This window comes from Gilliamella mensalis (assembly GCF_900103085.1).
GTDB lineage: Bacteria > Pseudomonadota > Gammaproteobacteria > Enterobacterales > Orbaceae > Gilliamella > Gilliamella mensalis.
This window is the reverse complement of sequence record NZ_FMWR01000005.1, coordinates 1-57,671: the sequence shown is the minus strand read 5'-3', so window position 1 is coordinate 57,671 and position 57,671 is coordinate 1. Positions and strand designations below refer to the sequence as shown.

At 36.2% G+C, this 57,671-nt stretch carries 54 protein-coding genes (1 of these 54 running past the window's edge); 39 read left to right on the top strand and 15 right to left on the bottom strand.

Annotated features, from left to right (window positions below):
• Positions 1–284, top strand: partial view of an MmgE/PrpD family protein gene (locus tag BQ5209_RS02740; RefSeq protein ID WP_085247044.1) — the 3' end only. 1,075 nt of this gene lie to the left of the window's left edge; 284 of the gene's 1,359 nt are visible here — the last part of the coding sequence; its start codon lies off the left edge, out of view; it ends in the stop codon at positions 282–284.
• 41 nt (positions 285–325) lie between these two features.
• Here BQ5209_RS02740 and BQ5209_RS02735 read toward each other — a convergent pair whose 3' ends face one another.
• The 7 genes from BQ5209_RS02735 to syd form a co-directional block, all read right to left on the bottom strand.
• Complete coding sequence (locus tag BQ5209_RS02735; RefSeq protein ID WP_085247043.1) at positions 326–1,078, bottom strand: amino acid ABC transporter ATP-binding protein; 753 nt, start codon at positions 1,076–1,078, stop codon at positions 326–328.
• A gap of 11 nt (positions 1,079–1,089) precedes the next feature.
• Positions 1,090–1,761 carry an amino acid ABC transporter permease gene (locus BQ5209_RS02730; RefSeq protein WP_085247042.1) on the bottom strand — a complete coding sequence of 224 codons (672 nt, stop codon included), beginning with the start codon at positions 1,759–1,761 and terminating at the stop codon, positions 1,090–1,092.
• Positions 1,758–2,540, bottom strand: coding sequence for an amino acid ABC transporter substrate-binding protein (locus BQ5209_RS02725; RefSeq protein WP_085247041.1), 783 nt, complete (start codon positions 2,538–2,540; stop codon positions 1,758–1,760). The genes BQ5209_RS02730 and BQ5209_RS02725 overlap by 4 nt, the downstream gene beginning before the upstream one ends.
• Positions 2,537–3,061, bottom strand: a complete 525-nt coding sequence (locus tag BQ5209_RS02720; protein WP_143421834.1) for a GNAT family N-acetyltransferase — start codon at positions 3,059–3,061, stop codon at positions 2,537–2,539. Before BQ5209_RS02720 ends, BQ5209_RS02725 begins: the two co-directional genes overlap by 4 nt.
• On the bottom strand, positions 3,058–4,419 hold the full coding sequence (gene purB, locus BQ5209_RS02715; protein ID WP_085247040.1) for an adenylosuccinate lyase: 1,362 nt from the start codon (positions 4,417–4,419) through the stop codon (positions 3,058–3,060). Before purB ends, BQ5209_RS02720 begins: the two co-directional genes overlap by 4 nt.
• A 938-nt stretch (positions 4,420–5,357) precedes the next feature.
• Entirely contained in the window at positions 5,358–6,533 is a 1,176-nt protein-coding gene (locus tag BQ5209_RS02710; RefSeq protein WP_085247039.1) for an amino acid aminotransferase, read from the bottom strand.
• A 129-nt stretch (positions 6,534–6,662) separates the two neighbouring features.
• Entirely contained in the window at positions 6,663–7,196 is a 534-nt protein-coding gene (syd, locus tag BQ5209_RS02705; protein WP_085247038.1) for a SecY-interacting protein, read from the bottom strand.
• A 742-nt stretch (positions 7,197–7,938) separates the two neighbouring features.
• Between syd and rne the strand changes: the two genes are divergently transcribed.
• The 6 genes from rne to metA all read left to right on the top strand — a co-directional run bounded on the left by rne (position 7,939) and on the right by metA (position 15,468).
• On the top strand, positions 7,939–10,623 hold the full coding sequence (gene rne, locus BQ5209_RS02700; protein ID WP_085247037.1) for a ribonuclease E: 2,685 nt from the start codon (positions 7,939–7,941) through the stop codon (positions 10,621–10,623).
• A 153-nt stretch (positions 10,624–10,776) separates the two neighbouring features.
• The gene (locus BQ5209_RS02695; protein ID WP_167370299.1) at positions 10,777–11,628 is read left to right on the top strand and encodes an ABC transporter permease subunit; all 852 of its coding nucleotides are present in this window, start codon (positions 10,777–10,779) and stop codon (positions 11,626–11,628) included.
• Positions 11,621–12,481 carry an ABC transporter permease subunit gene (locus BQ5209_RS02690; protein ID WP_085247035.1) on the top strand — a complete coding sequence of 287 codons (861 nt, stop codon included), beginning with the start codon at positions 11,621–11,623 and terminating at the stop codon, positions 12,479–12,481. The genes BQ5209_RS02695 and BQ5209_RS02690 overlap by 8 nt, the downstream gene beginning before the upstream one ends.
• 2 nt (positions 12,482–12,483) lie before the next feature.
• Positions 12,484–13,473 (top strand): peptide ABC transporter ATP-binding protein, encoded by a 990-nt coding sequence (locus BQ5209_RS02685; protein WP_085247034.1) that lies wholly within the window; start codon positions 12,484–12,486, stop codon positions 13,471–13,473.
• Between the two features lie 22 nt (positions 13,474–13,495).
• A complete protein-coding gene (locus BQ5209_RS02680) occupies positions 13,496–14,308 on the top strand; it encodes a peptide ABC transporter ATP-binding protein (protein ID WP_085247033.1) in 813 nt (270 codons plus the stop codon).
• Between the two features lie 227 nt (positions 14,309–14,535).
• Positions 14,536–15,468, top strand: a complete 933-nt coding sequence (gene metA / locus BQ5209_RS02675) for a homoserine O-acetyltransferase MetA (protein ID WP_085247032.1) — start codon at positions 14,536–14,538, stop codon at positions 15,466–15,468.
• 222 nt (positions 15,469–15,690) lie between these two features.
• Here the strand turns inward: metA and dtd are convergent, their stop codons facing one another.
• From dtd to rpsT, 4 genes are all read right to left on the bottom strand, one after another.
• On the bottom strand, positions 15,691–16,125 hold the full coding sequence (gene dtd / locus BQ5209_RS02670) for a D-aminoacyl-tRNA deacylase (RefSeq protein ID WP_085247031.1): 435 nt from the start codon (positions 16,123–16,125) through the stop codon (positions 15,691–15,693).
• A 26-nt stretch (positions 16,126–16,151) separates the two neighbouring features.
• Complete coding sequence (locus BQ5209_RS02665; RefSeq protein ID WP_085247030.1) at positions 16,152–16,973, bottom strand: virulence factor BrkB family protein; 822 nt, start codon at positions 16,971–16,973, stop codon at positions 16,152–16,154.
• Between the two features lie 10 nt (positions 16,974–16,983).
• The gene (locus BQ5209_RS02660; RefSeq protein WP_085247029.1) at positions 16,984–17,523 is read right to left on the bottom strand and encodes an SPOR domain-containing protein; all 540 of its coding nucleotides are present in this window, start codon (positions 17,521–17,523) and stop codon (positions 16,984–16,986) included.
• Positions 17,524–17,708: 185 nt separating this feature from the next.
• Positions 17,709–17,972, bottom strand: a complete 264-nt coding sequence (rpsT, locus tag BQ5209_RS02655; RefSeq protein ID WP_025316521.1) for a 30S ribosomal protein S20 — start codon at positions 17,970–17,972, stop codon at positions 17,709–17,711.
• Between the two features lie 224 nt (positions 17,973–18,196).
• Here rpsT and pgk point away from each other — a divergent pair, with 224 nt between their 5' ends.
• The 31 genes from pgk to BQ5209_RS02500 all read left to right on the top strand — a co-directional run bounded on the left by pgk (position 18,197) and on the right by BQ5209_RS02500 (position 53,390).
• On the top strand, positions 18,197–19,360 hold the full coding sequence (gene pgk, locus BQ5209_RS02650) for a phosphoglycerate kinase (RefSeq protein WP_085247028.1): 1,164 nt from the start codon (positions 18,197–18,199) through the stop codon (positions 19,358–19,360).
• 73 nt (positions 19,361–19,433) lie between these two features.
• Complete coding sequence (fbaA, locus tag BQ5209_RS02645) at positions 19,434–20,513, top strand: class II fructose-bisphosphate aldolase (protein WP_085247027.1); 1,080 nt, start codon at positions 19,434–19,436, stop codon at positions 20,511–20,513.
• A 187-nt stretch (positions 20,514–20,700) separates the two neighbouring features.
• Entirely contained in the window at positions 20,701–21,129 is a 429-nt protein-coding gene (gene rplK / locus BQ5209_RS02640) for a 50S ribosomal protein L11 (RefSeq protein WP_034884321.1), read from the top strand.
• 3 nt (positions 21,130–21,132) lie between these two features.
• Entirely contained in the window at positions 21,133–21,834 is a 702-nt protein-coding gene (gene rplA / locus BQ5209_RS02635) for a 50S ribosomal protein L1 (protein ID WP_085247026.1), read from the top strand.
• A gap of 231 nt (positions 21,835–22,065) precedes the next feature.
• Positions 22,066–22,563 carry a 50S ribosomal protein L10 gene (rplJ, locus tag BQ5209_RS02630; protein ID WP_065638973.1) on the top strand — a complete coding sequence of 166 codons (498 nt, stop codon included), beginning with the start codon at positions 22,066–22,068 and terminating at the stop codon, positions 22,561–22,563.
• Between the two features lie 59 nt (positions 22,564–22,622).
• Positions 22,623–22,991, top strand: coding sequence for a 50S ribosomal protein L7/L12 (gene rplL, locus BQ5209_RS02625; RefSeq protein WP_085247025.1), 369 nt, complete (start codon positions 22,623–22,625; stop codon positions 22,989–22,991).
• Positions 22,992–23,237: 246 nt separating this feature from the next.
• Positions 23,238–27,266, top strand: a complete 4,029-nt coding sequence (gene rpoB, locus BQ5209_RS02620; RefSeq protein ID WP_085247024.1) for a DNA-directed RNA polymerase subunit beta — start codon at positions 23,238–23,240, stop codon at positions 27,264–27,266.
• A 90-nt stretch (positions 27,267–27,356) separates the two neighbouring features.
• Positions 27,357–31,574: a DNA-directed RNA polymerase subunit beta' gene (gene rpoC / locus BQ5209_RS02615; RefSeq protein WP_085247023.1), complete on the top strand. Its 4,218-nt coding sequence runs from the start codon at positions 27,357–27,359 to the stop codon at positions 31,572–31,574.
• A gap of 83 nt (positions 31,575–31,657) precedes the next feature.
• Positions 31,658–31,969 (top strand): antibiotic biosynthesis monooxygenase family protein, encoded by a 312-nt coding sequence (locus tag BQ5209_RS02610; protein WP_085247022.1) that lies wholly within the window; start codon positions 31,658–31,660, stop codon positions 31,967–31,969.
• Positions 31,970–32,325: 356 nt separating this feature from the next.
• Complete coding sequence (locus BQ5209_RS02605) at positions 32,326–32,922, top strand: LemA family protein (protein WP_085247021.1); 597 nt, start codon at positions 32,326–32,328, stop codon at positions 32,920–32,922.
• 8 nt (positions 32,923–32,930) lie between these two features.
• Positions 32,931–33,842 (top strand): TPM domain-containing protein, encoded by a 912-nt coding sequence (locus BQ5209_RS02600; protein ID WP_085247020.1) that lies wholly within the window; start codon positions 32,931–32,933, stop codon positions 33,840–33,842.
• 399 nt (positions 33,843–34,241) lie between these two features.
• Entirely contained in the window at positions 34,242–34,550 is a 309-nt protein-coding gene (locus BQ5209_RS02595; protein WP_208609930.1) for a hypothetical protein, read from the top strand.
• Positions 34,551–34,603: 53 nt separating this feature from the next.
• A complete protein-coding gene (locus BQ5209_RS02590) occupies positions 34,604–34,972 on the top strand; it encodes an SFCGS family glycine-rich protein (RefSeq protein WP_085247019.1) in 369 nt (122 codons plus the stop codon).
• Positions 34,973–34,986: 14 nt separating this feature from the next.
• A complete protein-coding gene (locus tag BQ5209_RS02585) occupies positions 34,987–35,283 on the top strand; it encodes a DUF4312 family protein (protein ID WP_085247018.1) in 297 nt (98 codons plus the stop codon).
• Positions 35,284–35,303: 20 nt separating this feature from the next.
• Complete coding sequence (locus BQ5209_RS02580) at positions 35,304–36,056, top strand: DUF4311 domain-containing protein (protein WP_085247017.1); 753 nt, start codon at positions 35,304–35,306, stop codon at positions 36,054–36,056.
• Positions 36,057–36,071: 15 nt separating this feature from the next.
• Complete coding sequence (locus tag BQ5209_RS02575; RefSeq protein ID WP_085247016.1) at positions 36,072–36,725, top strand: DUF4310 family protein; 654 nt, start codon at positions 36,072–36,074, stop codon at positions 36,723–36,725.
• Between the two features lie 51 nt (positions 36,726–36,776).
• On the top strand, positions 36,777–37,931 hold the full coding sequence (locus tag BQ5209_RS02570) for an amidohydrolase/deacetylase family metallohydrolase (protein ID WP_085247015.1): 1,155 nt from the start codon (positions 36,777–36,779) through the stop codon (positions 37,929–37,931).
• Positions 37,909–39,048: a DgaE family pyridoxal phosphate-dependent ammonia lyase gene (locus BQ5209_RS02565; protein ID WP_085247014.1), complete on the top strand. Its 1,140-nt coding sequence runs from the start codon at positions 37,909–37,911 to the stop codon at positions 39,046–39,048. The genes BQ5209_RS02570 and BQ5209_RS02565 overlap by 23 nt, the downstream gene beginning before the upstream one ends.
• The gene (dagF, locus tag BQ5209_RS02560) at positions 39,048–39,788 is read left to right on the top strand and encodes a 2-dehydro-3-deoxy-phosphogluconate aldolase (RefSeq protein ID WP_085247013.1); all 741 of its coding nucleotides are present in this window, start codon (positions 39,048–39,050) and stop codon (positions 39,786–39,788) included. Before BQ5209_RS02565 ends, dagF begins: the two co-directional genes overlap by 1 nt.
• 3 nt (positions 39,789–39,791) lie before the next feature.
• On the top strand, positions 39,792–41,711 hold the full coding sequence (locus BQ5209_RS02555) for a BglG family transcription antiterminator (RefSeq protein WP_085247012.1): 1,920 nt from the start codon (positions 39,792–39,794) through the stop codon (positions 41,709–41,711).
• Between the two features lie 222 nt (positions 41,712–41,933).
• Positions 41,934–42,443: a 23S rRNA accumulation protein YceD gene (gene yceD / locus BQ5209_RS02550; protein ID WP_085247011.1), complete on the top strand. Its 510-nt coding sequence runs from the start codon at positions 41,934–41,936 to the stop codon at positions 42,441–42,443.
• Positions 42,444–42,447: 4 nt separating this feature from the next.
• Positions 42,448–42,615, top strand: coding sequence for a 50S ribosomal protein L32 (gene rpmF, locus BQ5209_RS02545; protein WP_025316508.1), 168 nt, complete (start codon positions 42,448–42,450; stop codon positions 42,613–42,615).
• A 33-nt stretch (positions 42,616–42,648) separates the two neighbouring features.
• Positions 42,649–43,695 carry a phosphate acyltransferase PlsX gene (gene plsX / locus BQ5209_RS02540; RefSeq protein WP_085247010.1) on the top strand — a complete coding sequence of 349 codons (1,047 nt, stop codon included), beginning with the start codon at positions 42,649–42,651 and terminating at the stop codon, positions 43,693–43,695.
• A gap of 4 nt (positions 43,696–43,699) precedes the next feature.
• Positions 43,700–44,653 (top strand): beta-ketoacyl-ACP synthase III, encoded by a 954-nt coding sequence (locus tag BQ5209_RS02535; protein ID WP_085247009.1) that lies wholly within the window; start codon positions 43,700–43,702, stop codon positions 44,651–44,653.
• 36 nt (positions 44,654–44,689) lie between these two features.
• Positions 44,690–45,625: an ACP S-malonyltransferase gene (gene fabD, locus BQ5209_RS02530; protein ID WP_085247008.1), complete on the top strand. Its 936-nt coding sequence runs from the start codon at positions 44,690–44,692 to the stop codon at positions 45,623–45,625.
• A gap of 18 nt (positions 45,626–45,643) precedes the next feature.
• Positions 45,644–46,378, top strand: coding sequence for a 3-oxoacyl-ACP reductase FabG (gene fabG, locus BQ5209_RS02525; protein ID WP_085247007.1), 735 nt, complete (start codon positions 45,644–45,646; stop codon positions 46,376–46,378).
• Between the two features lie 149 nt (positions 46,379–46,527).
• The gene (gene acpP / locus BQ5209_RS02520; protein ID WP_034910452.1) at positions 46,528–46,761 is read left to right on the top strand and encodes an acyl carrier protein; all 234 of its coding nucleotides are present in this window, start codon (positions 46,528–46,530) and stop codon (positions 46,759–46,761) included.
• 167 nt (positions 46,762–46,928) lie between these two features.
• Positions 46,929–48,173 (top strand): beta-ketoacyl-ACP synthase II, encoded by a 1,245-nt coding sequence (gene fabF / locus BQ5209_RS02515; protein WP_085247006.1) that lies wholly within the window; start codon positions 46,929–46,931, stop codon positions 48,171–48,173.
• Positions 48,174–48,365: 192 nt separating this feature from the next.
• A complete protein-coding gene (gene dnaE, locus BQ5209_RS02510) occupies positions 48,366–51,845 on the top strand; it encodes a DNA polymerase III subunit alpha (RefSeq protein WP_085247005.1) in 3,480 nt (1,159 codons plus the stop codon).
• Between the two features lie 195 nt (positions 51,846–52,040).
• Positions 52,041–53,000, top strand: coding sequence for an acetyl-CoA carboxylase carboxyl transferase subunit alpha (accA, locus tag BQ5209_RS02505; RefSeq protein WP_085247004.1), 960 nt, complete (start codon positions 52,041–52,043; stop codon positions 52,998–53,000).
• A gap of 21 nt (positions 53,001–53,021) precedes the next feature.
• Positions 53,022–53,390, top strand: a complete 369-nt coding sequence (locus tag BQ5209_RS02500) for a diacylglycerol kinase (protein WP_085247003.1) — start codon at positions 53,022–53,024, stop codon at positions 53,388–53,390.
• A gap of 60 nt (positions 53,391–53,450) precedes the next feature.
• Here the strand turns inward: BQ5209_RS02500 and BQ5209_RS02495 are convergent, their stop codons facing one another.
• The 4 genes from BQ5209_RS02495 to metK form a co-directional block, all read right to left on the bottom strand.
• Entirely contained in the window at positions 53,451–54,293 is an 843-nt protein-coding gene (locus BQ5209_RS02495) for a 23S rRNA (adenine(2030)-N(6))-methyltransferase RlmJ (protein ID WP_085247002.1), read from the bottom strand.
• Positions 54,293–54,718: a hypothetical protein gene (locus tag BQ5209_RS02490; protein WP_143421832.1), complete on the bottom strand. Its 426-nt coding sequence runs from the start codon at positions 54,716–54,718 to the stop codon at positions 54,293–54,295. The genes BQ5209_RS02495 and BQ5209_RS02490 overlap by 1 nt, the downstream gene beginning before the upstream one ends.
• A 199-nt stretch (positions 54,719–54,917) precedes the next feature.
• A complete protein-coding gene (locus tag BQ5209_RS02485) occupies positions 54,918–55,421 on the bottom strand; it encodes a SprT family zinc-dependent metalloprotease (protein WP_085247000.1) in 504 nt (167 codons plus the stop codon).
• The gene (gene metK, locus BQ5209_RS02480) at positions 55,405–56,556 is read right to left on the bottom strand and encodes a methionine adenosyltransferase (RefSeq protein ID WP_085246999.1); all 1,152 of its coding nucleotides are present in this window, start codon (positions 56,554–56,556) and stop codon (positions 55,405–55,407) included. Before metK ends, BQ5209_RS02485 begins: the two co-directional genes overlap by 17 nt.
• Before the next feature lie 217 nt (positions 56,557–56,773).
• Between metK and murI the strand changes: the two genes are divergently transcribed.
• Entirely contained in the window at positions 56,774–57,589 is an 816-nt protein-coding gene (gene murI / locus BQ5209_RS02475; protein ID WP_085246998.1) for a glutamate racemase, read from the top strand.
• Positions 57,590–57,671 lie beyond the last annotated feature (82 nt).

Sequence of the window (57,671 nt, the reverse complement as noted above, 5' to 3'; positions counted from 1 at the left end):
TGAAACGAAGCTATCAAATACAACTTACACCCCATCCACAGGCGTATAATCAACGTTATGTTGTTGTTGAGATTGTTAATAGTACAGGTGAAAAGTTGAACCAAAGAATTGACCTTCCAAAAGGTTCGCCAAAAAATCCATACAGTCAGCGAGAATTATCATTGAAGCTGGTCAAAGCCGTAGGTGACCAAAAGACCGCGGATAATTTATTGAAAGATATTTGTGCGCTTGCGGTCGGTTTAGATCTGCATACATTTTTATTGTCACATCTTTTAACGCTTTAACGATTAAAAACTCATTCTATGGTTAAGTCAGTTTTTAATGGTTAAATTTCAAAATCGATTTCATCGGTTAATTGGCGCAAAAAGCGTTGTGTTATTTCATTTTGTGGATTATCAATTATTGATTTTGCCGGTCCTTGTTCAACAATTACGCCATCAGCCATAAAAATAACTCGGTCTGCAACATACTTAGCAAACTCCATTTCGTGGGTCACGATAATCATTGTGATATTTTCTTTAGCTAGCTGTAGCATTACTTGTAGTACTTCGTGTACACGCTCGGGATCAAGTGCGGATGTTGGTTCATCAAACAATAATACTTTGGGTCTGACTGCAAGTGCTCTTGCGATAGCAACACGTTGTTGCTGACCACCAGATAAGGTTATGGGATATTGTGTGGCGTAAGGTAACATACCAACGCGTTTTAATAATGATAGACCAAGTTGTTCTGCCTCTTTTTTATCTATCTTTTGTCCAACAATTAATGGATAGGTGATATTTTCTAATGCGGTTTTATTTTTAAATAAATTGTAGTGTTGAAAGACCATTGCAGATTGCTTGCGTAAATGAGTTTCCTCTTTATTACTATAATGCTTAGCATCTAGTATTGCTGTGCCAATTTCAATCGTGCCGGTGTTTGGTTTTTCTAATAAATTTAAGCAACGTAATAAGGTCGATTTGCCTGATCCTGACGGTCCAATAATTGCAACCACTTCGCCCTGTTCAATGTTTAGGTTGATCTCTTTCAAAACTTCATTATTAGCAAAGCGTTTAGATAAATGTGATACCGTAATCATAACTTGTCTCCTTAACGATGATAGGGGGCTGTGAGTTTCTGTTCTAACTGTTTTTGTATCCAAGAATAGATAACAACAGTCAGCCAATAAACAATGCCTACAGCTAGATAGGTTTCAAAGTAGAGGAATGAGTTAGCAGTTAACATTTTTCCGGCTGCTAATAGTTCTTGCACGCCAACAAAAAAGGCAACAGACGAATCTTTAAGTAATGAGATAAACATATTACCGGTGTTCGGTAAGGCATTGACCATGGCTTGGGGCAGTATAATACCTCGATAAACTTGTATTTTACTTAAACCTACTGTTAGCCCTGCTTCTTTCTGCCCGTGATCAACTGATTCTAAACTTGCTCGGAAAATTTCGGCTAAATAGGATGAATATTTTAAACTAAAGCAAATAATGGCTGCCGTTGTTGCCCCCATTTGTTTTAAAACAGGAAAAATCTGCGGTAACCCGTAATAAACAATAAACAGTAAAACAACGGAAGGTATTGCTCGAAACAGAGATATAAACAGTGCAAAAAGAGTATCGATAATGATTATTTTATTGCTACGCAATAATGCAATCGCTAGCCCTAATGTAATGGCAAACATAATTGATACGATGGTAATAAAAAGGGTAACCGGCAGATAAGGCAATATCTGCGGAAACACACTTAAAAAATAGTTTACATTAAAATTCATAAGGTAATATCTTCACCAAAATATTTAATTGCCAGATTTTTCAATGTGCCATTAGTGCGTAACTTTTCGATGGCTTGATTGAATTTTTCACGCAGTGCTTGACCTTTTTCATCTTTACTAAATGGAAATGCGACTTGCTCAATAGTAATGGGTTCACCAACTAATTTGAACGGTAGATTTTTACGCTTAATTTCAGCCAGTAATATCGGTTTTGAATTAACATAGCCATCAACCCGTTGATATTCCGTATCATACATTGCACCATCTCGTGTTTCATAGGTCTTGATAGTGATTTCATTGTTAGGAAAGGCTTTTTTTAGATTGTTTATATGATTTGAGCCTAGCACACCAGCAATAGTTTTACCTTTAAAATCAGATGATTGATTAATATTATTGTTATCTTTGTGAGTAACAATTTGGCTACCATAAAAGCTATAGGTGTTGGAAAAATCATATTTGGCTTGACGAGCAGGTGTAACTGCAACCGCATTGGCAATAGTATCTAACCGCCCAGAATCAAATTGCCCCATCAACCCACCAAATTCGGCAATGTTCCATTCGACTTTGTAGCCTAATTCTTTGGCAATCGCCTCGGTAACTTCAACATCAAATCCGACTAATTTGCCATCTTGCTTATACCCGTTTGGGTAGCTCTGTCCTGTAGAACCCACTTTAATAATATTTTGCTCTGTGACTTGATGGCTGGATTGATTATCACAACCGATTAAAGTTAGGCTTGTTAATAAAAGAGCGGATAGTAACGTGTTTATTTTTTTCACTGTTTATTACTCCTTTTTTTCCATTCGATATAGTTTTTATGATTTAAGATTTTTTCAAAATAGAGCGTAGTATGATCTGACGTTAAATCAGCTTGCCCTATTTTTTTATAGCCTTTATTAATATAAGTTTGCGCAAGCCATGGATGATTTGCGGCAGTACCTAACGTGACAGCAGGTAATTTTAGTTGGTTGATTAAAATTTGCCGTTCAACAAAATCCCATAATGCATTACCATAGCCTTGACCTTTATATCGTGGATCTGTTGCAAACCAACCTAAATGGGGTAACCCATAAGGTCCTGGGTTGTTGCCCCACGGAAAGCGAATGCTTAAAGTTGATAGTAGCTCATCATCTTTTTCAAATAAATACACGGCATTAGACTCAATATGCTCAGCAATCTGCGATTGCTTGATTGCTGCTGCGGCAAAATGAATGCCTAATTGAGTTGTGGCTTGATAAGCACTATGCAGTAGGGCTTGATAAGCTGGAATATCTTTATCAGTCATTAAGCGAAAACTCATGCTAATACTCCACACTGTTCAGCGTATTGAATGACTTGTGCTACTTTTTCAGGAGCAGAGCCAAGATAGTTAATTGGATCTAACCAAGTATCAAGCTCGGATTCGGTAAATTCTTTGTTTAAACTTGGATCTTCTAATAATATATCTTTAAATGGTCGATTTTGTTCAAACGCTTTCATGGCGCTTTGATAAACCAGTTGATGAGCAGTTTGTTTGCCTAATCGCTTACCAATTTCGAACATGACTTTTTCTGATAACAGCAAGCCATTTTGTAGTGATAAGTTAGCTAACATCCGATCAGCATTGACTTTTAGACCTTTAAGTACCGCTAACGCTATTTGTAGTTGCGCTGAAATGTAAAGGTTAATTTCAGGTAGTGCGATCCATTCTGCACGCCAACTCATGGCATCGCGTTCATGTTCAACTTTCATTGATTCGTGAATTAATGCGACGCTTTTTAAAAGTGGCGCTGTCAAACTGGCTAAACCTTCTAATGCTGCTGGGTTGCGTTTATGTGGCATGGTGGTTGAACCAATTTTCCCTGCTGAGAAGGGTTCTTCGACTTCGTTAATCTCAGTACGCATCAAGTTATAAAATTCATTACCTATTTTGCCTAATGTGCCACTGATTAGCGCGACGACTGATGCATATTCAGAAAAACGATCACGCGCAGCTTGCCAACCGATATTAGGGGTATTTAGCCCTAGTAACGTTAACGCACGAGATTCAACCTGTGGGCCTAATTTGCCTATTGATGCATACGTACAAATTGCGCCACTAATATTACCGACTAATACGCGTTGTTTAATTTCGCTTAAACGTTGTAAATGTCGAATAAATTCATCTAACCATACTGCAAGTTTAAAGCCAAAGGTTGTGGGAAGCGCTTGCATGCCATGCGTACGCCCAACCATGGGTAAATATTGATACTGTTTGGCTAAACGTTTTAGTTCGAGTGCCACCTGTTTGCTATCGCGTTCAATGACAACAAATGATTGTTTTAATTGTAAAACAGTTGCAGTATCGACAATATCTTGTGTGGTTGCCCCGTAATGAATATATTGACCGGCATCACCGACTTGTTTTTGTAGTGCGTTAATGGTCGACATTAACGAGTGTTTGGCCTTTGCCGCTTCTTCGGCAATGTGTTGTATTGATAATTTAGTTACATCAGCTTTGGCTATGATTGCATTGGCAGCTTCAGCGGGAATTACACCTAGCTCACCTTCTGCTTGAGCTAAAGCAACTTCGACCTCTACTTGTTGTTGCAGGCGATTTTGCTCTGACCAGATCGCCCTCATTTCGCTCGTACCAAAGTTATTGCCTAAAATTAAAAAATCTAAAATATGTGATGCCACCTAACTATCCTCAATCATTGTTATTATTCTATTAAATAATTATTAGTAATTAATGGAGGATCGTCTAATAATCTGTTTGTCTATGGATATAACTAATTGGAATAAAAGATTAATGAAAATGGGCAATTTTTATGATTTAAGTCATAAACAAGATACTTTTTGAGTCATGAGGATCCTTACGCTAAACAATTTCATCTTTCTGTACAAATAACTCATAAAAATAAATGATTTTATTTGGTTTTTTCTTGTTTTCTGTTTCTTGAATCGCTAATTATTTGCCGATTATGCAACATTGCCATTAAAGTACGTATCACGCTTGCGACTTACCCATTATTTTAGGGCTAGCAATTTTGGTGAATTGTTAATTGAGACGATGGCGATCACCGTTTTTTATAAATAGAGATGCTGAAAATTCTCAATTCATCACAAAACGGTATAGAATCCTGAATATTTTTTACAAAAAATATAACCTAAAACGTGAATAGTTTTATGAATACCACATAGTGATCCCACAACTCACCTAGAAAATGACGCTAACTATTTTCGTATTTATATTTAATGGTAGTCATGTTATTTAATGTTTAATGAGTTTTTCGGTGCGATAAATGGTTGGACAACTGACCTTAAAGCAGTTAGCCAAATCGGTGACGGTGATTTTTCTTTATGATGTAGGCACCATTTTGTTTATCTGGGATACGGCGTTATATCTATGAATGACAGTCGCTTTTCAAATTATGGTAAATAACGCGAGTAATTCTTACAGTTTATTTTTTATATAGATAAGGGATTTGAAAAAATATTAAAAATAAGATCAATGCTGTTTCTAAATGTTTTTTAATAATTAAAATTATCTCAACTTTAAAAGACCCAAAAAAAACACTCTGTATTTGAGTGTTTTTCAGCATTAACAATGTTCTGGTATTTGTTTATTACAATTTTTATAGCACTTGAACAATGGATTCGCAAAGTCTGGACATGTTATCTAACGTCATGCCTGCCACATTGATACGCCCTGAATTAACTATATAGATACCATAATCATGGCGTAATTTTAGCACTTGCTCTTCGTTCAAACCACTGAACGAGAACATACCATTTTGTTTGGCGATGAAGCTAAAATCTTGATTCGCTCCTTTATCTTGTAAGGTTTTTACAAATAGTTGTCGCATGCGGTGAATGCGTTGACGCATACTTGTTAATTCATCGATCCACTCTTCTTTTAATTCTTCATTGTTTAAAATGTAAGAGACGATTTTAGCACCATGTGCAGGTGGGTTAGAGTAATTGGCCCGAATAATTGTTTTGACTTGACTAAAGGCGCGATCGGCAATTTCAGCATTTGCAGCAATTAAGGTAAATGCGCCAACCCGTTCGCTATAGAGACCAAAATTTTTAGAATATGAGCTTGCAATCAGTAATTCAGGGTGGTTTTGAGCAAATAATCTTAATCCGTAAACGTCTTCTTCGATACCTTTTCCAAAGCCTTGATACGCTAAATCAAATAATGGTAACCAGCCATTTTTTAAGGCTAAATCTGAAATCGCTTGCCATTGTTCTGGGGTTGGATCGATACCGGTCGGATTATGACAACAACCATGGAACAATACCGCTTCACCTGAAGCAACTAGGCTTAAGCTACTCATCATGGCATCAAAATCAAGAGTGTGCGTTTGTGGATTGTAATAATGGTATTCACGTACTTCAAGGCCAGCAGCTTGAAATACACTACGATGATTTGGCCAAGTTGGATTACTTACCCAAACACGTTTTACTTTAGTTCGGCGAGCTAAAAAGTCCGCCATAATGCGTAAAGCTCCTGTTCCACCTGGGGTTTGGACGGTTCTTGTTCGTTCATTTTCGCGACCCAAAAGCAGAATTTGCGTTGCCATATTGAACGCTTTGACGCCGTCAATAGGTAAGTAACTTTTGGTAGTTTCGTTATTTAATAAAAAATGCTCTGCTTTTATCACACTCTCTAAAATAGGTGTTTTGGTTGTTTCATCTTTATAAACACCGACACTTAAATTAATTTTATTGCTGCGTTCATCTTTATTATAAAGATCGGCTAACCCTAAAATGGGATCTGCCGGTGCTGCTGTTAAATATTCAAACATAATTCACCCATCTGATCTAATGACTTTCAACGCATTATATACACATTATTTTGTAAGATACAATTTTGATAATCGTTACTTTTGCAAAAGATGCGCACAAGTATTGTATTATTGCCAAGCAATTATTGTTTAACATGTAACAATTAGCTTATCTAAAAAAGTAGTTAAATCGTGTGCTAGGACAATTAATTCACCGGTAATTAAATCTTCTTTTACGATTTCGCCTGTTAAATTATTGATGGCAATGATTTCAGTGCTTTCATCTGTCGATGCAATAAAGATGGTTGGTATGCGTTTTAATTTTTTTTGTTGGGATAAATGTGCAATTAAATTTTGTTCTAACGTTGAAAAATCGTCGTCATTCCATGCTTGAATTAAGGTTAAGTGGGTGTTGACAAATTGAGCAGTCATATTTCCAGCATATTGTGTGCCATAAAAAAAGTGAGCGCAGGCATGTAACGTGATGCCAATGACTTGTTCAACAATTGAGAGATCGCTTGGTGGTTCTAATAAGAATGGTTGCCAATATACCGTAAGTTGCTGCGTTTTTAAAATACATGGAGAGGCGATAGCATGTAATTCTTCACTTGATGGTGCGAAGTTGAATTGGTTAATCCAACGCGCAGTAAAATTAAGTAAGGCTATTTTATCAGTAGAGCTCATAAATAGATATTTCTCATTTTAAATTATAATATTATTTATTCACAATTATACTGATTAACTTTTGTTATGCACAATTGCTTCATCTCTTTATTTTTTGTGAACAGAAGAATGAATCAGCTAAATTGAGTGTAAATATGCTTTAAGTAAATAGGCGTTTTAGTATAAAAATATAAGCAAATCAACCAAGTTATTTATAATGTGGTTGGTTAATGGAAAATAAGAAAAAACACCCCCTCAACTGTTTATAAAACAGCCATCTTAATTTGCTTGCTATCCTTGGCTGAAACGTTAATAATAGTGAGGGATAATTTTATCCTTGTAATGCAGCAATGGCGTTAGACATTACAGTTTGTCAAAATAAAATAGCGTAAGTAGAATCATTATAATTAGATAATATGTTTATTTTAAACAATTGCGTAAAGATTTAGTTTGTTTGCCAAAATCGGTAAAATACTGTGGGTTGCAAATTAACCATATTAATAGTGTCAATAAATTATACAATTAAGTTTTTTGTAAAGTATTTAGTCTTTTTAATTTAATATTTTACTTAATGTATTATATTGATGTGGTGTAAGCGGTATCGGATTCACATAAAATAATAACAAAAATAACACAAATAAAATAATGAATGCTGTATACAAATATTTAGTTAAGAACCATTATTCATCATTGTTAAAATAATCACTTATCAATAATAAGATTCTACCTACAGTTAATTAAGATTAATCAAGAGTGTAGAATAATGAAAAGAATGCTAATCAACGCAACTCAGCAAGAAGAGCTGAGGGTTGCGCTTGTTGATGGTCAGCGCTTATATGATTTAGATATCGAAAGCCTTGGTCATGAACAAAAGAAAGCCAATATTTATAAAGGTAAAATTACTAAAATCAATCCAAGTTTAGAGGCTGCGTTTGTCTCTTATGGTGGCGAACGTGATGGATTTTTACCTTTAAAAGAGATTGCTGAAAGCTATTTCCCATCTAATATTAGTGGTCGTCGTAGTATTAAACATCTACAAGAAGGACAAGAAGTCCTTATTCAAATTGAAAAAGAGATTCGTGGCAAAAAAGGTGCAGCTTTAACGACCTACATTAGCTTAGCTGGTAGTTATTTAGTCTTGATGCCTAATGATCCTCGTGCTGGTGGTGTTTCGCGTCGTATAGAGGGTGAAGAACGAGCCGATCTTAAACGTATTATTGATGCTATCGAAAAACCTAAAGGTATGGGTGTGATAGCTAGAACAGCAGGGGTTGGTAAAAGCCAAGAAGAGTTACAACAAGATTTAGACGCTTTAGTTAACTATTGGACTGCCATTCAAAATGAGGCAAAAAAACATCCTGCTCCAAGTTTAATTCATAAAGAAAGCGATATTATTACACGAGCATTCCGTGATTATTTACGTGATGATGTCGGTGATATTTTAATTGATAATCCTAAAGTACTTGATATGGCTAAAAAACGATTAGCTGATTTAGGACGTGTTGAGTACGTTAGTCGTTTAAAATTTTATGATGGGGATGTGCCATTATTTAATCATTTCCAAATTGAGGGTCAGATTGAATCAGCATTCCAGCGTGAAGTTCGCTTACCTTCTGGCGGTTCAATTGTCATTGATACTACTGAAGCGTTGACTGCAATCGATATTAACTCAGCTAAATCAATTCGTGGTAGTGATATTGAAGAAACTGCATTTAATACTAATCTTGAGGCAGCGGAAGAAATTGCGCGCCAACTACGCTTACGTGACTTAGGTGGTTTGATTGTTATCGATTTTATTGATATGACACCAGTTCGTAATCAGCGTGAGGTAGAAAATCGCCTTAAAGATGCAATGAAGACTGACCGTGCGCGTATCCAAACGACCCGTATTTCTCGTTTTGGTTTGCTCGAAATGTCTCGTCAACGTTTAAGCCCTTCATTACGTGAAGCCACTCATCATATTTGTCCACGTTGTCAAGGAACAGGCACCGTTCGTGATAATAACTCATTGTCTTTATCGATCCTTCGATTAATTCAAGAAGAAGCGATGAAAGATAATACTGTACAAATCGATGTCATCGTACCGGTACCTATAGCGAGCTATTTACTCAACGAAAAACGTCGCGCTATCACTTATATTGAAAGCATGCACCCTGATGTCAAAATTGTGATTGCTGGCGATGAAGAGATGGAAACACCACTGTATAAAGTGATTCGTAAGCGTAGAGGCGAAGAAACAGACGTACTAAGTTATAATCTTCCGAAACTGATTCGTGAACTTGAAGAAGAGGAAGATGAACAACAAGCAGTGGAAGTTATTGTTGAACAAGCCGTATTGTCAGGTCCTAAAGTTGAAGCATGTGTAGCATCAAAAGAAAAGGCGGCACCAAAAACTAAAAAATCAGGCAGTTTGTTTAGTGGATTGTTTGGTAAGCTACGTAAATTATTTGTTACAGAAAAAGCTGAACCTCAGCCAGAGGTAAAACCCAAAGCGGTCAAAAGACGAGATAATCAACGTTCAAACAATCGACGTCAACGCAATAACAGAAACAATAATTTAGCAAATAATACTAACATTGTTGCAGCAGGCTCTACAGAGGAGATGAAAGAGTCGAATCGAAATAATAATCGTCGAGCCAAACAAAATAATAATTCAAATACTAATTTGTCAAACTCAGAAAATAGTCTTAAGACAGATAGAGTTGCGGGTGAGGCTACACAATCAAAACAACGTGAAGTTAAACCAAGACGCCAACAACGAGTTTTAACTAAAAGTGTTCGTGTTAGAAATACTGATATTACGATACAGACTGAACAAGAAAGAGTCATTATTCCTTCTTTATTATTACCAGTTATTGTATCTGAACCATCTAAAGACAATATTATCTCGGAATCTCAACCGAAGCGTCAGCGCCGTACGTCAAGACATTTACGAATGAATGGTCAACGTAATAAACGCCGTGTTCGTAATGTAGAACTAAAACAGTCGCCAATGCCGTTACCATTTGCTGCTGCATCATTAGAATTAGCATTAGGTCGAGTTACTGTTGATTACAGTCAAATAACGAATGATGAACCAAATATTGTGGTACCTGTCATCCCTTCACTTTTACTTCCTGTCATTGTTAAAAATGAAGAGCACCTAAATGATGTTGCTACTGTTGATGAGGTATCAACAAGTTCGGCATTAATCGATGTTCAAGAAAATGTTAAAGATAGTGAGCAAAATAGTCATGATGTTGATTTAGTCATTAATGGTTCACAATCAATCGGTTATTCTTCTTCCGCAATGACTAAAGCACCCGCGCCAGAATATGTGACTTCTGTTATTGGAATAAAATCACGTGAAGAGTCAGATTATCGTTTTGAAGGTAAAGGTAATGCCGGTGGTTTAAGCGCTCAAGATCATGCTTATGCTGCAGCAAGTAAACCAGTGATACACGATTAACCGATAATATACTAAAACAACGGTGATATATATCACCGTTGTTTTATCAAATCGTACCTGCGATAAAGATATACAATGATTATCTATATTTTAAAAAAAATAGTGAGGTTTATATTTATTATCTGTGTTCTCGCTCAGATAAGCTTTTGTCTTGTGTATTTTTCGCCTCATTCAATGCTGGGGGAGCCTAGTTTTATTGATGCCTATAGTGCTTTTTTTCAACAATTGTTACAAGGAAAATTTATTCTAATATCAGGGGAAAAAGTACATTTTTTTCATACTCTTTCTGCCACATTTGAACTTTGTCTTTTAGCTTTACTTGTTACATTACTCATTGGGTTACCTTTAGGGATCTTTCTTGGACTGAGTAACGTTTATTGGTTAAATAACATAATTCGCTTAGGGTGTTTATTGCTTTATTCATGTCCATTAGTTTTACTTGTTGTTGTTATTATGTTTTTAATATCGCCTTCATGGTCAGTATCGTTGAATTTTTATTTATTTCCAGCTAAAACAAGTATATCTATGTTAGACATCTTGCTTTCTTCAAGCGATGATAAGATGACTCTATTGATGGAGCAGTTTCACTATTTACTTTTACCTATGCTTATTTTGGCCATTCAACCAAGTATTATGACTATTCAATTAGTGAGCCAATCAGTAAAAAATACCTCTTATCAAAACTTTATAAAAATGGCAATTATTCGAGAAAGGTCTTTTTTGAAAATTTTACGTCGGCATTTATTACCTAATTCTATTCCTGCAACGATTCCACAGTTAACGTATAATACAACGACACTGTTGTTTTCTACCATGGTTATAGAAATTTTATATAATCGAGAAGGACTTGGGCAGTGGGTGATGATTGCGTATCACCATCATAATTATTTTATCATTTCGATTGCAATTCTTGCCTGTGGTACAGTAATAAGCTTGTTGACACTATTGGGTGATATTACCGCCATTGCTATTTATCCATTGCGTCATAAGGTAAACTATGTCTAGGATAGCTAAGGTAATCAGCATTGCAACAAGATACTTGCATAAGTTGCATAGTAACCTTTATTTGCTGGTTGGTTTTTATGGAATTTTGGTAATTGCGTCTGTGTTATTGTCAACCAAATGGTTTTTCCACGCACATATAGATCCCGTATATGCAATAAGTTTACCGCCTGCATGGTGGGTAAATGGCGATGTAAATCATATATTGGGTACCAATGCAAAGGGACAAGATATTTTTAATTTTCTGTTAATTGGTTATCGTTCAACTATGTCAATGACATTTAAAACTGTATTTTATGTGATTGTTATTGGTGGATTGATTAACTACTTAATGTTTTTTATTCCATTGTTGCGCACTTTTGTTCTTTTACTCTTTCGGTTTTGTATGGTTATTCCCCCTTTATTGGGTGTGATAGTGATTAGTTTAGTGCTAGGAGATAACATAACAAATATGTTACTTGTCATTGGTTTATCTTATACCCCTGGTTTTATCTACAATATTCACCAACGTGCTATTAATGAATGGAATAAGATTTACATTAAGGCTTATCGGTTAGATGGGTTATCTCCTTTCTCAATTTTTAATCATTATATTCTTCCTAATATTTTGCCAGTTTATTTGACTGAAATTGTTTCGTTATTTAGTTCAATTATTTTAGCGATTACCACTATAACCTTTTTGGGGTTTGCTAATGATGTATCACGACCAGATTTAGGCATGATGATGTTTCAAATGAAAGATATCATCGCCACCAATTATTTAGCCTTTTTATCTCCGGGCATTGCGGTTTCTGCTACAATTATTTTGGTTTATTTATTCAACTTTGGATTATATGGCCGGCGAGCTGGAACTTAATTATGGCATTATTGGATGTTCGAAATTTAACCATTGAGTTTATTACACCTGATGGACTTTTGCGCGCAATTGATCGCGTTAATTTGAAGTTGTCGGAAGGTGAAATTCGAGGCTTGGTTGGTGAATCAGGTTCAGGAAAAAGCCTTATTGCTAAAGCTATTTTAGGGGTCACTAATCATAACTGGAAAATTTCTGCTGATCGATTTCATTTTGATAATATTGATTTATTAAAGTTAACACCTAAACAGCGTCGAAAAGTTATTAGCGCCAATATCTCAATGATATTTCAGGAACCTCAGTCTTGTTTAGATCCTTCTATGAAAGTAGGCCAACAGTTAATTGATGCAATACCAACAAGAACATTTAAAGGTCATTGGTGGCAACGATTATTTTGGCGTAAACATCGAGCAATCGAGTTATTGCATCGGGTAGGAATTAAGAACCATAAGGAAATTTTAAAATCTTATTCGTTTGAATTGACCGAAGGTGAATGTCAAAAAGTGATGATAGCCATTGCCTTGGCTAATCAGCCAAAGCTACTTATTGCAGATGAACCGACAAATGCGATGGAAGCAACCACCGAAGCCCAAATTTTCAGGCTGCTTGCTAGTATGAATCAAAACATGGGAACCACTATTTTGCTTATCAGCCATGATCTGCAAATGGTAACAAGATGGACTGATCGTATCAATGTACTGTATTGTGGGCAAACTGTTGAAGTTGCGGATAGTAAAGATTTAATTAAATCGCCTTATCATCCTTATACTCAGGCACTGATTTATGCAATTCCTGATTTTGGTAAGGCAATGCCACATAAAAGTCCATTAAATACTTTACCTGGTGTGATTCCATCATTAGAACATTTACCGATTGGTTGTCGATTAGGCCCTCGTTGTCCTTATGCCCAAAAGCAGTGTATTTGGGCACCGGAATTGATACCGATAAAAGATCATTTCGTAGCCTGCCATTTTCCGTTAAATACTGATGAGTAGCTGTCAATAATAGGAATATTCGATGAATCCAATATTAAAAGTACGAAACTTATCTAAGCAATTTAAAGTCCCTAAAGGTTTCTTGGGGCATTTACGTGTTGATGCGGTGAAAACATTATCGTTTTCTCTTAATGAAGGTAAAACCCTGGCAATTATTGGACAAAATGGCTCAGGAAAATCGACATTGGCAAAAATGTTAGTCGGCATGATAAAACCAGATAGTGGTGATATCTGGATTGATGGTAATAAAGTTCAATACGGCGATTATAGTCATCGTTGCCAACTGATTCGCATGATCTTTCAGCATGTTGAAAGTTCATTTGATCCTAGATTACGTATCGGACAATTATTAGAAATCCCTCTTAAGCATAATACCAATTATGATGCCCATGAGCGTGAAAAGCTAATTAGTAGTGTATTAAAACAAGTAGGATTATTGCCCGAGCATGCCTCTTATTATCCTACAGTGATGGCGGCTGGACAAAAGCAACGAGTGGCATTAGCAAGAGCTTTAATTTTAAAACCCAAGGTCATTATTCTTGATGAAGCTTTAGCTGCATTAGATATTTCGATGCGCTCACAGATTGTTAATTTGATGCTGTCATTGCAAGTTCAACAAAATATTTCTTATGTTTATGTAACACAAGATATTGGGATGATGAAACATATTAGTGATGAAATTTTAGTTATGCATAATGGTGAATTGGTTGAATATGGTAATACTGCTGAAGTATTGGCGTCACCGTTAAGCGATATTACCAAAAAATTAATAAATAGTTACTTTGGTGAAGCGCTCACTGCAGATACTTGGCGTACGGATACCAGAGCTTTTTAATCCATTCCCATTTTAACAGAAGACTATGGTGATAATGATCCGTATTGCCAATACGCATTAATAATATACCAGACAATTAGCTATTAACATGATTTTTTAACATATCGTGTCTATTATTGCCTCAATAAAATATCTCGACAAATAATCTAAAACGCACTATATTTAGCTGTATAGATTTCTAGACGTCTATTTGCGTTTAAATAATTTATCATTTTAGGAGCGTTGTTATGCCTATTTGTATTCCTGACTCATTACCCGCGGTTGATGTGCTACGTAATGAAAATGTATTTGTTATGACTTCATCACGTGCTAATACTCAAGAAATTCGTCCACTTAAGCTTCTTTTTCTAAACCTAATGCCTAAAAAAATAGAGACTGAAAATCAATTTTTACGTTTACTTTCTAATTCATCTTTACAAATTGATATTCAGCTATTGCGTATTGATCAACGTGAGTCAAAAAATACACCTGTCGAACATTTAAACAGTTTTTATTGTGATTTTGATGACATTCGTGAACAGAATTTTGATGGGCTAATTATAACCGGTGCACCACTAGGTAAGGTCGCTTTTTCTGATGTTGTGTATTGGCCTAAATTAACTGAAATTATCAAATGGGCAAAAGAGCATGTTACTTCAACCATGTTTGTTTGTTGGGCGGTGCAAGCGGCATTAAATGTATTATATGATTTACCTAAATTTACTCGTACACATAAGTTATCGGGTGTTTATCAGCATCAAATTGTTCAACCTAATGCAATTTTAACGCGAGGCTTTGATGATACCTTTTTAGCGCCACATTCGCGTTATGCCGATTTTCCAATTGATAAAATTATAAATTACACGGATTTGTCTATTTTAGCCAAATCTGACACTACAGGACCTTATTTAATGGCCAGCCCGGATAAACGTATGGCTTTTGTGACAGGTCATCCCGAATATGATTCATTTACATTAGCCAATGAATATTTTCGTGATTTAAAGGCAGGTATAAATCCAAATATCCCTTATAATTATTTTCCTGATAATAATCCCGATGCTGAGCCAAAAGCAACGTGGCGTAGCCATGCTTATCTGTTATTTAGTAATTGGCTTAACTATTACGTTTATCAATTAACACCATATGATTTGACTACTCGTAATTTGACCATTGATGATTAATTTATCCAATGCTCTTTTTTCTATCTCACTATTGTAGAATATAATAAGTCTAGCGGATAACTTAATAGCCAATAGTAACATGGGTGCTAATATTAGTATGATGTAAAGTTGAACAATTCTGACAAGCTTGATAAATAGGATTTTTAAATACCAACCAATAATGGTTGAAAAAATTGCAATAATTTATGACAGATTATCAGAATATCTTTTTAGTCCAGAGCATTAAACTTGTAACCAAAATGTCACTGGACCATCATTAACCAATGACACTTGCATGTCGGCGGCAAATTGACCCGTTCGAGTGGTTATTTTTTGTTGACACTGCTTGACAAAAAACTGATAAAGCCTATTTGCTTCATCAGGTTTAGCACCTTTGGTAAAACTTGGACGCATTCCTTTTTTGGTATCGGCAGCTAGAGTGAATTGAGAAACAACTAATACTTCGCCGTTAGCTTGGCTAACATTTAGATTCATTTTTCCGTCATTATCACTGAAAATACGATAGCCTAATACCTTCTCACATAAACGAATTGCTTTTTGCTTGTCATCGTCTTGCTCAACACCGAGTAAAATCAGCAACCCCTGATTAATCTGTCCAATAATGTGATTGTCTACAGTAACGCTAGCTTGCTTTACTCGTTGAATTAAGGCGATCATAAATTAATTACTCCGGTAAAGAGGGATTATTCATAACAGTTTTTTTGTCGATTATAGTCAGTTAAGGTGGCAGCAAATTCGGCTCCGAATAAAACAATACACCAAGACAAATAGATCCAAACTAACATAATAGGAATAGAAGATACTACTCCGTAAATGAGTTGATAGGTTGGAAACGAAGTTACATACAGTGCAAACGCGCGTTTACCTAATTCAAATAATACTGCAGCGACAAGTGCACCAATCATCGATTCTTTAAAAGGTACAGATTCGGTAGGAATAATGCTATAGAGTAACCAAAATCCAACCACAGAAATAAAAAAGGGCAAACAATTAAGTAGGGTATTGTCAGTTGCTGCTGTCGATAGCCATTTGAGCGAAAAGATATAAGAACTAACTGCCACACTAGATCCAACTAAAATAGGACCTAAGGTTAGTATTGTCCAATACATGGTTAGATTATACATGAATGAACGTTTGCGTTTGGTCTTCCAGATATGATTAAGCGTGGTATTAATTGAGTTGATTAATAATAAAGAAGTCACAATCAAACCTATGATTCCAACAAGGGTCATTTTTTTTGTATTGGAAATGAATTGTTCTAGATAATTTTGGATGGTGTCGCTTGCTGTAGGAACAAGATTATTATAAATCAATTGTTTTAATGAATGACTAACTTCATCAAACATTGGAAAAGCAGACAATAAAGAAAAAATAACGGTAATAAGCGGTACTAGCGCAAGTATCGTTGTATAAGCAAGCCCAGCAGAAGAGGTGGTCAGACGATCTTGGTCAATACGTGTCCATAACATTTTCGTAAAAAGTTGTATTTGCTTAAGTGTTTCCATTGTCTTTTTTCTAGTTAGAAATAACACAATTATTAATCCCATTACTATTTAATGAGTTTAATACCTTATTTGCTTCTTGTTTACTGACATATGGCCCTACTGTGACTCGATATAATGGACCTGAAGATATATTGCCGCTAAAACCGGTCATCGCAAGCTGAGCTTTTAGTGTATCAGCATTGGATTTATCTTTAAATGCGCCACATTGTAATAGCCATTTAGTGATAGTTGGTGCTACATTTACTGGCTGATTTTTCGTCGCTGTATTTTCTTGCGAGGAAGGGGTAGTAGCACGAGTATTATTGACAAAACTATCTAAGATTTGTTGTCTTTCCCTCGCAATTGAATTTGATGTTGAACCATGACTTGCATTAGGCGTTTCTAATTCTTTTAGATATGTCCAACGTTCTTGGGGTTGCTTAGGTAGCGTTAACACTGGTGGTTGAGTTTTTGCTTTTGGGAAATCAATGTTCTTTTCAGGAGCATTGTTCGCAACAAAGTAGAGAATAGCAGAAAATAGAATTATGATAATAATAGCCAAAAATATCATTATATTAGGCTTGTTTCGTGACTTATTTTTTTTGGATTGGCTCTTTTTCCTAACATAATCACGCTGAACCACGATAGACTCTCTTCTATTTTCTTAACACTGCAATATAACGAGTATATAAAAAAAGTGGTTTACACCACTTTTTGTCATTTTTCTTTAACTATGATAGTTAACAAATAAATGCATTAAGCCAACGCTTTAATTTGTTTAATTAAATTCGCTTTATGACGTGCAGCTTTATTTTTGTGAATTAAGCCACGAGCCGCTTGACGGTCAACAACTGCTTGCATGTCTTTGAATGCTACTTCAGCTGTTTGTTTATCACCAGCTGCAACAGCTGCGTAAACTTTTTTAATATAAGTACGCATCATTGAACGGTTGCTAGCATTATGTTTACGGCGTTTTTCGGATTGAACCGCACGTTTCTTAGCTGATTTGATATTAGCCAAAGTCAACTCCCAAGTTTAGATAAAAATTAGATATTAATAAGGTCGCAGAATATGCCTGATTTTCTTTCTATTGTCAATGCCGCTGCATAAAAAAATATGATTGGAAATTTTTATTTTTGTGATAAGTGTTTACTATTTAACCATTAATGTCTGTAACCTAAAAGTAATTTTTATGTTAGAATAGCGATAGTTTTATTTTATTTTATTTTACAAGAGGAAGTGTCATGTCTATTATTAGAATGCAAGATCTTGATCTAAAAGGAAAACGTTTGTTCATCCGTTCAGATCTTAATGTACCTGTCAAAAATGGTAAGGTAACTTCCGATGCACGTATTAAAGCATCACTACCTACTATTGAAGAAGCAATCAAAAAAGGTGCCAAAGTGATGGTTACTTCTCATATTGGACGCCCAACAGAAGGGGAGTATAACCAAGAGTTTTCTTTGCAACCTGTTGTTGATTACTTAAAAGAACATGTGTCATTCCCTGTTCGTTTAGTAAAGGATTATTTAGATGGTGTTGACGTTAAAGAGGGTGAATTAGTTGTTCTTGAAAACGTCCGTTTTAATGTTGGTGAAGGTAAAGATGATGAAACTTTATCTAAAAAATATGCCGCGCTTTGTGATATTTATGTGATGGATGCGTTTGGTACGGCTCACCGTGCTCAAGCTTCAACTCACGGTGCAGGTAAATTTGCGCCAGTTGCTTGTGCAGGTCCATTATTAGCAGCTGAACTTGATGCTTTAGGTAAAGCGCTAGATAATCCAGCAAGACCAATGGTGGCTATTGTTGCTGGCTCTAAAGTATCAACAAAATTAACCGTACTTGATTCTTTATCGAAAATCGCTGATCAAATTATTGTCGGTGGTGGTATTGCTAATACCTTTATTGCTGCTGAAGGTTATAATGTAGGCAAATCACTTTACGAAGCAGATCTTATTCCTGAAGCTAAAAAATTAATGGCGAACTGTGAAATCCCTGTCCCAACTGATGTGCGTGTTGCAACTGAATTTAGCGAAACAGCTACTGCAACTGAAAAGTCAGTTCAAGATGTTAAAGAAAATGAACAAATTCTTGATTTAGGCGATAAATCAGCAGAGGTATTGGCTGATATCATTAAAAATGCTAAAACCATTTTGTGGAATGGTCCAGTAGGTGTTTTTGAATTTGCTAATTTCCGTCGTGGTACTGAAATTGTTGCCAACGCAATCGCTGATAGTGATGGTTTTTCCATCGCAGGTGGTGGCGATACATTAGCTGCAATTGATTTATTTGGTATTGAAAATAAAATCTCTTATATTTCAACTGGTGGCGGCGCTTTCCTTGAGTTTGTTGAAGGTAAAAAACTACCTGCTGTTGCAATGTTAGAAGAAAGAGCAAAAGCATAGAATTTAAATACAGTAAAAGGATGAGTCAATTACTTATCCTTTAATTTTTACAAATAAATTTATAGGTAATAAAATGGTTACTAAGATTTCTGATGTTGTTAAATCTGGTGTTGTTACTGGTGATGATGTTCAAAAAGTATTTCAAATCGCTCGTGAAAATAACTTTGCATTACCGGCTGTAAATTGTGTTGATACAAATACAATCAATGCGGTTATTGAAACTGCTGCTAAGGTTGGGTCGCCAGTCATTGTTCAATTTTCAAATGGTGGTGCTCAGTTTATTGCAGGTAAAGGCCTGAAATTAGAAGGTCAAGAATGTGCTGTTTTGGGTGCAATTTCTGGGGCAAAACATGTTCATCTTATGGCTGAAAAATATGGTGTTCCTGTTATTGTTCATACTGATCATTGTGCAAAAAAATTACTTCCATGGGTTGATGGATTACTTGATGCAGGTGAAACGCATTTTGCTAAAACTGGTAAGCCATTATTTTCTTCTCATATGATTGATCTTTCTGAAGAGTCACTCAAAGATAATATCGATATTTGCTGTCAATATCTTGCTCGTATGTCGGCAATGAAAATGACATTAGAGTTAGAGTTAGGATGTACTGGCGGTGAGGAAGATGGTGTTGACAACAGTCATATGGATAGCTCAGCACTTTACACTCAGCCAGAAGATGTGGCTTATGCTTATGAGCGTTTAAGCGCTATTAGCCCTCGTTTTACTATTGCGGCATCATTTGGTAATGTTCATGGTGTTTATAAACCAGGTAATGTTAAATTAACGCCAAAAATCCTAGATAATTCACAAAAATATGTATCTGAGAAGTTTGGTTTACCTGCAAAATCATTAAACTTTGTATTCCATGGCGGTTCAGGTTCAACACCAGAAGAAATAGCAGAAGCAGTCAGTTATGGTGTAATTAAAATGAACATTGACACAGATACTCAATGGGCAAATTGGTCTGGTATTTTAGATTATTACAAAGCAAATGAGGCATATCTACAAGGCCAATTAGGTAATCCTGAAGGTGCTGATGCTCCGAATAAAAAATACTACGATCCGCGTGTATGGCTGCGCAAAGGTCAAGATTCTTTAGTTGCTCGTTTAGAACTTGCATTTAAAGAGCTTAACGCCGTTAATGTGCTTTAATTTTATTATTGTTTAAGTTAAAAGCAAGGCGTTAGCCTTGCTGTTGATTTATATGCTTTTAAATAAATCTTGCATTTTTATTTGAGTTATAGGATAATCCTGCCCTCATTTAACTTAGGGGAGCTGTCTATTTATTAATAGTTATTATTAATAGAGGCGTTTGCACCCGAGCAAAGGAAACTAAAAAATGGCAAAAAAAGTACAAGCTTACATCAAGTTGCAAGTTGCAGCTGGTGCAGCAAATCCTAGTCCACCTGTTGGTCCAGCACTTGGTCAACACGGTGTTAATATCATGGAATTTTGTAAAGCGTTTAATGCAAAAACAGAAAGCATGGAAAAAGGCTTACCGATTCCTGTTGTAATTACAGTATATTCTGACCGTTCATTTACATTCGTAACTAAAACACCTCCAGCAGCAGTTTTATTAAAGAAAGCAGCTAAAATCAAGTCTGGTTCAGGCGAACCTAACAAGAAAAAAGTTGGTAAAGTAACGAGTGCACAAATTCGCGAAATCGCTGAATTAAAAGCTGCAGATATGAATGGTGCTACCATTGAAACGATGATGCGTTCTATTGAAGGAACAGCACGTTCAATGGGTTTGGAAGTGGAGGGTTAATCAATGGCTAAATTATCTAAGAAAGCTAAACTTATCCGCGAAAAAGTAAATGCGACTAAGCAATATGAAATTAATGAAGCTATTGCTTTATTAAAAGAACTTGCTACCGCTAAATTTACAGAAAGTGTTGATGTTGCCGTTAATTTAGGTATTGATTCACGTAAATCAGACCAAAATGTTCGTGGCGCAATCGTGCTTCCACACGGTACTGGACGTAGCGTACGTGTTGCTGTATTTACTCAAGGAGCAAATGCAGAAGCCGCTAAAGAAGCTGGTGCTGAATTAGTGGGTATGGAAGATCTTGCTGATCAAATCAAAAAAGGCGAAATGGATTTTGATGTTGTTATTGCATCACCTGACGCTATGCGTGTTGTTGGTCAATTAGGTCAAATTTTAGGACCGCGTGGTTTAATGCCAAACCCTAAAGTTGGAACTGTAACCCCTAACGTTGCTGAAGCTGTAAAAAATGCTAAAGCTGGTCAAATTCGTTACCGTAATGATAAAAATGGTATTATCCATACTACTATCGGTAAAGCTGATTTTGATGCAGATAAACTTAAAGAGAATTTAGAAGCATTACTTGTTGCGTTAAAACGTGCAAAACCAGCATCTTCTAAAGGTGTCTTTGTTAAGAAAGTAAGTCTTTCAACTACAATGGGCGCTGGTGTTGCAATTGATCAAGCAACATTAAATGCAACTGTTTAATTATTTTATAGTTAAACAAAAAAAATCGGTTGGTGTCTGGCCTTAACCAGACCCCGTCCAAGACCGTAGGTGTAGTTGAAATTTGACTACTTAATTTTCCTACGTAGACGGTGACAGAACCTGATAAGATATATATAGAAGGATTCTGCTCATCGTGGTTGTGCTAGTTACATTTGTAGCTAGTTAAAATTAGTCTAGGCTTTTGCCTAGTATAATCCAGGAGCAATACCAATGGCACTAAATCTTCAAAATAAACAAGAAATTGTTGCTGAAGTTAATGAAATCGCCAAAGGTGCGCTATCTGCAGTTGTTGCTGATTCTCGTGGCGTAACTGTAGAAAAAATGACTGCATTACGTAAATCTGCTCGTGAAGCGGGTGTTTATATGCGTGTTGTTCGTAATACGCTATTACGCCGCATTGTTGAGGGTACTCAATACGAGTGTTTAAAAGATACGTTTGTAGGTCCAACTCTAATTGCATTTTCAAATGAGCACCCAGGTGCTGCAGCACGTCTTTTTAAGGCGTTTGCGAAAGAAAATGACAAATTTGAGATTAAAGCCGCAGCCTTTGAAGGTGAGTTAATTACTGCAGCGAACATTGATCGCTTAGCAACATTACCTACTTATGAAGAAGCATTAGCTCGCTTGATGTCAACCATGAAAGAAGCCGCAGCTGGCAAATTGGTTCGCACTCTTGCAGCGGTTCGTGATCAAAAAGAAGCTGCTTAATTGTCAGTTTGATTATGAATATTATCAATTAAAAAAATGTAAATTTAGGAAACTATATTATGTCTATCACTAAAGAACAAATTTTAGATGCAGTTGCTGAAATGTCTGTTATGGACGTTGTTGAACTTGTATCAATGATGGAAGAAAAATTTGGCGTTTCTGCAGCGGCAGCGGTTGCAGTTGCAGCAGCAGGTCCAGCAGAAGCAGCAGAAGAAAAAACTGAATTTGATGTAATCTTAAAAGATGTTGGTGCTAATAAAGTGGCTGTTATCAAAGCAGTTCGTGGTGCAACAGGTTTAGGCTTAAAAGAAGCTAAAGATCTTGTTGAATCAGCTCCAGCAACAGTTAAAGAAGGTGTTAGCAAAGCTGATGCTGAAGAACTTAAAAAGGCACTTGAAGAATCTGGTGCAGTTGTCGAACTTAAATAAGTTTATCGATAATACGATAAATGGCTGGGGGTTTTATACCTCCAGCCTTTTTGCGCTATAATAAGTAAAAGAATTTTATTTGAAGATTATCAATAAAAAGTAATAAAGAAATAGTATATTTATTAAACCTAATCAATTGATATTTATAGATATTTTCGATGAGGTGTCAGGTGCATCAGTTAGCGATAGTACGCCTGATGAATATTTAATCATGCTATAATAGCAGATAAGCAAGTTGAGGAACTAATGGTTTACTCTTATACCGAGAAAAAACGAATTCGTAAGAATTTTGGTAAGCGTCCACAAGTCTTGGATATACCGTATCTTCTTTCTATTCAACTTGATTCGTTCCAGAAATTTATTGAACAAGATCCAGAAGGACAATATGGCTTAGAAGCTGCATTCCGTTCAATATTTCCAATAAAAAGTTATAGTGGTAATGCTGAGTTACAATATGTGAGCTTTAAAATGGGCGAACCTGTGTTTGATGTTAAAGAATGTCAAATTAGAGGGATCACTTACTCAGCACCATTGCGCGTAAAATTACGTTTAGTTATTTATGATAAAGATGCGCCAGAAGGAACAGTTAAAGATATTAAAGAGCAAGACGTCTACATGGGCGAAATACCTTTAATGACAGACAATGGTACATTTGTGATCAACGGTACAGAACGTGTAATCGTATCACAATTACATCGTAGTCCAGGTGTGTTCTTTGATAGTGATAAAGGTAAAACACACTCTTCTGGTAAAGTTTTATATAATGCTCGGATTATTCCTTATCGTGGCTCTTGGCTTGATTTTGAATTTGATCCAAAAGATAATCTTTTTGCTCGTATTGACCGTCGTCGTAAACTTCCTGCAACAATTATTTTGCGTGCGTTAGGTTATGAAACAGAAGAAATTTTAGATATCTTCTTTGAAAAGACTATTTTTGAAGTTGGTAAATCTAAATTAAAAATGGATCTTGTTCCTGAGCGTTTACGTGGTGATACAGCACTATTTGATATTGAATCAAAAGGTAAAGTTTATGCTGAAAAAGGCCGACGTATTACAGCTCGTCACATTCGTGAATTAGAAAAAGATAAAGTTAGCAAAATTGATGTACCAGTTGAATATATTGTTAATAAAGTTCTTGCTAAAAATTATGTTGACGAAGCAACAGGCGAGGTAGTTGCGTTTGCCAATACACCGATCTCATTAGAACTATTACTTCAATTAACCAATGCTGGACATAGAAAAATAGAAACATTATTTACTAATGATCTAGATCATGGTGCATTTATTTCAGAAACATTAAATGTTGATTCAACGCGTGATCGACTAGGTGCGTTAGTTGAAATTTATCGTATGATGCGTCCGGGCGAGCCACCAACGAAAGAAGCAGCTGAAGGATTATTTGATAATTTATTCTTCTCTGACGAACGTTATGATTTATCTGCTGTTGGTCGAATGAAGTTCAACCGTTCGTTAGGGCGTGATGACATTGAAGGCGAAAGCGTTTTAACGAAAGATGATATCGTTGAGGTAATGAAGAAATTAATCGCTATTCGTAACGGTCACGGTGAAGTCGATGATATCGATCATTTAGGTAATCGCCGTATTCGTAGTGTTGGCGAAATGGCAGAAAACCAATTCCGTATTGGTTTAGTTCGTGTTGAGCGAGCAGTGAAAGAGCGCTTATCTTTAGGTGATCTTGATTCACTAATGCCACAAGATATGATTAATGCTAAACCAATTTCAGCAGCGATTCGTGAATTTTTTGGCTCAAGCCAGCTATCTCAATTTATGGACCAAAACAATCCATTATCTGAAATTACGCATAAACGTCGTATTTCAGCATTAGGTCCAGGTGGTTTAACGCGTGAACGAGCGGGATTTGAAGTACGTGACGTACATCCAACGCATTACGGTCGTGTATGTCCAATTGAAACGCCTGAAGGTCCAAACATTGGTTTAATTAACTCATTAGCGGTTTATGCTCGTACCAATGAGTATGGATTTTTGGAAACACCATATCGTCGAGTAATTGATGGTATTGTAACTGACGAAATTAATTATTTATCAGCAATTGATGAAAGTGAATTTGTGATTGCTCAGGCAAACTCAAACCTTGATGAAGATGGGCGTTTTAAAGAAGACTTAGTGACTTGTCGCTTAAACGGTGAGTCAGGCTTATATAGCCCAGAGCAAGTTCATTATATGGACGTATCAACCCAACAAATCGTATCAGTTGGTGCATCATTAATTCCATTCCTTGAACATGATGATGCGAACCGTGCCTTAATGGGTGCGAACATGCAACGTCAGGCAGTACCAACGTTGAAAGCGGAAAAACCGTTTGTTGGAACCGGGATGGAACGTGCTGTTGCGGTTGACTCAGGTGTAACAGCCGTTGCTCGCCGTGGTGGTACAGTTCAATATGTTGATGCATCACGTATAGTGGTTAATGTTAACGCTGATGAAATATATGCCGGTGAAACAGGTATTGATATTTATAATTTAACTAAATATACCCGTTCTAACCAAAACACATGTATCAATCAAATTCCATGTGTAGAATTAGGCGAAAAAGTTGAACGTGGCGATGTGCTTGCCGATGGTCCATCAACAGACTTAGGTGAGTTAGCATTAGGTCAAAACATGCGAGTGGCTTTCATGCCATGGAATGGTTATAACTTTGAGGATTCTATTTTAGTTTCTGAAAAAGTGGTACAAGACGACCGTTTTACATCAATTCATATTCAAGAATTATCTTGTATTTCTCGTGATACAAAGTTAGGCGCAGAAGAGATTACCGCTGATATTCCAAATGTGGGTGAAGCTGCACTATCTAAACTTGATGAATCAGGTATCGTTTATATCGGTGCTGAAGTCCAAGGTGGCGATATTTTGGTCGGTAAAGTGACACCTAAAGGTGAAACACAATTAACGCCAGAAGAAAAATTACTGCGTGCAATTTTTGGTGAAAAAGCCTCTGATGTTAAAGATACTTCATTGCGCGTGCCTAATGGTGTTTCAGGTACAGTTATTGATGTTCAAGTGTTTACTCGTGATGGCGTACAAAAAGATAAACGTGCGCTTGAAATCGAAGAGATGCAACTTAAACAGGCAAGAAAAGATTTAACTGAAGAACTTAAAATCTTAGAGGCTGCATTATTTGCTCGTATTCGTGATGTACTAATTTCAGGTGGAATCAGCGCTGATAAATTAGATGCTTTACCACGTGAAAAATGGTTAACAATCGGTATTGCAAATGAAGATAAACAAGCTCAATTAGAACAACTTGCTGAACAGCACGAAGAGATCAAAGCTGAATTTAATAAAAAACTTGAAGCTAAACGTATGAAGATCACGCAAGGTGATGATTTACAACCAGGTGTGCTCAAAATAGTGAAAGTTTACTTAGCGGTTAAACGTCAAATTCAGCCTGGTGATAAGATGGCTGGTCGTCATGGTAACAAAGGGGTTATCTCTAAAATTAACCCAATTGAAGATATGCCATATGATGATAAAGGTCGTCCGGTCGATATCGTATTAAATCCACTAGGTGTTCCATCTCGTATGAATATTGGACAGATCCTAGAAACTCACTTGGGTATGGCTGCTAAAGGTATTGGTCAGAAGATTGATGCGATGTTAAAAGAACAGCAAGAGTTAGCTAAATTACGTGAGTTTATTCAAAAAGCCTATGATCTTGGCTTAGGGGCTGCACAAAAAGTTAATGTAGCAGAATTTACTGATCAAGAAGTCATGAATTTAGCACAAAACTTGCGTAATGGTATGCCACTAGCAACACCTGTGTTTGATGGTGCCAAAGAGCAAGAAATTAAAGCCTTACTAGAGCTGGGTGATTTGCCGACTTCTGGTCAAATTACGTTGTATGACGGTCGTACAGGTGAACAATTTGAACGTCCAGTTACTGTAGGTTATATGTACATGCTTAAATTGAATCACTTAGTTGATGACAAAATGCATGCCCGCTCTACTGGTTCATACAGTCTGGTTACTCAACAACCATTGGGTGGTAAAGCTCAATTTGGTGGTCAACGTTTTGGTGAGATGGAAGTATGGGCACTTGAAGCATATGGTGCAGCTTATACTTTACAAGAAATGTTAACCGTTAAATCAGATGACGTAAACGGCCGTACTAAGATGTATAAAAATATTGTAGATGGTGATCATCGTATGGAGCCTGCGATTCCAGAATCATTTAATGTACTATTAAAAGAGATCCGTTCGCTAGGCATTAATATCGAGTTAGATGAAGAGTAATTTTTGCTAACTTAAATGATTTCTATTTATAGGGATAACTTATTAGCAATAATAAGTTATCTAATTGGTTTAACTCCATAGGAGTCAATTGTGAAAGACTTACTAAAGTTTCTAAAAGCACAAACAAAAACAGAAGATTTTGATGCTATCAAGATAGGGCTTGCTTCTCCTGATATGATTCGTTCATGGTCTTTTGGTGAAGTTAAAAAACCTGAAACAATCAATTATCGTACGTTCAAACCTGAGCGTGACGGATTGTTTTGTGCGCGTATTTTTGGACCAGTAAAAGATTATGAATGTTTATGTGGAAAATATAAACGTTTAAAACACCGTGGTGTGATTTGTGAAAAATGTGGAGTTGAAGTAACTCAAGCTAAAGTACGTCGTGAACGTATGGGGCACATTGAACTTGCATCACCAACTGCCCATATCTGGTTTTTAAAATCATTACCATCTCGTATCGGTTTATTACTTGATATGCCACTTCGTGATATTGAACGAGTGCTTTATTTTGAATCATTTATGGTTCTTGATGGTGGTATGACTAATCTTGAGCGTGGTCAGATTTTAACTGAAGAACAATATTTAGATGCGTTAGAAGAGTTTGGTGACGAATTTGATGCTCGCATGGGGGCAGAAGCTATCCAAGAGTTATTACGTAATATTGATGTGCAAGCGGAATGTGAAGCACTACGTGATGAACTATCAACCACTAATTCTGAAACTAAGCGTAAAAAACTGACCAAACGAATTAAGATTATTGAAGCATTTATTCAATCAGAAAACAAACCTGAATGGATGATTCTAAACGTATTACCTGTGTTGCCACCAGATTTACGCCCATTAGTGCCACTTGATGGCGGACGTTTTGCAACATCAGATCTCAATGATCTTTATCGTCGAGTTATTAACCGTAATAACCGTTTAAAACGTTTATTAGACTTGGCTGCGCCGGATATCATTGTACGTAATGAAAAACGTATGTTACAAGAATCGGTCGATGCATTATTAGATAATGGTCGTCGTGGTCGTGCAATTACAGGTTCAAACAAACGTCCATTGAAGTCACTTGCTGATATGATTAAAGGTAAGCAAGGTCGTTTCCGTCAAAACTTATTAGGTAAACGTGTTGACTATTCTGGTCGTTCTGTAATTACTGTAGGTCCATACTTACATTTGCATCAGTGTGGTTTACCGAAGAAGATGGCCCTTGAATTATTCAAACCATTTATTTACGGTAAATTAGAACGTCGCGGTTATGCAACAACCATTAAAGCAGCGAAGAAAATGGTTGAGCGTGAAGATGCAATTGTATGGGATATCTTAGATGAAGTTATTCGTGAACATCCAGTATTACTAAACCGTGCACCAACATTACATAGATTAGGTATTCAAGCATTTGAGCCGATTCTAATTGAAGGTAAAGCAATTCAATTACATCCATTAGTTTGTGCGGCATTTAATGCTGACTTCGATGGTGACCAAATGGCGGTTCACGTTCCATTAACGTTAGAAGCACAATTAGAAGCACGTGCGTTAATGATGTCAACTAACAATATTCTTTCACCGGCAAGTGGTGAGCCTATCATCGTTCCTTCACAGGACGTGGTTTTAGGTCTTTACTATATGACTCGTGATAAAGTCAATGCCAAAGGTGAAGGCATGATATTAACCGGTCCTAAAGAAGCTGAAAAGCTATATCGTTTAGGTCTAGTTGAATTACATGCTAAGGTTAAAGTCCGTATTACTGAAAGCCAACGTAATAGTGTAGGTGAGTGGGAAGATACCACCTCGGTGGTTGATACAACAGTTGGTCGTGCAATTTTATGGTTAATTATGCCAAAAGGGATGAGCTTCTCTGTTATCAATCAACCTTTGGGTAAAAAAGCGATCTCTAAAATTTTAAATATCTGTTATCGCCAGTTAGGCATGAAAGATACAGTTATTTTAGCTGACCAAATCATGTACACTGGATTTGCTTATGCGGCGCGTTCAGGTGTATCAGTTGGTATTGATGATATGGAAATTCCGGCGAAGAAATCACAAATCATCAACGAAGCTGAAATCGAAGTTGCTGAAATTCAAGAGCAATTCCAATCTGGTTTAGTAACTGCAGGTGAACGTTATAACAAAGTTATCGATATTTGGGCTGCTGCGAATGAACGCGTTGCTAAAGCGATGATGGATAACTTATCAACTGAAAAAGTAATTAACCGTGAAGGTGAAGAAGAAGTTCAATCTTCTTTCAATAGTATTTACATGATGGCCGACTCTGGTGCGCGTGGTTCTGCAGCACAGATTCGTCAGCTTGCTGGTATGCGTGGTTTGATGGCAAAACCAGATGGTTCGATTATTGAAACGCCTATCACTGCAAACTTCCGTGAAGGCTTAAACGTACTTCAGTACTTTATCTCTACGCATGGTGCGCGTAAAGGTCTTGCTGATACCGCATTAAAAACAGCGAACTCAGGTTACTTAACTCGACGTTTAGTTGATGTGGCACAAGATTTAGTGGTCATTGAAGATGACTGTGGCACCTTAGAAGGCGTGGTAATGACACCTGTTATTGAAGGCGGTGATGTTAAAGAGCCACTTCGTGAACGAGTATTAGGTCGAGTTACGGCTGAAGATGTATTAAAACCAGGTAGTGCGGATATCTTAATCCCACGTAACACATTACTTGATGAAAGTAAATGTGACTTACTTGAAGCGGAATCTGTTGATAGCGTTAAAGTGCGCTCAGTGGTTTCGTGTGATACTGATTTTGGTGTGTGTGCAAAATGTTATGGTCGTGACTTAGCACGTGGTCACTTGGTCAATAAAGGTGAAGCAATCGGTGTTATTGCGGCGCAATCAATCGGTGAGCCAGGTACACAGTTAACCATGCGTACGTTCCATATTGGTGGTGCGGCATCGCGAGCGGCAGCTGAATCAAGTGTTCAAGTTAAAAACAAAGGTAGTATTAAATTAACTAATGCTAAATTTGTAACTAACCCAGATAAGAAACTAGTAATTACTTCGCGTAATGCTGAATTAACCATTATTGATGACTTAGGTCGAATGAAAGAAACCTATAAAGTGCCTTATGGTTCGATTTTAAGTAAAGGTAATGGTGTTGCGGTTGATGCGGGTGAAACAGTGGCTAACTGGGATCCACATACTATGCCAGTTATCTCTGAAACTAGAGGTTTTGTCCGTTTTGTGGATATGGTTGATGGTCAAACAATTACGCGTCAAACCGATGAATTAACAGGTTTATCATCTATTGCGATACTAGATGTAGCAGAACGTACTGGTGTTGGTAAAGATTTACGTCCAGCCATCAAAATTGTTGATGCTAAAGGTGATGATATCTATCTTGCTGGTACAGAAATGCTTGCGCAATACTTTTTACCTGGTAAAGCATTAGTACAGTTGGAAGATGGTGCTGAAATCAATATTGGTGATACACTTGCTCGTATTCCACAAGCATCTGTAGGTACTAAAGATATCACCGGTGGTTTACCGCGTGTTGCTGACTTATTTGAAGCACGTAAACCAAAAGAACCAGCTATCTTGGCTGAAATTGATGGTATCATTTCATTCGGTAAAGAAACAAAAGGTAAACGTCGCTTAATTATCACGCCATTAGATGGTAGTGAACCATATGAAGAGATGATTCCAAAATGGCGTCAACTTAACGTATTTGAAGGCGAACAAGTTGGCCGTGGTGATGTGATTTCTGATGGTCCTGAATCTGCGCATGATATTTTACGTCTACGTGGCGTTAATGCGGTAACACGTTATATTGTTAACGAAGTTCAAGAAGTTTATCGTCTACAAGGTGTAAAAATTAATGATAAACACATTGAAGTTATCGTACGCCAAATGTTACGTAAAGCAACGGTTATTCATCCAGGTGGCTCTCGTCTACTTGAAGGTGAACAACTTGAAGTTTCACGCTTGAAGATTATCAACCGTGAACTTGAAGCGCAAAATAAAGAACCAATTGTTTACTTACACGATTTACTTGGTATTACTAAAGCATCACTAACAACTGAATCATTTATTTCTGCCGCTTCGTTCCAAGAAACGACTCGCGTTTTAACCGAAGCTGCGGTGGCGGGTAAAAATGACGAATTACGTGGCTTAAAAGAAAACGTAATTGTTGGTCGATTAATTCCAGCAGGTACGGGGTATGCTTACCATAAAGAACGTTTACGTAAACGCGCAATGCCATCAACTGATGAGATTCAAACAACAATTTCAGCAGAAGAAGCAACCGCTAATTTAGCTGAATTGTTAAACTCTGCTGAAGAGAATCAATAGTCTCATTCGGTTTAATTTACAAATAGCACGCCATGCGTGCTATTTTTTTATGTCATGTTATAAAACTATAAAAGGAGATTGGTATGTACATTGTAATGAACCGTTTTAAAATTAAACGGGGTAGCGAAGATACATTTATTGAAATATGGCGAAATCGTGATAGCCATCTGAAAGAAATGAAAGGGTTTAACCGTTTTTACTTTTTACAAGGAAAAACAGAAGAAAATTATACACTATTTTCTTCATTTACTGAGTGGCAATCTAAAGCTGATTTTGAAGCTTGGGTTAATTCTGAACACTTTAAGCATACCCACCGTAATACGAATAACCGACCAAATAACAGTGATATTTATTTTGAGTCGGCACAATTAGAATGTTTTGACGTTATATTATAATAAATTCAGATATCAAGTTTGACATAAATGCAAAAAAGCTAATTTAGCTATTTATCATTTATTCAGTCAGTCCAACTAAGTTTTGTGAGCAATAATAAATTGATTTGGACACCGATATGACAATAACAAAGGTGCCTAAAATCTAGCAGTAAATGTCGGATTTATTATATAAATAGTTGATTTTATTTTAAAATGCCAAAATAAAAACTCCAATAAAATCAATGCCTTTTCTGACTAATTTCTAGTTAATAAAATATAGCCAAGCACAAGTGTGTAAAGGTTTTTATATTTCTTGACAGGAACATTCCCCTTTTCTTAAACTGTTCGTAAAATAAACAACAATTTCAGGCGTACGGATGAAAATCAAATCGTTATTAATCATTGTAGTGTTAGTTGTTATTGGGGCGTTTATCTATTTTACAAGTTACAATGGCATCCAAACAAAGGACGAAAAGGTAGTGGCCGCATGGTCTGAAGTACTCAATCAATACAAGCGTAGAGCTGATTTAGTCCCTAATTTAGTTAATACCGTAAAAGGTTACACCACACACGAAAAAGAAGTTTTAATCCAAGTAACTGAAGCTAGAGCAAAAGTCGGATCGATTCAGATTAATGCTGATCAGCTAACTAACCCAGCTACATTCTCAAAATTCCAACAAGCACAATCAGAATTGAGTTCAGCATTAAGTCGCTTAATCGCAGTAAGTGAAAACTATCCAGAACTGAAAGCCAACACCCTTTATCAAGATTTAATGAGTCAGCTTGAAGGTACTGAAAATCGCATTACTGTTGCGCGCGGGCGATATATCGAAGCGGTACAAACATTTAATATCTATATCCGTAAGTTACCGACTAAATGGATTGCTGATAGCTTAGGAAAACAACCAAAACAGCAATTTACGGTAGATGATGAAAAGCAAATGTCTAATCCTCCCGCAGTGAATTTTGGATAATTATTATCGTGAAAAAATATTTTCTATGTAGCATATTGTTCATAATTAGTTGGCTCAGTTATGGGCTAACTGATATTCCCGCATTCAAACATCGAGTGATTGACACGACTAATACATTAACATCGTCACAATTAAGCACACTTGAAGCAAATTTGAGTGATTATGAAAAATCACAGACAGACGGGAAACAAATAGCGGTTTTAATGATCGCTAAGCTTGATAATGAAACCATAGAACAATACGCAGATAGAGTCTTTATTCAATGGAAAATCGGTGAAAAAGGGCAAGATAATGGCATCTTATTACTGATAGTAAAAGATGACAAACGTATGCGCATTGAAGTTGGTTATGGACTTGAAGGAACCATTACCGATTTAGTTGCTAGCCATATTATTCGCGAACAATTAGCTCCACAGTTTCAGAAAAATAACTATTATCAAGGTATTGACAATGCATTGTTGGTACTGAAACAAAAAATTGATGATTCTAACCCAAAAGACGATGATACTCAGGACCAAAATCTCAATACTTTATTGGCGGGGGACTTTGGTTCCAAACTAATTAACTATGGACTAGTATCATTTTTTATCTGTTTTTTACTAACCAGTCTATTTATCACCAAAGTTAGTGCCAAACGAAGTTTAGGAACAGGTTTACTCAACGGACTGTCTATTGGTGGATTTACTTTATGGCAAGGTTACCCAGTACATATCGCATTACCTCTGTTATTTTTAGCTTTCGTTGTCAGCACCATGATAAGCGGCATTTTAACTGCTAGAGGTGGTCGCGGTGGCGGCAGTAACCGCCGTGGTGGTGGCGGTTTTGGTGGATCAGGTGGTGGCTTCGGTGGTGGATCTGGTGGCTTTAGCGGTGGCGGAGGAGGTCGCAGTGGAGGTGGGGGGGCATCCGGTAGTTGGTAATACAATTAATCCTATCACAACATCTAGTTAAATATTAACGACTAAAAAGCAGTCAGAAAAAATATTGATTTTATTTAAGTTTTTGTCGGTTTTTAGAGCTTTTAATTGAAGGATAAATAGATTTTCCCAGTCAATCTTAGGCTAGGCGTGCTTTTAAGTGGAAAGCTAACTTTAGCTTATTTTATGATCTAAATCACAAAAGTGAACATAAATTAAATTTATAACTTATCAATTTAAGAATAACAAAGCCTGCCTATTACTGTATTTTCCTACCTTTATAACAAATTTCCTGTTGTTGATGGAAAAAGTCTCTATCCAAATTGGTTCTCATTTCATTTAGGCTTAAATCATCCTAAAACAATAATATGTACATAGATTATGAACCAAATGAAGTTTCGTATGATCGAAGATAATCTGGATCTAGAATTAGTTACTAAGCAAACTATTGAAATAATTAATGATTGGCTAGCTGAATGTCACATTTTTCAAAATGATGTCCAAAAGGCGATGTTGTATTCCCACATTAAAGCTATGGTAGAAAGAGCAAAAAATTTAGAAAAGCTTCCCAAAGTCGATCCGATGCTTTTTGATGAAATTTCGGAAGAATCATTATTATTGGCACGTAAAACAATAGAATTATTCAATAATTTACCAATGGAAGAGGCTTATTTATTAGCGGTGCATTATGAAGTCGCTAAGGCAAACTAAAACTAAAACAAATACTAGACATTCTAAAATGAAAATTAAATAGGAGAAACATTATGACTGAAGTAGTTATTGTCATTGGCGATAGAATGGGAAAAGGACAGAAAATAGCAAATGGCATTAATTCTGTGGAAGGGTGCCGTGCTATTGTTATTCCTGGTATGGCAGCTGATATGAAGTTGGGTGATGTGATGAATAAAGAAAATGCGGATTTAGGACTTTCTTTTTGTGGTAGCGGTGGTGCTGGCGCGATTACAGCACAAAATAAATATGGCTATCCACAACGTCATGGTATGCGATCTATCGAAGAAGGTGAAACGGCAATTAATGAGGGGTGTAAAGTCCTTGGCTTTGGTTTTATGGATACAGAAGAGCTTGGGCAACGTGTTGCAAAAGCTTTTTTGAAAAAATATCCACGTTCATAAAATGGAAGATAAGAATGAAAAAAACTCAGCAGATGACCGTAAAAGTAAAAGGCCTTGGTGATTCTAAACAAAGGGCATTTGCGGCAGCACTAAGTCAGGTTCAAAAAGAGGTACTTAAAAATACACATAATATTATGTTACGTATTGAACCGATTGATATTCAGGTTGTATCAGCAATAGAAAAGATAACCACTGAGCGGTTTTTGTTTATCTTTTTGCCAAGGAAAAAAGCATTTTATGAAGTTACGCTCGCTGTATCTGTTGATGTCATTTTTATTGATCTAAGTGAAATTGAATTTAGCTCTAAATAACATAACGGAAAAGGAAAGTTATGGAAATCTTAATTATTGCATTGAAGTCTATTGTTATCGGTGGGCTTTGTGGTTTTGGGGTCGGTACCGGTGCTGCTCGCATGTTTCATGCACCAACATATCAAGGTATGGGAGCATTTCGCACATTAGGTGAGCTTAATTCTTGCGAAGGGGATCCTGCTGCGCATTTTTCTTTTGGCCTCGGATTTTTCTTTAATGCTTGGGCTTCATCTGTTGCAGCTGGTTCTTTTACTCAAGATGTTGATCATCGTATCATTCCAAATTGGGGGGCAGCGTTACTGATGGTAAAAAATCGTAATATTACCGAAACGTTACATGAACCGAAAAAAATGGCATCTGTGTGCACAATTATTGGTGTACTTGTTGTGCTATTTTTAAATACCACAACCTCAGCAATCCCCGATTCCTTGAAGATTACAGCAACTAAAGTACTCGTTCCTGCTGCCAATTTACTTGTAGCAACTGTCATGCCGGTTATCTTTTGGTTAGCTGCGTTAGACGCTGGGCGAAGAAGTGGCTTTTGGGGAACACTATTTGGCGGGCTTGCACAGTTAATTATGGGGAATGCTGTACCAGGACTTGTATTAGGTATTTTGATAGGCAAAGGTGTGGATGATAGTGGTTGGAATCGTGTGATGAAGATCATGTTGGTTGCCGTTATTATCTTATTTGTCATGAGCGGATATTTCCGTGGCTTTGATATGAAGATGATTAACTCTTTTAGAGATGGTCTATCTTATTGGTTTAAATAGTATAGGGAACACGTTATGAATACAGAAACAACCATTAATAAGAGCTTTTGGTATGCCGATTGGTCATTCCCTATTATCTGTGGATTATTATCTGCTGGGATTTTTGCTGGGACGCATACTTTTTATGTTTATGGTATTGGTGCATTTAATGAAATTGCTTTTGTCGCCATGCTTAAATCAGGAATGACAACAGGCGATTATGGTGCAGTGGCTGCTTTTGGGGCGAGCTTTTTATTTGCTCGAGTCATTGAAGGGTCGTTAGTCGGTATATTAGATATTGGTGGTGCCTTACAAACTGGTATTGGTTTAGGCGTTCCTGCATTGCTTTTAGCGGGCGGTTACACATTACCTGTCGAAAACTTTTTTGCTGCGTTGGTAACCGGTCTTGTTTTAGGTGTATTGATTGGGTTTATTATTATTATTATTCGTAAATTTACGCTAAATAGTGGCGGTGGCTCAACATTTGGGGCTGATGTCATGATGGGGGCGGGTAATACATCGGGAAGATTTTTAGGACCAATGATTATTTTATCGGCGATGGTTGCCTCAATTCCAATTGGTATTGGCTCATTACTTGGTGCGCTTATCTTTTATGTATGGAAAAAGCCTATCACTGGTGGTGCAATATTAGGTGCAATGATTTTTGGTGGGATCTTCCCAATTGCGTGATTTTAATACTCCTTTGTCATTGCCTAAATTACAGAGGATTTGGATTTAATTATGTATGATTTAGTGATAAAGAAAGCAAAATTAATTGACGAATCGATCGTTGATATTGCAGTTCATTTAGGCAAGATTGTTGAGATTAGTAAGAACATTACAGAACAATCACAACAGATTTTAGATTTACATGCTAAACACTACATTAGTGCTGGATGGATTGATTCTCACACTCATTGCTTTGCTCGTTCACCTATTTATTACGATGCACCTGATTTGATCGGCACTAAGGCTGGTGTCACCTCGGTAGTTGATGCCGGTAGCGTTGGTGCGCTTGATATTGATGAATTTTATCAATTAGCGCAACAAGCCAACACTCATGTTTATTCCTTTTTAAATATCTCGAAAATAGGGCTGATACGACAAAGCGAACTTGCCGATATGCGTGATATTGATGTGCCTTTATTCGACACAATGTTAGCCAAATATTCTCATTTTATTATTGGAATAAAAGTGAGAATGAGTCGTAGTGTGGTTGGTGAAAATGGAATATTACCGTTGGTCAAAGCCAAAGATATGCAAAAAAAGAGTGGATTACCTTTAATGATTCATGTGGGAAATAATCCGCCAGAGCTTGATGATATTGCCGATATGTTAACAAAAGGAGACATCATCACTCATTGTTTTAATGGTAAGCCGAATCGAATTTTTGATAAAGAAAATAATCTTCGCGATTCAATCCGGCGGGCTATTAAGCGAGGCGTAATTTTAGATATTGGTCATGGTGGTGAGAGTTTCAGTTTTGCTGTTGCTGAAAGGGCAAAATTACTTGATATTTATCCAACTACAATTAGTTCCGATATATATTCTAAGAACCGTATTCAAGGGCCAGTATTTAGTCTAGCAAATGTTATGACCAAGTTTATTTGTTTAGGTTATAGCAGGGAGCGAATTATTGATAGTGTTACAAAAAATGCAGCACAAATTTTGCATCTTGAAAATAAAGGTAAATTATCCATTGGTTATGATGCAGATCTCACTATTTTTGATATCAAACAAGAAACAGTTTCGTTATCGGATTCAGAAGGTGAAGTTCGTCAAAGTCATGAGCAGTTTGTTCCTTTGGCATGTGTTGTAACTGGGAGTAAAGAACATACTGTGTGTATTGGAATAACAGAAGAAGGTAGTAAAAATGGGCTTAAAATCTCAAACTGAAAAAGATATATATAGTAAATATCACTTGAAAAAAGTGATTAATGCTTCGGGCCGTATGACTATTTTAGGTGTTTCGACGCCAAGATCAGAAGTGGCAGAAACAGTATTGCATGGTTTAAATGAGTATTTTGAAATTAAAGACTTAGTTGATAAAACGGGACAATATATCGCTAAATTACTCAACGTAGAAAATGCGGTTGTTGTATCTTGTGCTTCGGCTGGCATTGCTCAAGCCGTTGCAGGAATAATTGTCAAGGATGACTATGATCTGCTATTTAACTTACATTCGTCAGATAAATATGTCCCTCGAGAAATTATTATCCCTAAAGGTCATAACGTTAATTTTGGTGCACCGATTAGTACGATGGTTTCACTAGGTGGTGGTATTGTGGTTGAAGCGGGTTATGCTAATGAATGTAAACCAGAACATATTGAATCTTTAATTAATCCAGATACAGCGGCTATTTTATATGTTAAATCCCATCATTGTGTGCAAAAAAGTATGCTATCAATTGCGCAAGCTGTCTGTATTGCTCAAAAACACAAAATTCCATTAATTGTTGATGCTGCTGCTGAAGAAGATTTGCAAACATATTATCAACAAGGCGCTGATTTAGTTATTTATAGCGGAGCCAAAGCGATTGAAGGGCCAACCAGTGGTTTAGTTATTGGTCGTCAAAAAGCTGTTGGATGGGTAAAAATGCAGTCGCAAGGTATTGGACGATCAATGAAAGTTGGTAAAGAGGGGATTTTAGGTTTAACTAAAGCAATTGAGCTTTATCTTACCGAACCACAGAAAGAAACAGGACAGCAAATGGTAGGTAAAATGACATCATTTATTGAAAAGTTAAATGAACTTGATGGAATATCGGCCAACGTCGTTTGGGATGGCGCAGGGCGTGATATCGCACGTGCAGAAATAGCGTTTGATGCTAGCGTGATAGGTAAAACTGCAATCGAAATGGTGGATCTGATGAAACAAGGCGAAATTGCAGTTTACTTCAGAGAATATAAAGCCAATGAAGGCAAAGTTGATGCCGATGTGCGTAGTGTGACATCAGCTCAACTCGATATTATTTACAACAAAATTAAAAATATTATTCAAGGAATAAAATAATGCAACTGACTCCCAATTATTACAATGGCCGTGTTTGTTTAAACGTATTGGCTAATTCTATTGATAATGCTAAAGCTATTTATGAGGCAGCAAAAACACATGTTGTTGTTGGTGTTTTATCTAAAAATTATCCCGATAATGCCTCTGCTATTTCTGATATGAAAAAATATGCGTTAGCGATCGATAATGCGATTTCAGTTGGTCTGGGGGCTGGTGATCCAAATCAATCAATAATGGTGTCTGAAATTTCTGCTGTACTTCAACCACAACATGTTAATCAAGTTTTTACTGGTGTCGCTACAAGTAGAGCTTTATTAGGGCAAAACGAAACAGTTGTTAACGGATTAGTTTCGCCAACAGGGAAAGTTGGTTTAGTTAATATTGCAACAGGACCGCTAAGTGCTAAATCACCGGCCGCGATTGTACCAGTTGAAACGGCAATTGCTTTATTAAAAGATATGGGAGGAAGCTCAATAAAATATTTTCCTATGGGGGGATTAAAGCATCAGGATGAATTTGAGTATGTTGCTAGATGTTGCGCAGAAAACAATTTTTATCTTGAGCCTACCGGTGGGATCGATTTAGATAACTACGAGGATATTTTAAAAATTGCTTTAGACGCAGGTGTGAAAAAAATCATTCCTCATATTTATAGTTCTATTATTGATAAAACGACTGGCGAGACGAGAATCAGTGATGTCAAACAGCTTTTATCAATTACCCAAAAATTAGTAGGATAAGATATGTCATCTAAAGTGCTTTTTTCTTATCAGCGATTAGCGTATCTATTTGATACGATAAAAAATGAAACACTACCTCAGCAAGAGCTAGCCAATCGTTTTTCTGTGTCTACACGAACAATTCGGACTGATATTTCAGCACTTAACGATATTTTATATGATTATGGTGCCCAAGTTGAATATACCAAGAATATAGGTTATCAACTTGTGGTATCTGATCCTAATTGTTATGCAACATTACCAATTACACCACCAATAGAGCAGGTCCCACGAACAAGTAAAGAGCGAGTTTCTGCCTTATTGATTGCTTTTTTAACGCAAACAAATCCTGTTAAATTAGATGATATAGCAGAAAAGTGGTTTTTAAGTCGTAGTACTTTACAAAATGATGTTATTGAAGTTAAGCAGTACTTAGATAAATATAATTTATCACTCGAAAATCGTCCCTATTATGGAATGCGGTTAGTTGGTGAAGAATCATCTATTCGGGCAAGTTTAACTGATATTCTATGGCGACGTCATATGGTCGAAGATACTATAACGGTAGATAGACTTAGACAAACTATTTTGAATGATATCGATCTAAAATATCTTGAGCGTATTTTACAAAACCAATTTGAACGTTTTGAATTAAAATTAAATGCTGAAGGGCAAGGGTATTTACTTTACAGTTGTGCGGTTTCTATAACTAGAATTACTCAAGGTTATGAACTCCTTGAATATCAAGTCGATAAAATAAATACGACGATTATTAGTGCTGCTCGTGAAATTTCGGAAGGTTTTTCTTACTTTTTGGGTAGTGTGCTTTCTGATGCCGAATTTAACTATTTGTGTGTGCAAATTGCCTCACGAACAATTATGGATTCACCTAATCAAGCAAAAAGTTTGGCATTGGTTAATCATATTTTATCTTATATAAATGATTCTTATCACTATAATTTATGGGATGATGAAAAATTATACCAAGATATGCTAATCCATATTTCTTCAATGTTATCAAGGATTAAATATCAAATTAGAACAACTAATCCTTTATTATATGAAATTAAACAATATTATCCTTTTGCTTATGATATTACATTATCTGCGCTAGCTAATACCGAAATGTATACTGAATCAAAAATGACAGAAGATGAAATTAGTTACTTAGCGGTACATATCGGCGTGGCACTAGAGCGTAATTATAATGCTGGACATGAAAGATATGCGCAAATTTTACTTGTTAGCGAGCTTGGTAATGCCGCTTTGCGTATGATTGAATCAAAAATTAAACGGGATTTTCCGCATATTAAAATAAATCGAACTCTTTCTTACCGTGAATATGAACAGCTGGTAAATATTGAAGAAGATTTTGTTGTTTCAACCGTTCGTTTAACAGAAAAAAATAAACAAATAGTCAAAATTTCACCATTTCCTACACCTTATCAGCTTGAACAATTGGGGCGGTTGGCAATGATCGATAGAACTATGCCTTATATTATTGAGAGATTTTTTGATGAGAAGTTTTTTCTTATTATCGATAAGCCTGTTACACAAAAGGAGCTTTTAAAAAAAGTTTGCCAAAGACTTGAGCAATCAGGTTATGTCGAACAGGATTTTTATCCTTCAGTTATTGAGCGAGAAACTATCGTGTCAACATTGTTAGGTGAAAACATCGCGATCCCTCACACTGTTGGTTTATTAGCAAAAAAAACAATGGTAGCAACCATTTTGGTACCACAAGGTATTGCATGGAATAAGAATAAAATTGCACATGTTATTTTTTTGCTAGCAATTAGTAAGGATGAATATGAAGATACCATGAAAATCTATAATTTATTTGTCAATTTTGTCAAGGAAAGAGCAACTAAACGTTTATTAAATAGTAAAACATTTGATGATTTTCGCGCTATTGTTAAGGATAGTTTTGGGCGATTGTCATAGTATGATCATAAAATATGAAAATACATCGCTAGGTAAAACTCTTTTATAATAATAAAATTACATAAATTTAAAAATAATAAGGTAATAGCCAATATTTAAATCAAATTATATTATTATCTGGCATTGACGAAAACCTTATTTAAAGGTAATATGCGCGCCTTATGTATTGTGTTCTTTTTAAGAAGGAACATAAGAGTAACTTTAAGGTAGCATGCATATTTTATGCAAAATAAATTGCCATTAACAATTGACCCAATTAAAGCAGCACAAAAAAGGCTTGATTATGTTGGATATTATCCAGCTAAAAGTGTAGCTAGGGTTGAAAGTCCACAAAGTGATATTGAGTGCAGCTTATCTTTTAAGTTTGATGAGCAGCGGCTTTGTGTTATTACAATTGATGCAAAAATAACGTTAGAACTGATTTGCCAACGTTGTTTTAAACCTTTTATCACAGAAGTTCATGTGATGAATAAATTTAGTCCTGTTAAGAGCGATGCTCAAGCAGAGGCACTACCGGAACATTATGAGCCCGTTCTTATGAACGAGTTTGGCGAAGTAGATATATTAGCGTTACTTGAGGACGAAATCATTCTCTCGTTACCAATTGCGCCGGTACATGATAGTAAACACTGCGAAGTGTCAGAGGCTGATATGGTATTTGGTGACATTCCAAGTGAGAATGAAAAACCGAATCCATTTGCAATTTTAGTTAGTTTAAAGAATAAGGGGTAAATCCATGGCTGTTCAACAGAATCGTAAAACTCGTGCAAAACGTGGTATGCGTCGTTCTCATGATGCATTAACAGTTGCTAATATCTCAGTTGATGAATCAGGTAAAACACATTTACGTCATCATGTAACCGCAGATGGTTATTATCGTGGTCGTAAAGTGATTTCTAAATAATTATTACCTAATTAGAAATCCTCAGGTGACATTTTGGATAATCTAACCATTGCGTTAGATGCTATGAGTGGGGACTTCGGTCCTCGTGTTGTTGTTCCTGCTGCAATACAAGCGCTAAATTGTTATCCAAACCTTTCTATTTTTCTGGTGGGCGATCCATCAGAAATGAGTCTTTTTTTGTCAAAAGAAAATGCAAAACTTGTCTCTCAATATCAACAAAAGAGGCGGTTAATTTTGACCGAATCGACTACGGTTATTGCTAATGATATGAAGCCTGCCTATGCAATTCGCCATAGCCAAGGTTCGTCAATGAGAATTGCGCTTGAACTAGTTAAAAATAACAATGCTCAAGCCTGTGTAAGTGCTGGTAATACCGGTGCACTGATGGGGTTGTCTAAACTTCTATTGCACTCTTTAACCGGTATTGATCGCCCAGCATTAGTTGCTACTATTCCTGCATTAAATAACCAAAGTACAGTTGTATTAGATTTAGGTGCTAATGCTGAATGTGACAGTGATATGCTAGTACAATTTGCTATAATGGGTGAGATATTATCTAAAACCGTACTAAAAATTGAGAATCCTCGAGTTGCATTGCTTAATATAGGCGAAGAAGACATCAAAGGATTGGATAAAATACGTACCGCTGCTTCTATTTTAAAATCGAATGATCAGATTAACTACATTGGCTATTTAGAAGGTAATGAGCTGTTAACCGGTAAAACAGATGTATTAGTCTGTGATGGTTTTGTTGGCAATGTGACGTTAAAAACAGTAGAAGGCTTAGTTAAAATTTTCATGTCTTCCTGTAAATTGTCTTTTGGTAATAATTCATTATTAATTAAAATTTTAAGTAAATGGTTACAGAGAAAGTTCTCAAAAAATTTTGGTTATCTGGAACCTGGGCGATATAATGGTGCTTGTTTGCTTGGACTCCGAAGTATTGTGATCAAAAGTCATGGTAGTGCCAATCCAAAATCATTTTTTGCAGCAATTGAACAAGCTATTTTGGCTATACAAACAAATATACCTGAGAAGATTGCAACCAGCCTTTCTTCCGCACTACCCAAGAGCGAATAATTAGATGTATACAAAGATATTAGGAACAGGAAGTTATCTTCCAAAACAGATAAGAACTAATGCAGATCTTGAAAAAATGGTCGATACTAGTGATGAATGGATCACAACACGTACAGGTATCAAAGAAAGAAGAATTGCAGAGCCAAATGAAACAGTAACAAGTATGGCTTATCAAGCTGCTTTAAATGCAATTGAAATGGCCAATATCGATAAAGAAGAAATCGGTATGATCATTGTTGCAACGGCAACGTCGGTCAATGCATTTCCAAGTTCAGCTACAGAATTACAAGCCAAATTAGGTATTGGTGATGTTGTTGCATTTGATGTATCCGCTGCTTGCTCGGGATTTGTGTATGCGCTTGATATTGCCGATAAATATATTAAAAGTGGCGTAATTAAATATGCCTTAGTTGTTGGTTCAGACATGTTAACCCGTGGTGTTGATCCAAATGACCGAGGGACTATTATCATTTTTGGCGATGGTGCAGGAGCAGTTATTGTTGGCGCATCAGAAGAACCAGGTATTATTGCTTCACATCTTCATGCTGATGGTCGTTATGGTGACTTATTGAAATACCCATATGTTGATCGTCGTGATATGAATGATCCTGTTTATATGACTATGCATGGTAATGAAGTTTTTAAAGTGGCAGTGAAAGAGCTGTCAAATTTGGTTGACGAGCTTTTAACTGAGAATGCGCTTAACAAAGCAGATTTAGATTGGTTAGTACCACATCAAGCTAATTTAAGAATTATTTCCGCAACTGCAAAACGCCTAGATATGGATATGAGCAAAGTTATTGTCACATTAGATAAGCAGGGCAATACCTCTGCCGCTTCTGTGCCTTGTGCTTTAGATGCTGGCGTGAGAGATGGGCGAATTCAACGTGGTCACCTAATCTTATTAGAAGCCTTTGGTGGTGGATTTGTTTGGGGTTCTGCGTTAGTTAGATTTTAGTTTATGATGTATTTTTAATGATCAAGGATTTAAATAATGACCAAATTTGCAATGGTATTTCCAGGACAAGGCTCACAAGTTGTCGGCATGTTAAAAGATCTTGCTGATAATTTTCCGATTGTAAAATCTACTTTTGATGAAGCTTCTGAAGTACTCGGTTATGATTTGTGGGATTTAGTACAAAAAGGTCCAACAGAAGAATTAAATAAAACATGGCAAACACAACCCGCACTACTTGCTTCGTCTGTTGCAATATTTAGAGTGTGGCAAAGTGTGAATGGTGTTCAACCCGATTTTATGGCAGGTCATAGTTTGGGCGAATATTCAGCATTAGTTTGTGCCGGTGTGATTGATTTTAAAGATGCAATTAAATTAGTCGAATTACGTGGAAAACTAATGCAGGAAGCCGTCCCAAGCGGTACGGGGGCAATGTATGCCATTATTGGGTTAGATAACGAATCGATTAGCAAAGCATGTGAACAAGCAGCCCAAGGTCAAATTGTTGCCCCAGTAAATTTTAATTCACCAGGTCAAGTTGTTATTGCAGGTAATAAAGAAGCCGTTGAACGTGCAGGTGCATTATGTAAAGAAGCAGGCGCAAAACGTGCATTACCACTCGCTGTCAGCGTGCCATCACACTGTGCATTAATGAAACCAGCAGCCGATAAATTAGCAACGACATTAAATGACATTGAATTTAGTACGCCAAAGTTTGCAGTTATTAATAATGTTGATGTGAAAGTTGAAACCTCTGCCGAAAAAATTAAAACGGCATTAATTTCTCAGCTTTATAGTCCTGTACGTTGGACAGAAACTGTTGAATACATGGCAAAACAAGAGGTAACACTTTTAGTTGAAATGGGACCAGGGAAAGTGTTAACTGGCTTAACTAAACGTATTGTTGATACACTTTCTGGTTTGGCGGTTAATGATAAAGCATCATTAGACATAGCATTAGAAAACACAAAGTAAAAGATAAAAGAGGTAGTTATGAACCTATCAGGAAAAATTGCTTTAGTTACCGGTGCAAGCCGTGGGATTGGTAAAGCAATTGCAGAAAAATTAGTTGCTTGTGGTGCAACGGTTATTGGTACGGCAACAACAGAAAAAGGTGCGGAGGCTATCAGTCAATACTTAGGCTCAAATGGCAAAGGTTTTGCTTTAAATGTAACAGATGAAGCATCAATCGAATCTGTTATTCATGCAATAAAAAACGAATTTGGCGACATTGACATTCTAGTCAACAATGCAGGTATTACACGTGATAATTTGTTAATGCGAATGAAAGAAGAGGAATGGCAAGATATTTTAGATACTAATTTAACATCAGTATTCCGCTTATCTAAAGCATTAATGCGCACAATGATGAAAAAACGTTATGGCAGAATTGTAACTATTGGTTCAGTAGTGGGTACAATGGGTAATGCTGGTCAATCTAACTATGCGGCAGCGAAAGCAGGATTAATTGGTTTTAGTAAATCATTAGCTCGCGAAGTGGCCTCACGAGGTATTACTGTTAATGTCGTTGCCCCTGGTTTTATTGCAACTGATATGACTGATGCATTAACCGAGGAACAAAAAGCGTTAACATTGGCACAAGTGCCTGCTGGGCGTTTAGGTGAACCGGTGGAAATTGCTAATGCTGTTGCCTTTTTGGTTTCTGATGAAGCATCTTACATTACGGGTGAAACTTTACATGTCAATGGTGGCATGTATATGGTGTAATTGGCTAGAATAGTGTAAAATGAGCCAATACCATGATGGTTTGAATAAAAAATAAGCAATCGGGTTGAAAAATGATTGGCATCTTTTTCAACATTTTATAAACTTAAATTCACCGCCACTTTCGGCGATTTTATAGGAAAAAAAAGAGTATGAGCACTATTGAAGAGCGAGTTAAGAAAATTATTGTTGAGCAACTTGGTGTAAAAGAGGAAGAAGTTAAAAATGAATCTTCTTTTATTGAAGATCTTGGCGCTGACTCTCTTGATACAGTTGAATTAGTTATGGCTTTAGAAGAAGAATTTGATACCGAAATTCCTGATGAAGAAGCTGAAAAAATCACAACTGTTCAATCAGCAATTGATTATATTACTGCAAATCAATAAGGTTAGCAGAGTTTTCATAATAGGCGGTCAGATGATCGCCTAGTTTGTATTTGTGTCTTTAATTTTTAAATTAAAGGAAAACGTGCATAAATATAAAGTGATAGAAAACTCAAATTAAAAATTTTCAATGATTCAAATTTCATTTCAATCATTTCCTGGAGGACAATGTGTCTAAACGCAGAGTTGTTGTTACTGGGATGGGCATGATATCTCCTGTAGGTAATACAGTTGAATCCACTTGGCAAGCTTTGTTAGCTGGACAAAGTGGTGTTGAACTCATAGAACACTTTGATACAGCCCCTTTCGCAACGCACTTCGCAGCGATGGTTAAAAACTTTAATGGCGAAGATTATAATATTTCACGCAAAGATGCACGTAAAATGGATTATTTTATCCAATACGGCATAGCTGCGGGTATGCAAGCAATGCAAGATGCTGGCATTGAGATCACGGCAGAAAATGCAGAACGAATTGGTTGTGCCATAGGTTCAGGTATTGGCGGGCTTGGATTGATTGAAGAAAACCACAGTGCATTAGTCAATGGTGGGCCACGTAAAATTAGTCCTTTTTTTGTACCCTCAACAATTGTTAATATGATTGCAGGTCACTTATCCATTATTTATGGATTAAAAGGACCGAGTATTACTATTGCAACAGCATGTTCTTCCGGTGTACATAATATTGGTCATGCAGCGCGTATGATTGCTTATGGTGATGCTGATGCGATGTTAGCTGGTGGTGGCGAAAAAGCCAGTACTCCACTTGGAATTGGTGGCTTTGGTGCCGCTCGAGCCTTATCAACCAACAACAGTAATCCTAAAGCAGCAAGTCGACCTTGGGATAAAGATCGTGATGGTTTTGTGCTTGGTGATGGTGCGGGAATCATGTTCTTAGAAGAATATGAACATGCTAAAAAGCGTGGCGCTAAAATTTACGCTGAACTGGTTGGATTTGGTATGAGTGGCGATGCTTATCATATGACTTCACCTCCAGCTGATGGTAGTGGTGCGGCCTTAGCAATGCAATGTGCACTTCGTGATGCAGGCATTAATCCTGAGCAAGTGGGGTATATCAATGCTCATGGTACATCAACACCAGCCGGTGATAAAGCAGAAACCCAAGCGGTAAAAAGTATTTTTAAAGAAAATGCCAACAAAGTTATGGTTAGTTCAACTAAATCAATGATAGGGCATTTATTGGGTGCTGCTGGCGCTGTTGAGTCTATTTTCACTGTACTTGCACTGCGTGATCAAGCAGTTCCACCAACAATTAACCTTGATAATCCTGATGAGGGCTGTGATCTTGATTATGTTCCGCATACAGCACGTCAAGTGAAGAATTTACAATACGCACTTTGTAATTCTTTCGGTTTCGGTGGAACCAATGGTTCAGTGTTGTTTAAGAAAATTTAATTTCTTGTTATTCGCCAATAGATACTATTGGCGGAATATCTTTAGTCGATGATTTTTCACTTATAAATTTTATAATGAAAATGACCTCTATCATTTCAGCTCAATTAGAACTTACAACTAAAGAGAATAAGAATATTCCTCTTGCTTGTGTTATAATCTCAAACTAACTTTATAGTTTCATTTCTGGTAATTATGGCGGAACCTAAATTTATTCATCTTCATTTGCATAGTGATTTCTCGATGGTTGATGGAATTGCTAAAGTTGGCGCATTAGTAAATGAAGTGAGCAAGTTACAGATGCCAGCTTTTGCGATCACAGATTTTACCAATCTTTGTGGACTGGTTAAGTTTTATGGTTCTGCAATGTCAAAAGGTATTAAACCGATCATAGGTGCAGATCTTGCTATTAGAAGTTCTCAAATGCCTGATGATATTTATCGGTTAACGCTTTTAGCTGCTAATAATCAAGGATATCAAAATCTTACTTTATTGATTTCTAAAGCCTATCAGCGAGGATATCTTGGTAATTTACCTGTTGTTGATAATGAGTGGTTAGTTGAACATCGAGCTGGATTAATTGTATTAGCAGGGCGAGAAAGCGATATTGGTATCGGTATTGTTCGCAATAATCAAATTATCATTGATAATGCTATTAATTTTTACCTTGAAAACTTTAATGAGCATTTTTATTTTGAGTTAGTACGGACTAGACGAGCCAATGAAGAGTTATTTATTCATCGTGCTGTGAATTTGGCTGAGCAATATTTGTTACCCGTTGTTGCAACTAACGATGTTCGATTTTTGAAATCTTCTGATTTTGATGCTCACGAGATTCGTGTTGCTATTCATGATGGTAATACGCTAGAAGATCCTTCCAGACCTAAAAACTATTCGGCAGAGCAATATCTACGAACAGAACAGGAAATGTGCGAACTATTTTCTGATATTCCTGAAGCGCTTGAAAATAGTGTTGAAATAGCAAAACGCTGTAATGTTTCCATTCGATTGGGTGAATATTTTTTACCTAAATTTCCAACCGGCGATATGTCAACTGAAGACTTTTTAGTGCATAAATCACGCGAAGGATTAGAAGAAAGACTAGCGTTTTTATTTCCTGATCCAGAAGTTAGAAAGCAAAGACGACCTGAATATGATGAGCGTCTAGAAACCGAATTAACTGTAATTAACCAAATGGGCTTTCCTGGTTACTTTTTGATTGTTATGGAGTTTATACAATGGTCGAAAGATAATGATATTCCAGTTGGTCCAGGACGAGGCTCTGGTGCTGGTTCGCTAGTTGCATATGCTTTAAAAATTACCGATTTAGATCCACTTGCGTTTGATTTACTTTTTGAACGTTTTTTAAATCCAGAACGTGTTTCAATGCCCGACTTTGATGTTGATTTCTGTATGGAAAAACGCGATCTGGTTATTGATCATGTGGCTGATATGTATGGTCGCGATGCTGTTTCCCAGATTATTACCTTTGGTACTATGGCAGCTAAAGCGGTCATTCGAGATGTTGGAAGAGTGCTTGGGCATCCTTATGGGTTTGTCGATCGTATTTCAAAATTAATACCTTTAGATCCAGGTATGACATTAGCCAAAGCTTTTGAAATTGAGCCTCAGTTACAAGAGTTATATGATAATAATGAAGAAGTCAAATCATTAATCGACATTGCACGGCAATTGGAAGGTGTAACCCGAAATGCTGGTAAGCATGCCGGTGGTGTTGTGATTTCACCTACTAAGATAACTGATTTTTCTCCAATTTATTGTGATCCAGAAGGACATCATCCGGTTACTCAGTTTGATAAAAATGATGTTGAATATGCAGGTCTTGTAAAGTTTGACTTTTTGGGATTACGGACATTAACCATTATTGATTGGGCAATCAAAATGATTAATGAACGTCAGCTGCGAGAGGGTAGCGAAAAAGTCGATATTACCCGAATTCCTTTAGATGATGAAAAATCTTTTGAATTATTATTAAAAGCTGAAACTACAGCGGTGTTCCAACTTGAATCCCGTGGTATGAAAGATTTAATAAGACGTCTAAAGCCCGACTGTTTTGAGGACATGATCGCTTTAGTTGCATTATTTCGTCCAGGTCCCCTACAATCAGGTATGGTGGATAATTTTATTGACCGAAAACATGGACGAGAAGAGGTCTCTTATCCTGATATTAAGTACCAACATGACTCATTAAAACCTATTTTAGAACCAACGTATGGTATTATTTTATATCAAGAACAAGTGATGCAAATCGCACAGACCCTATCAGGTTATACGTTGGGTGGAGCTGATTTACTACGTCGAGCTATGGGTAAGAAAAAACCCGAAGAGATGGCAAAGCAACGTTCTGTTTTTAAAGATGGCGCTGAAAAACAAGGTATTGATGGTGAGCTGTCGATGCGAATATTTGATCTGGTTGAAAAATTTGCTGGATATGGCTTTAATAAATCTCATTCGGCCGCTTATGCGCTTGTTTCTTATCAAACATTATGGCTAAAAACTCACTATCCTGCCGAATTTATGGCTGCAGTTATGACCGCCGATATGGATAATACCGATAAAATTGTCGGTTTGGTTGATGAATGCTTACGGATGGGATTAAAAGTCAATCCTCCAGATATTAATAGCGGTCTGTATCACTTTCATGTAAATGATAAAGGTGAGATTGTTTATGGTATTGGGGCTATAAAAGGTGTTGGCGAGGGTCCTATTGAGGCAATTGTTGAAGCTCGTAACAGTGGTGGATATTTCAAAAATATTTTCGAACTTTGTGCTCGAACAGATATGAAGAAGATTAATCGTCGAGTACTTGAAAAACTTACTATGGCAGGTGCCTTTGATAAATTAGGTCCACATCGGGCAGCTATTTTACATAGCATCAATGATGCAATGTTGGCAGCAGATCAATATGCTAAAGCTCAAAATATTGGTCAAGAAGATATGTTTGGCGTTTTAGCTGAAGAACCAGAACAAGTTGAGCATGCTTATGCTGCAGTTCCTGAATTACCTGATCAAGTTTTGCTTGATGGGGAACGTGAGGCCTTAGGACTTTATTTAACAGGACATCCAGTAACACAATATTTAAAAGAATTAAATCGTTATACAGGTGGACTACGAATTAGTGAGGCCTCTCCAACAGGTTGGGGGAAGATGGTCACTTTTGCAGGTATTGTTGCTGATGCTCGGGTACGAATTACTAAAAAAGGAAAAAAAATTGGTTTGTTCACCTTGGACGATCGTTCAGGTCGGATCGATGGTATGCTTTTTGCTGAGTCTTTAGAAAATTTTGGGCATTTACTTATAAAAGATAAAATATTGATTGTTACAGGTCAAGTGAGTCATGACGATTTTAACGGTGGTTTTAAAATATCTGTGCGTGATATTGTTGATCTAAAAGATGCTCGAGCTAAATATGTGAAAGGATTGTCGATTACTTTAACTGAAAGTGAAACAAATCAATCAATATTACAACGTTTACAACAACTGTTTGAACCTTATCGGCATGGTAGTGTACCTGTTAACTTATATTATCATCGAGATGATTCAGTTGTTAGGATTCGATTTGGCACGACATGGAGAGTTATTCCAGAAGATGCTTTAATTATTGAATTAAAAACACTACTTGGTATTGATCGTATCGAATTTGAGTTTGAATAAATAAAGCTACTTCTAGTAAATGCAAGTGGCAAAATATTGGAATCGTTGAAGTCTAATGATATAAATATAGGTGACTTTAATGAGTATTACATAGTAGAATTGATTTAATTTTATCTTAAAAATTAGTCAGTATACTATATTAAAGAGTGTATTTTTTTAAAATACCAAATAAATTAAGAGGCAATTACAAGCGTTATGAACAATTTTTTGGAATTTGAAAAGCCGATAGCGGAATTAGAAGCAAAAATTAATTCCTTAAAGAATATTGATTCACAACAAGTTGAATTAGATATTAATTTAGATAAAGAGATTAAGCTATTACATAAAAAAAGTCGTGAATTAACAAAAAAAATATTTGCTAATTTAACTCCTTGGGAAATTGCGCAATTAGCTAGACATCCAAATCGTCCTTATACATTGGATTATATAAAAGAGATTTTCACTGATTTTGATGAATTAGCTGGGGATCGAGCTTATGCCGATGATAAAGCAATTGTTGGTGGAATAGCTCGTATTGATGGACGAGCTGTAGTAGTTATTGGACATCAAAAAGGACGTGAAACAAAACAGAAAATTTATCGAAACTTTGGTATGCCGGCTCCAGAGGGTTATCGTAAAGCTTTACGATTAATGCAATTAGCCGAACGTTTTAAATTGCCTATCATTACTTTTATTGATACTCCCGGAGCTTACCCAGGTATCGGTGCTGAAGAACGGGGTCAAGCAGAGGCTATTGCTCGTAATTTAAGAGAAATGTCACGCCTTAAAGTGCCCACCATTTGTACAGTCATTGGTGAAGGTGGATCTGGGGGAGCGCTTGCTATTGGTGTAGCAGATAAAGTTAATATGCTTCAATATAGTACTTATTCTGTTATCTCACCGGAAGGTTGTGCTTCTATTTTATGGAAAAGTGCTGACAAAGCACCCGTTGCCGCTGAAGCTATGAATATGACCGCAGATAATTTATTAAAATTAAATTTGATAGATTCAATTGTGTCAGAGCCACTTGGTGGTGCTCACCGAGATTATACAGCTATATCTGTTTCACTTAAAACACAGCTACTGAGTGATCTTGACGAACTTGAAAGCATGGATTTATCTGTATTACTAGAAAGAAGATTTCAACGTTTGATGAACTATGGTTATGTCAGGTAACTTTAAATTTGGAATGTTATAATGAAAAAATCGACAGGATTACTACGTATCTTTAATGCGATAAAATACTCTTTAAAAGGCTTAAAATCAGCGATCAAACATGAAACTGCATTTCGTCAGGAGTTAATTGTATTAGGTGTGGCTTATATCATTGTAATGCTAGTCGATTTTTCTATTTATGAACGTATTTTGTTACTTGGTTCGATCGGTGTTGTGATGATTACCGAGTTAATTAATAGTGCAATCGAGTGTGTGGTTGATCGTATCGGCCATGAAAGACATGAGCTATCTGGCCGAGCGAAGGATTATGGTTCAGCTGCTGTATTTTTGTCGTTATTATTGACTATTACCCTGTGGATCTATCTATTTTCTTGTCACTTTTTCTCATAATTTTTTACTTAGACATAGATTTTTTTAGAATCTTTGTGACAATAGATAACTAATAAAAAACTATTCAGAAACGAGTTCTTTAATTATGTAATTTCCGGTTTTTTCTGTATCTAACGTTGTTTTTAGCCATGGCATAACTGCATGCATTTGTTCATGTAATTTCCATGGTGGATTAATTACTATCATTCCTGATGCGGTCATGCCTTTTTGATTGTTATCTGGTTTTATTGCTAGCTCAAACTGTGAAATTCGTTTAATACCTAAATTCACAATGCCATCAATCATTTTTTGTGTTTGGCTGCGAGACACAACAGGATACCAAATTAAATAGACACCAGTTGCAAAACGCTTATAGGCTTCAAACAGTGCTGTAGGAATTGTTTGATAATCGTCCTTTATTTCATAGGAAGGATCGATCAATATTATCCCACGGCGTGAATCTGGTGGTAACTTCGATTTTAATTGAGAAAAGCCATCTTCACGTAAAATTTTTGTTCGTTTATCTTTACTAAACTCTTGCCTTAATAAAGGATAATCAGTTGGATGTAATTCAGTAAGATTGAGCTTGTCTTGCTCACGTAATAATTGCTTGGCAATTAATGGTGAGCCAGGATAATATTTTAATTCTTCAAAAGGATTATATCTTTTTAGTATCGATATATAGGTATTTAACAATGCAGGGATATTAGATTGTTGCCAAATCAAATTAATTCCTGATAAATATTCACCTGTTTTTGCAGCATGTTCACTTTTTAATAGGTATCGACCTGCGCCTGAATGTGTATCTAAATATAAAAAAGGTTTTTCTTTTTCTTTTAATGATTCAATACAGAATGTTAAAACAATATGTTTTAATACATCCGCATGATTACCTGCATGATAACTATGACGATAGCTTAACATTATAAATTCTCCTTCTTTTGTTCATTTTTTTGCATATAGAAGGTCGTTAAAGCTAAACAAAGAAGGCAGGGGATCTCCATTAATTCTTCTATTAAATCTTTTCGTTCCCTTGTTATAACTAAGAATTGATGGCCAATACGGTGGTGTTCTGCAATATCAGCTATACCTAAGAATAAAAAAGCCAAAAATATATGCCACACTGGAATTTTTTCAAATTTATAGCGACGAACAATTTCTTGGCGAATTGTAGGTAAAAATATAGTGAGTATTGGAAGTAATATTAAAAAACTAGCAATAATTTTATAATAAAAACGAGGTACTTCAGGAAAAAAGTCTCGCCCCCAACTAATTCCCCGACCAAAAAGCATCAACCACCAAAATATTGTCCAAATCCAAAATTTATATAGATTTGAATGTTCAGCCATTTTTTTTGCATAACAGTAAGTATAGCCGCACATAAATAATAAAAAGAGTGATTGAACATGTTCAATAAGTGTGACAGTAAGTCCATTATATAAAGGTATAAAAAAATTACCTATAATATAAAGAGTAATACCAAGAATAATAATCGATAAGGAACTTTTGTAAAAATGATAATCTAATTTACACATGTATATCTTAATATCAAGTAGTGTTTTTAAGTTTGAGTATAGTATCGCATTTACGGCATAAATAACTAGTTTTATTATTTTGAATTTTATTATGTCTTATGGATGTTAGGTGATGTTGTTGACACTTGCAGTAGTATAAATAAGTATTGCGGTGTACTGTAAAACGATGAGTGGTCGTTGGGATTTTGCCTAATATTTCTGACATAATATATTGCCATTGTTTACCATGTGGCTTTACTTTTCCAAATTCTTTAAAAACAATTAGATGGGCTAATTCATGAGGTACCACTTCCTCAATAAAATGCATACCATTCTCTAGTAACATAATTGAATTAAGTTGAATTTCCCAACGTACTAAAAATGCACTGCCCGCAATGCTCCCTTTCGGTTTATAGATGATTTTAGGTTCTGTATATTGAGTATGTAGAAGTTGATTGGCTTGTATTAAGTGAGTTCTTAAACAAGCCATTACCTGATTATGTAAATAAATTGGTATGCGTTTATAGTCCAGCTGCATCGCGAAGTAGTGCTGCTTTATCGGTTTTTTCCCAAGGGAAGATATCTCGCCCAAAATGACCGTAACTTGCAGTTTGTTGGTAAATTGGCTGAATAAGGTCAAGCATCTGAATCAATCCATAAGGTCTTAAATCAAAAAATTCTTTGATAAGTGTAACAATTTTATGGTGATCGATTTTTTCAGTACCAAAAGTATTAACATAAATTGATGTAGGATTGGCAATACCAATTGCATAAGATATCTGTAATTCACATCTGTCAGCAAGTCCAGCTGCAACAATATTTTTTGCTACATAGCGTGCAGCATAAGCTGCTGAACGGTCAACTTTTGATGGATCTTTTCCTGAAAAAGCTCCACCTCCATGACGCGCGGCTCCGCCATAAGTATCTACAATAATTTTGCGGCCAGTTAACCCACAATCTCCCATAGGGCCACCAATAACAAAGCGTCCAGTTGGATTAATAAAGTATTTAGTCCTTGACGTTAACCATTCGGTTGGTAATGTAGGTTTAATGATTTCTTCCATAACAGCTTCATGTAATGCTTTTTGGTCAATGGCTTCTGAATGCTGAGTAGATAAAACGATAGTATCAACCCCTTTTATTTGACCGTCTTGGTAAATTAATGTGACTTGGCTTTTTGCATCGGGTCTTAACCAAGGAAGTGTACCATTTTTTCTGACTTCTGCTTGGCGACGCATTAAATCATGCGCATAACTTATGGCTGCAGGCATAAAGTTTGGCATTTCATTGGTCGCATAACCAAACATTATACCTTGATCGCCTGCACCTTGTTCCAGTGGATCTTTTCGATCGACGCCTTGATTAATGTCAGGAGATTGCTTGCCAATAGCATTAAGCACCGCACATGAATTTGCATCAAATCCCATTTCTGAACTGGTATAACCAATATCATTAATGGTTTTTCTTGTTAATTCCTCAATATCTACCCAAGCTGAAGTTGTGATTTCACCACCAACTAAAGCCATACCTGTTTTTACATAAGTTTCACATGCGACTCGTGCTTTTGGATCTTGTTTTAAAATAGCATCAAGCACAGCATCAGATATTTGATCGGCGATTTTATCTGGATGTCCTTCTGAAACGGACTCTGAAGTAAATAAAAATTCTGACATAATATATCCCCTTTTAACTTATTGAATGCAATGCTTGAACTACAATACTATAGTTTAAGATCTTTAATTTTAGCAGTTTTACCATCTAGACGTCTATTTTAATAATTTATTACTAAAAAAGCCAGTCTTCCCTAACACAAAATTGCTTGCATTAATTTTTAATCAATTTACGATATTGCGCGTTTCTAATTTATTATCTAATAACCTATAACTAAAAATGAATATTGTAAGACAATCTCCGTCGGTGTTAGTGTTTGATTCAGGTATTGGTGGATTAACTGTTTATAATGAAATCTATAATAAAGTGCCTAATGCACACTATATCTATGCATTTGATAATGAACTGTTTCCTTATGGAGATAAATCAGCAGAGTTTTTAATTAATAGAGTCAATTCAGTCATAGAAACTATTACTAAATTTTATACAATTGATTTAGCGGTTATTGCCTGCAATACGGCTAGTACTGTCTGTTTACCTAGCTTACGTTCTAAATTTTCTTTTCCTATTATTGGTGTTGTACCGGCTATTAAACCAGCTAGCTTACTTACTAAAAACAAATGTATAGGGTTATTAGCAACCAAAGCTACAATAGAGCGAACCTATACAACCAATTTAATTCAGCAATTTGCAGCAAATTGTAGTGTTCAATTGTTAGGCCTTTCTGAATTAGCACTTATAGCTGAAAATAAATTACAGGGTATTACTGTAGATATGCAACAACTAAAAGAATTAATGCAACCTTGGCTTGAATTACAAACAGTCCCCGATACAATTGTGCTTGGTTGTACGCATTACCCTTTTATTAAAAAAGAATTACAGATGATTTTTTCTCAAGCTACCTTTATAGATTCAGGTTATGCGATTGCAACCAGGGTTTATAATTTGTTAAATGATAAATACGATCTGAAACAAAAAACTTCAGATCCGTCTGAAAATATTGTGCTAAGTACAAACTATAACCAGTCTGTAGAAAAGTTGATTAAAAAATTATCGGATTATAATCTTAATAAATATCAATTAATTAAAGTTTAATGTGTTTGAATGTTGCGCTAACGAGTAAGTATTTTATCTTTTTTACTTGCCAAAAAAAAAGAAGTCCCTATAATGCGCATCC

Bases quoted from the DNA above. Each gene is read 5' to 3' on its own strand.
- murI (WP_085246998.1), top strand. From the start codon at position 56,774: ATGAATATTGTAAGACAATCTCCGTCGGTGTTAGTGTTTGATTCAGGT.
- metA (WP_085247032.1), top strand. From the start codon at position 14,536: ATGCCTATTTGTATTCCTGACTCATTACCCGCGGTTGATGTGCTACGT.
- pgk (WP_085247028.1), top strand. From the start codon at position 18,197: ATGTCTATTATTAGAATGCAAGATCTTGATCTAAAAGGAAAACGTTTG.
- BQ5209_RS02660 (WP_085247029.1), bottom strand. From the start codon at position 17,523: ATGATATTTTTGGCTATTATTATCATAATTCTATTTTCTGCTATTCTC.
- rplA (WP_085247026.1), top strand. From the start codon at position 21,133: ATGGCTAAATTATCTAAGAAAGCTAAACTTATCCGCGAAAAAGTAAAT.
- yceD (WP_085247011.1), top strand. From the start codon at position 41,934: ATGCAAAATAAATTGCCATTAACAATTGACCCAATTAAAGCAGCACAA.
- BQ5209_RS02490 (WP_143421832.1), bottom strand. From the start codon at position 54,718: ATGGCTGAACATTCAAATCTATATAAATTTTGGATTTGGACAATATTT.
- BQ5209_RS02590 (WP_085247019.1), top strand. From the start codon at position 34,604: ATGACTGAAGTAGTTATTGTCATTGGCGATAGAATGGGAAAAGGACAG.
- rpmF (WP_025316508.1), top strand. From the start codon at position 42,448: ATGGCTGTTCAACAGAATCGTAAAACTCGTGCAAAACGTGGTATGCGT.
- BQ5209_RS02730 (WP_085247042.1), bottom strand. From the start codon at position 1,761: ATGAATTTTAATGTAAACTATTTTTTAAGTGTGTTTCCGCAGATATTG.
- rplK (WP_034884321.1), top strand. From the start codon at position 20,701: ATGGCAAAAAAAGTACAAGCTTACATCAAGTTGCAAGTTGCAGCTGGT.
- fabD (WP_085247008.1), top strand. From the start codon at position 44,690: ATGACCAAATTTGCAATGGTATTTCCAGGACAAGGCTCACAAGTTGTC.
- BQ5209_RS02690 (WP_085247035.1), top strand. From the start codon at position 11,621: ATGTCTAGGATAGCTAAGGTAATCAGCATTGCAACAAGATACTTGCAT.
- rpoB (WP_085247024.1), top strand. From the start codon at position 23,238: ATGGTTTACTCTTATACCGAGAAAAAACGAATTCGTAAGAATTTTGGT.
- dtd (WP_085247031.1), bottom strand. From the start codon at position 16,125: ATGATCGCCTTAATTCAACGAGTAAAGCAAGCTAGCGTTACTGTAGAC.
- BQ5209_RS02580 (WP_085247017.1), top strand. From the start codon at position 35,304: ATGGAAATCTTAATTATTGCATTGAAGTCTATTGTTATCGGTGGGCTT.
- accA (WP_085247004.1), top strand. From the start codon at position 52,041: ATGAACAATTTTTTGGAATTTGAAAAGCCGATAGCGGAATTAGAAGCA.
- fabG (WP_085247007.1), top strand. From the start codon at position 45,644: ATGAACCTATCAGGAAAAATTGCTTTAGTTACCGGTGCAAGCCGTGGG.
- BQ5209_RS02575 (WP_085247016.1), top strand. From the start codon at position 36,072: ATGAATACAGAAACAACCATTAATAAGAGCTTTTGGTATGCCGATTGG.
- metK (WP_085246999.1), bottom strand. From the start codon at position 56,556: ATGTCAGAATTTTTATTTACTTCAGAGTCCGTTTCAGAAGGACATCCA.
- rplL (WP_085247025.1), top strand. From the start codon at position 22,623: ATGTCTATCACTAAAGAACAAATTTTAGATGCAGTTGCTGAAATGTCT.
- BQ5209_RS02605 (WP_085247021.1), top strand. From the start codon at position 32,326: ATGAAAATCAAATCGTTATTAATCATTGTAGTGTTAGTTGTTATTGGG.
- BQ5209_RS02535 (WP_085247009.1), top strand. From the start codon at position 43,700: ATGTATACAAAGATATTAGGAACAGGAAGTTATCTTCCAAAACAGATA.
- acpP (WP_034910452.1), top strand. From the start codon at position 46,528: ATGAGCACTATTGAAGAGCGAGTTAAGAAAATTATTGTTGAGCAACTT.
- dagF (WP_085247013.1), top strand. From the start codon at position 39,048: ATGCAACTGACTCCCAATTATTACAATGGCCGTGTTTGTTTAAACGTA.
- BQ5209_RS02710 (WP_085247039.1), bottom strand. From the start codon at position 6,533: ATGTTTGAATATTTAACAGCAGCACCGGCAGATCCCATTTTAGGGTTA.
- BQ5209_RS02720 (WP_143421834.1), bottom strand. From the start codon at position 3,061: ATGAGTTTTCGCTTAATGACTGATAAAGATATTCCAGCTTATCAAGCC.
- syd (WP_085247038.1), bottom strand. From the start codon at position 7,196: ATGAGCTCTACTGATAAAATAGCCTTACTTAATTTTACTGCGCGTTGG.
- BQ5209_RS02610 (WP_085247022.1), top strand. From the start codon at position 31,658: ATGTACATTGTAATGAACCGTTTTAAAATTAAACGGGGTAGCGAAGAT.
- BQ5209_RS02570 (WP_085247015.1), top strand. From the start codon at position 36,777: ATGTATGATTTAGTGATAAAGAAAGCAAAATTAATTGACGAATCGATC.
- BQ5209_RS02495 (WP_085247002.1), bottom strand. From the start codon at position 54,293: ATGTTAAGCTATCGTCATAGTTATCATGCAGGTAATCATGCGGATGTA.
- rplJ (WP_065638973.1), top strand. From the start codon at position 22,066: ATGGCACTAAATCTTCAAAATAAACAAGAAATTGTTGCTGAAGTTAAT.
- BQ5209_RS02680 (WP_085247033.1), top strand. From the start codon at position 13,496: ATGAATCCAATATTAAAAGTACGAAACTTATCTAAGCAATTTAAAGTC.
- fbaA (WP_085247027.1), top strand. From the start codon at position 19,434: ATGGTTACTAAGATTTCTGATGTTGTTAAATCTGGTGTTGTTACTGGT.
- BQ5209_RS02665 (WP_085247030.1), bottom strand. From the start codon at position 16,973: ATGGAAACACTTAAGCAAATACAACTTTTTACGAAAATGTTATGGACA.
- BQ5209_RS02595 (WP_208609930.1), top strand. From the start codon at position 34,242: ATGATCGAAGATAATCTGGATCTAGAATTAGTTACTAAGCAAACTATT.
- BQ5209_RS02565 (WP_085247014.1), top strand. From the start codon at position 37,909: ATGGGCTTAAAATCTCAAACTGAAAAAGATATATATAGTAAATATCAC.
- BQ5209_RS02555 (WP_085247012.1), top strand. From the start codon at position 39,792: ATGTCATCTAAAGTGCTTTTTTCTTATCAGCGATTAGCGTATCTATTT.
- BQ5209_RS02500 (WP_085247003.1), top strand. From the start codon at position 53,022: ATGAAAAAATCGACAGGATTACTACGTATCTTTAATGCGATAAAATAC.
- dnaE (WP_085247005.1), top strand. From the start codon at position 48,366: ATGGCGGAACCTAAATTTATTCATCTTCATTTGCATAGTGATTTCTCG.
- BQ5209_RS02735 (WP_085247043.1), bottom strand. From the start codon at position 1,078: ATGATTACGGTATCACATTTATCTAAACGCTTTGCTAATAATGAAGTT.
- BQ5209_RS02485 (WP_085247000.1), bottom strand. From the start codon at position 55,421: ATGCAGCTGGACTATAAACGCATACCAATTTATTTACATAATCAGGTA.
- BQ5209_RS02685 (WP_085247034.1), top strand. From the start codon at position 12,484: ATGGCATTATTGGATGTTCGAAATTTAACCATTGAGTTTATTACACCT.
- BQ5209_RS02585 (WP_085247018.1), top strand. From the start codon at position 34,987: ATGAAAAAAACTCAGCAGATGACCGTAAAAGTAAAAGGCCTTGGTGAT.
- rne (WP_085247037.1), top strand. From the start codon at position 7,939: ATGAAAAGAATGCTAATCAACGCAACTCAGCAAGAAGAGCTGAGGGTT.